We start from the raw sequence: 56,797 nt of genomic DNA, 5'->3' as shown, positions 1-56,797 counted from the left end.
TTACGCCCAGGATGCCGGTGTCCCCTGGCATCCGGCATCATTGACCAAGTTGATGACGGCCTATGTGACGTTTGAAGCAATTGCGGCGGGGCGGATCAGTCTTGATACCCCGGTCACTTTGTCACGCAAGGCAATCAATCAGGCGCCAAGCAAATCGGGCCTGCCGGTTGATACGGCGATGACGATGAAGGATGCGCTTTACATCATGCTGGTCAAGTCGGCGAATGATGTTGCCATGGCGATTGCCGAAACGGTGGGCGGTTCGGAAGCCGGATTTGCGGCAATGATGAACGAGACGGCGGCCCGCATGGGATTGAGCGCGACACATTATGTCAATCCCAACGGGCTCGACGATGAGACACAGGTGACTTCGGCGCGGGACCTGGCGATCCTGTCGCTCTATATCTGGCAGAGCTTTCCGCAATATGCGCCGATATTCGGCACCGATTATGTGCAACTGGGCAAGAAAAAACTGGAGTCCAACAATGCATTGCTGACCAGCTTTGCGGGTACAACCGGCATGAAAACCGGCTTTATCTGCGCGTCGGGGCTCAATATGGTCGCCACGGTAAGTCGCGGTAGCAGACGCTACCTGGCGGTGGTGCTGGGGGCATCATCAGCGCGCGAGCGTAATGAGCGGGCGGCAGAACTGATGCTCAAAGGGTTTTCGGGGGCGCTCAAGAGCCGTGGGCAATCGGTTCTGTCGCTGGCCAATCAGCGCGGCACGGCGCCGGTCAATATGCGACCGCTGATCTGTGGCAAAGAGGCCAAGAGCCTATGTCAAGGCACAGGAAAGCGCCTTTCCGTTCGGCATGAAGGGCCAGCCAAGCAATTTGACCGACACGGTCGCGCCGGTGATCTACCAGGCCAGTACCATGGGTCGTATTCGCTCGGGCGTGACGCTGCCGCGTCCACGACCGACGCATTTGCCGACATTGGGCGTGCAGGCCGATCTGGCACCGGACTTGCGGCCGACTCTGGCGCCCCGTGCGGCAAACCAGAATATCCCTCAGCCACGGCCGCGTCCGGCGTTTTTGAACTAGAATTGGCCTGGCGCCGACCGGCCTTGCCAGTTTGGCACAAGGCGGGTGCCGACTGTTCGGGGATTGTTTCAGGCCTTGACCACGACAAAATGAGTGGCGTCGCCCTGTTGCACGATGGAGAGGGCGTGACCGTGCTGGCGACAGAACAGGGGAATATCGATTTTTGCCATGGGGTCGGTGGCGATAATTGTCAGGGTCTGCCCGGGCGCCAATTCGGTCAGGCGTTTTTCCATCTTGAGAACGGGCAGCGGGCATTTGAGCCCGCGCGCGTCGATCAGGCCAAGCTCACTGATCAAGGATCAATACCCAATATACCCCATAGCCCGATGTGCCATTATAGGCGGTGGCTATGCCCGCCCGTGTGGCGTTGGCGGGGGTCAGGCCCATGGCATCGGCGGGGTTGTTGCGCCAGCCGGAAAAGGTTTCGGCAAAGGTTGAATAGCCCGCGCTCAGCTTCATGCCGATAAGTCCTGAAGGGGTTTTGGGCGGGGTGCCGGTTGACGCATATTGATTGACCAGAGCCTGGGCGGTGCCGTCGAGGCCAACATCGTTTGACAGGGGACCGACACCCTGGGTCGTGCGATAGGCATTGACGATGGCCACGGCCTGAGTGCGATCGAGCACTGCATTGGGCTGGTCCATCCGGGCGCTCAGGCCGGGATGCAACGGTGTCATTGCCCCGCCGCTGCTGCAGGCGGCGATGGCCAGCCCGGTGACGACGACAAGGGTGGCGACGGCAAAGCGACGGAGCGGGCGCGTGGTCTGGTGGTCAGCGGTCATGGTGTTCCTCAAGAATAATGGTCAGCCGCCCTCATTGCTGCCGTTCACGTCAATTCAAAGGCGATCTGGCGCGATAGTAACATCTTGGCCTCGTTGATCGATAGGCCAGCGCGCGAATGACCGACAAGGGGAGCCGAGGCGCATTCGGAAATGGTTGACGGGTTTGCGGGCCGACGGGGTATTGCGCCCAGTTGCCGGTGTCTCTTGTCGCGCCAAGAAGGAATGATCGGACGGTTACGGTTTTGCGCGGCACCAAGTCCTAAACCTCCCATTTTGACCGATACCGTCGCCCGCTCAGGCCTTTGGCAAGTTCGATCTTGACCTGCACTGTCTTGTCAATACGGGCCGTCAGAGTGTCGCTGAATGTGTGATCGTCACTAAAATCGCGATCGGTCGCATAAACCGCGTAAGGATTGATAACGCACTTAAAATCAAGCATTAGCGAAAGGGCCGTCGAACCATAGGCCATATAGCTGTGCGGCAACCCTCCTGCACAAAGAAACGTGACTATCTTGTCAAACCAGGCCACGCCTAATCCGTTCTTGTTGGTCGCACCCGTCAGTTCGATCAGGTTCTTGGCTGCACTTCCCACGCTCCAATTGTAGACGGGAGTAGCGAGAAATATGCCGTCAGACTCCAATATTGCCCTGTGCACCCGCGCATAATCGGGATGTGACAGGCTATCCGCATTGTCAAACGGCGGCAGGTTTACCGCTCGCAAGTCTATAAATGTTGCGGCGTGGCCGCGACTGGTGAGTAATCGCGCAACCTCGCGTGCGATGAGGTAGCTCCGACCAATCGGGGCAGGACTGCAGGAAATAATAACGAATTTCATGGGTGCACAATATGGCCGACAGCCGTCCTTGTCTCGATGCGCAGTCTGACCAAAGCGCATAGATTGTGCAAGAAATGGACGGTTTGACGATGGTGATCCCGGCGGGATTCGAACCCACGACCCCAGGATTAGGAATCCTGTGCTCTATCCTGCTGAGCCTACGGGACCAGCCGGGCGCAACTTAGACAAAGCGGGGCGATGAATAAAGTCTTTTCAGTTTGAACTGGCGGCTTTCCAGTCCGGGTAAAAGGCCATGGCATGAGTTCGGCGCCAGTGGCGGCTATCTTCGCCGAAAGGGGCGACTTCCCAGGTCCAGCGATGCGGTGCCGGGGGCATCGCACGGGTGCCTAACAAGTCAAAACTTTGCTGCAAATTGCCTCGTTTGTCGGTCAGTGTGCAATTGAGGTCGGTTGCCAGTGTCACCGGGCAGTCCAGCGCCAGCAATCCATCGAGATGATCATCTATGACGGCGCGCTGATTCTGTTCGGGCACCGATGCCGCCAGCTGCGAGGCGAGGTTGAGCGACACCACCCAGTCCAAGCCATTGATTGCGTGCAAAAAATCCAGAGTGTCGGGGTTTTGCGCTGGTGACAGATCGTGCCACACCGGGTGCACATTGGCAAAATCGCGCATTTGCCGCCGGGCGGGCGCGAGATGGGCGATATCGACCAGAAGCACAGTGGCGAATTTTTTGGCAATGGTTTTGAGGGGCACGTCAAACAGGGGGCCGGACCCAAGAATAACGGCGGTGTCATGGCCGGGCTGATCGGCGCATGTCTGCCCCAGCAACAGGTTGGTTCGCGCGATATGGCGGGTCCAGGCGACATGCTGTCGACGACCGCGTGCCCATAGGCCGATGGCGGGACCAAGGTGTTTGCGAAAGGGTTTTGGGGTCGCTACGACGCTGGTGGCGTAGGTGGCGATTTCGGCGAGCATATCGGCAGTTCCGTTAGCTAAGGCGTCGAGCAGGATAATGCGCTGATTCGCTGTCAATTTGTGCCAAAGCGCTGGTTTGATTGCACTGCTTGATGATTCGGGTCCACACCGGGCGCGATTGAGCCGACAATGTGGGGCATGGGAGCCACACTGGCGCGCGTATCTGTCGGCCTTGGCAACAAAATAATTCTGAGTTGTCCGCAGTAATCATTTTTTGCCTTATTAAGGTGCATGGTGAACCAATTCTTTTCAGAGGCCTGATTTGCTCAAGTCCGCAATTGCCAGTATCGCAGCGTTTGCCGCCTTTTCTGCAAGTGTTGTGGATGCGGGAGCATGCGACGATTTGCGGCCCGGCCCGGTGGGTAAAGTGGTGCAGGTCACCGATGGCGATACCATCGTGCTTGATAGTGGGATTGTCGTGCGCATGATTGGCACGCAGGCGCCAAAACTGCCGCTTGGCCGCGCGGGTTTTGAAACCTGGCCAAAAGCGCAAGACGCCAAGGAAGCGCTGGAAAAGCTGGCGCTGGATCACCAGGTGCGGCTCAAATATGGCGGAGAGCAGGTCGACCGCTATGATCGCGCCCTGGCCCAGGTATTTGTAGTCACCGAGGGCGGTGAAATCTGGGCGCAGGAGGCGATGGTCGAGCAGGGAATGGCACGTGTCTATTCATTTGCCGATAATCGCAAATGCCTTGATCAACTTTATGCCGCTGAAGGACGTGCGCGCACGGCAAGGCTTGGTATCTGGAGCGACCCATATTACAGCATTCGGCTGGCTGACCATCCAGACCGGATTCTGGATCGCGTCGGGCATTATGAACTGGTTGAAGGCCGGGTGTTGCTGGCCGACGAAGCGGGTGGGCGCGTCTACCTGAATTTTGGACGGCGGTGGAAGGAAGATTTTACCGCCGTTATCGAAGCGCCCGCACAAAAATTGTTTGCCGCCCTTGATCGCGATCCTTTGCAACTGGAGGGCGCGCTGGTGCGTATAAGGGGATGGGTGGACGAGCGGGATGGTCCACGAATCGAAATCACCCATCCCGAGCAGATTGAGGTCCTGGCCACGCCATGAATATTTTTGCCGGCTTGTCACGTGGATTGCGCAACAGCGTGGTGCTCACCGCTCTGGTAGCGTTGACCGCCTGTACCTCCTTGACCGGATCGGGGGTATCGGTCAGCTCAATTGGGGACAATCGGGCGCCAACCGTGGTGCCCGCCGGGACAGAGCCGGACGATGCCGTCATCGGGCGGCGCGAGCATCCACGCACAATTGCTGCCTATGGCGGGGTTTATTCGGACCGACCCGCCGAGATCATGATTGCGCGCATTGTGGGCCGCCTGTTGTCCGCTGCCGACCAGCCCAACACCCAGTTTACCGTGACCATTCTCGATAGTGCCGAGGTCAATGCCTTCGCCCTGCCGGGGGGCTATATCTATGTGACCCGCGGGATTTTGGCGCTGGCGTCGGACACCAGCGAACTGGCAGCCGTTTTGGCTCATGAAATTGCCCATGTGACGCTTCGCCATGCGCGGGCGCGCACTGAACGCAATCGCACAACCGGCCTGGTGGATCGGGTGTTGAGTTCGGTTTTTGGCCAGGACAGTCAGACCGAAGCGGCCAATCGCGCAAAATCGATGGCAGCCTTTAGCCAAAATCAGGAACTCGAAGCGGACCGGGAAGGCATCAAGATCGCCGGCAAGGCGGGCTATGATCCTCATGCGGCCGCGCGTTTTCTTGGCGTGATGGGGCGATTTGCCAAGTTTTCGGCGGGCGAGTCGTCCGGCGGGGACTTTTTGTCGTCGCACCCCTCAACGCCGGATCGCGTTGCCAAGGCGGTGCAAACGGCCAGCAGCCTGTTTGGCGCGGCCGGGGCCGGTGACATGGACCGGTCGGGCTATATGGCATCAATTGATGGCCTGACCTTTGGCGACAGTCCGGCGCAGGGCTCGATCATTGGCCAACGCTTTATCCAATCGTCGAGCAAATTCACCTTCAGCGTGCCCAAAGGCTATACGCTGCAAAATTCGCAAAGCGCCGTGGTCGGGGTCGCCGGCGATGGCGAGGCGGTACGATTTGACAGCGCCGAAGTGGCCCCCAATGTGCCGTTGGTGGACTATCTCAATTCGGGCTGGATTGCCGGGTTGAAACCAGACAGCGTCAAGGCACAGAGCTATAATGGCATTGACATGGCGTCGGGCGTGGCGCGCACCGATCAATGGTATTTCCGTGTGTCGGTGGCTCGCCTTGACGGCGATGTCTATCGGTTCATTTTTGCCGCCAAGGCCGATACGAGCCGGTTTGCCTCGGGCGCTGAAGCAACGCTCAAGAGCTTTCGGCGTACGACGGCGGCGGACCTCGGGGCGATCCACAAGGTTGGCATTAAGGTGATCACCGCCAAGTCCGGGGACAGTGCGGACAGTCTGGCGCGCCGCATGTCGGGGCTGAGCCGGGGGCCGGAGCCTGTTTTACATTATCAATAATCTGTTTCCCGGCGATCCGGTGGAAACAGGCAAACAATACAAGACCGTGACGCTGCAGTAGCGATCGGCGGGTTTGGCGGGGAGGCGCGGCATGTCGCGATCCGAGCGTCTGTTGCAATTATTGCAGGCCTTGCGGCGCTACCGTCATCCGGTAAGCGGGCGAGTGCTGGCGCAGGACGTCGGCGTTTCGATCCGCACGCTTTATCGCGATATTGCCAGCCTGCAGGCGCAAGGTGCGCAAATCGAGGGCGAGGCCGGGGTCGGCTATGTGTTGCGGCCAGGGTTCATGCTGCCGCCACTGATGTTTTCCCCCGAAGAGATTGAGGCCCTGGTGCTGGGGTCGCGCTGGGTGGCGCGACGGGCCGACGACCGGTTGGGGGCCGCCGCAAGTGATGCGCTGGCTAAGATTGCCGCTGTTATTCCGAGCGAGCCTTCGTGATGAGTTGGAAAGGTCGACCCTGCTGGTTGGTGCCGCCGCACCGCTGGAGGCGGTCAATATCGACATTGCGCAATTGCGCGAGGCCATTCGGGCGGAGCGCAAGGTGCACATAACATATGCGGACGTGAGCGGGGCGGGGACGGATCGCACGATCTGGCCGTTTGGCATGGGGTTTTTCGACCGGGTACAAATTGTGCTGGCCTGGTGCGAGCCTGCGGGAGGATTTTCGCCACTTCAGGCTGGACCGGATCAGCGCCCTGACAGTTATCGACAAGCGGTATCAGCCGCGACGTCAGGTGTTGTTGAAGCAGTGGCGTGCCAGCGAAAATGTGTCGATGTAGTGCGATCATGCTGCCAAGTTCTGGCAGTACGCGGTGCTAGTTTTGGCCTCCAAACAAAGGAGATCGCCATGTCGGCTTTAACGATTTTATATGTCAATGATCCTGCGGCCAGTGCCGAATTTTATGCGCCGCTGCTTGGTGTGCAGCCGACCGACCAATCGGCTGGCTTTGCCATGTTTGTTTTGCCAGACGGGGCAAAAATCGGGTTTTGGGCACGCGATGCGGTGCTACCGAAGGGCGCTGGCGTCGGGATTGGGGGTGGCAGCGAAATCTGCATTGCCAAACCGGATATGGACGCGGTTGGCGCCTGCTTTGAGCAGTGGTCAGGGCTGGGTGTCAAAATGATTCAGGAGCCAATCATGCTCGATTTTGGCCTGAACTTTGTGGCCGAGGACAGTGACGGCCATCGGCTTCGGGTCTATCATTCCGCCAACTGATAGCGGGCAAAAAAAGGCCGGGATTGCTCCCGGCCTTGTTCATTCAATTCGATGTCGCCAATCAGGCGGCAGCTTCCTCGGTATCGGAGTCAGAGGAATCCGACTTGGTGCGCTTGGGCGACTTGGCGAGATTTTTCTCGATAAGCTGCACGGATTCGGTCAGTGTCAGACGATTGACCACGCTGAGTTCGCGGCTCATGCGGTCCATGGCCTGCTCAAACAACTGGCGTTCCGAATAGGACTGTTCCGGCTGCTCCTCAGAACGATACAGGTCGCGTACAACCTCAGAGATGAAAATCAGGTCGCCCGAATTGATCTTGGCTTCATATTCCTGGGCGCGACGTGACCACATGGTGCGCTTGACGCGGGCACGACCGGTGACGGTGTGCAGTGCCTGGGCAACAAGGTTTTCCTCGGCAAGCTTGCGCATGCCGACCGATTTGATCTTGGCAACCGGAACACGCAAGGTCAGCTTGTCCTGTTCGAAGTTGATGACGAACAATTCGAGGGAATGTCCGGCAACTTCCTGTTCTTCGATCGACACAATCATGCCAACCCCGTGTGCGGGATAGACAACATACTCGCCCGTTTTGAAACCGAGCCGCTGCTGTGTCTTCTTGACTACCATTTGGAACTCCTTATTGACGCCCCGATGGATGGTTCTTTGCGGAAAGCCCATCCACTCCGTACTTATTAATCGCCCCGATCGGGCTGTACGCAGTCAAACTCGCAGGCGCCCGGATCCGCATCGGCCGGACAACTGCGCATCAATGTTGATGATCCTGTCAAAAAAAGTGCCCGCGGGCACGTGTCGAAAGACGGGCGTTCTCTGCATGTAGGAACAACATAGCACAAAAATTCAGCAAAATCAAAAGGTGCGAATCAACCAGCTTTCGGTTGCGAGGTGAACCGATAAAACCACCAAATGGGCAATAATCCTACTGGAAGTGCACGAATATCCCACATATCTGGGCTGTTCAGCATCGTTTTTCAATAAAACGCTTGTGGAGAGTTCAATCGCCCTCGCCGGGTTCGGCCGAGAAGTACTTCTCGAACTTTTCGGTTTGCCCGTCGAACTTCTCGGCGTCAGCCGGTGGGTCGCGCCGTTCGGACAGATTGGGCCATAGATTGGCGTATTTGGTGTTGATCTCGAGCCATTTGTCCAAGCCGCCTTCGGTGTCGGGAACGATGGCTTCGGCTGGGCATTCGGGTTCACACACACCACAATCAATGCATTCGTCGGGATGGATGACGAGCATGTTCTCGCCTTCATAGAAGCAATCGACGGGACACACCTCGACGCAATCGGTATATTTGCATTTGATGCAGTTGTCGGTGACGAGATAGGTCATCTGGCGGGCTGTTCCTGCGGGCAATTCTGGCGGTGGCCGGTCTGGCGTCGGAACGCAACCGGCCCACCGGTGCTAAACTCTTTTCAATGCTGCTGCAAGTGCGGCAGGGGGCAGGTTTTGGCGCCGTGGCGGCTCTCGCTAGCATCAAGTTGCGCTGGCGTCGAGAGCCATGGCGGCAGAGGCTTCAAAGCGCCAGTTTATCGCGTAATCAGGATGGGTTGGTAGCAATCAATCCTTGGCATCGGGGCGCAGCTGATCGGTCAGGCGGCGTTGTTTCTTGGTCGGGCGACCGGTACCCGGTTCGCGCTCGGCGATGGCCGCATCAAAGGCCGAGTGGTGCTGGCGTGGAACGGGCGCGGGCGAGATATCCTCGTAGAGCAGGGCGGCTTCGGAGGCCGGACCACGGCGTGTCCCGGTAGCGACGATGCGCCACACCATGATGCGCTCATGCAGGCTCATGGTCAGAACATCGCCGGGGCCAACCTTATGGTCGCTGGCGGTGGTGCGCTCGCCATTGACACGCACCACGCCGGTTTCGATGGTCTTTTGGGCCAGGGTGCGCGATTTGATCGCCCGCGCATAGAACAGGTACTTGTCGAGCCGCTCCTTGCCCGCTGTACTCATTCAGGCTTCTTGTTGCGCAGCGCCGCCAAGGCGGCGAAGGGGCTATCGGGATCAAAACCAGTCTTGCGCTCAGGGCGCGACGATTTGTCCTGCCGTGCGGCGTCATTGCGGGACTTGTCGGCACGCGGACGCGTTTCGGCCTTGCCCCGATTTTCAAACCGAGCCTTGCCATTGAGGTGCGCGGCCTTGCTCAAATCCTGAACTTCGCCCTCGGGACGCCGGTTGGCCGGACGTTGCTGGCGTGGCTTTTGCACTTCGCCTTCAGGTCGACGCGGGCCGCCATGGCGACGATTATTGTCACGTCGCCCGCTGGGGAACCATGTTTCGTCAAACTCGGGTTCGGCGGGCTCGGCGGGTTCGGCAGGTTTGTCCGCCGATTGGTCGGGGGCAGCCGCATCGGTCGGCGCTGGGGGCGCTGGCGCGGTCTCGACTGGGGTGGTTGAAGCATCAGGTGGCGATGCCGCGGCTGATGGTGCTGCCTCAACAGTATCGGTGGCGGGTGTCTCGGCGCCTGTGTCGATGGTCGGCATCGGGGCCGCATCACTTTCGGCGACCGGTGCCGGATCGAGGCTATTCGCACTATCGGGCTGCGTTTCTTCAGCTATTGGCGCTTCGGTGCTGGCCTCGGTTGCAGCTAGTTCAGCCGCTGGCGCGGTCTCAACCGGCGCTCCGACCGGTTTTTTGGGTGTACGGCGGACGCGATACCCCAAAGCCGTCAGGATCGAGGCGAAATCGTCGCCGGCACAACCGAGAAGCGAGGTCATTTCGACGGTGACACGGAAGCCATTGGCCTCGGCGGCGCCGACGGGTGGTTCGTTTTGATTGCGGGCGGGATCGAATGCGATCAGGGGGCGGATGATATCGGCTAGCCGCTCAAGAATATCGACGCGAACGGCGCGCTTGCCGACGACCTTGAAGCCCGCCACTTCATAAAGGCTCTGGGCAATATCCGGATCGGTGAGGAAGGAGGTGCGGCCCGACAAGACGATGTGGGGCAGGTCGGACACGCCGGGTTGGCGGACACCACCATGCTTGAGGGCATGCAGAATAATCGCCAATTCGCGCGGCGCCGGCTTGAGCATCAGCGGCAGGTAGATGTGATAGGCACCGAACTTGATGCCATGCTTGCGCATCGTGCCGCGTACATCCTGATCAAGATTTTTGACCTCATCGGCGACCGCGTGACGCGGCAACAGGCCCAGATGTTCGGACAGTTGAAAGGCAATGCCGCGGGCAGTGCCCTCAAGGTCGGCTGGTTGTGCCAGAGTCACGATGGGCTCAAGGACAGTATTGATGTGGTGACGCAACCAGAGGCTCAGCCGGTCCTGCACGCGTTCCAGATCAGGGCCGGTCAGGGTTTCGTCAGCCAGGATCAGGATGCGGGGACGCAGCAGGTCGTCGCCTTCGAGCAGTTCGGCAACAATGTCGCCGCGCCAGCGCAGACGGCCATCGGTGGCCAACACGAATTCTTCATTGGGTGCGCCCGCCAGACGGTCAGCGCGATTGTGGATTTCGGGCGCGACCACATGGTCGGCGGCGGCGCGCAGTCCTTTGACGTCAAGATCGCCCTCGGTGCGGGCCAGAGAGAAGCGGAAGCCTTCGAGCGTGCCAATGAGATGGCCTTCCAGCCACACTTCGCCACGATCATTAATTTCTGGAGATGCCATACGTTTGTCTTTCAGGTGACGGAGCAGCACGCTGGTGCGGCGATCGACGAAGCGCTGGGTAAGGCGCTCGTGAAGCGCATCGCTCAGGCGGTCTTCTATGTCACGGGTCTTTTCGCGCCAATGGGATGGGTCTTCAAGCCAGTTTTTTCGGTTGGCGATAAATGTCCAGGTCCGAATCTGCTTGATCCGGTTAGACAGGGTATCAATATCACCCGAACTATTGTCGCAGAAGCGGACTTGCTCGGCAATCCAGTCTGCGTTGACCGCGCCATGGCGGCGCAAGTCGGCATAGATGCGAGTGATGATCTCGCCATGAGCGGCCGGGGAGATGCCGCGATAGTCCGGGGTTTGGCAGCATTCCCACAAAAGTGCCACGTTTTGCGGGCCTGTCGCGAGTTTTCCGGCGTCACCTCGGGCGACAAATTCGAGTGCATGCTGGTCTGTCGCAACCGGCACACGGGTCAGATTTCGGTGCTCGGGCGTGGTGTCAAGACTGTCCCGCAGCGTGGCGAGCGAGGAAAAATCCAACTCATTGTTGCGCCATTGCAGCACTTTTACCGGCGAGAAGTCGTGCGTTTCCAGCGCAACGATCATTTCTTCCTCAAATGTATCGGTGCCACCGGTTACCCCAAAGGTGCCATTGCGGCTGTGGCGACCGGCCCTGCCGGCAATCTGGCCGAGTTCGGCGGGGGTCAGCGGACGGCTCTGACGGCCGTCGAATTTGGTGTCATCAGCAAAAGCGACATGGTGGATATCGAGGTTCAACCCCATGCCGATGGCATCGGTGGCAACGAGGAAATCGACGTCGCCGTTCTGGTAGAGTTCGACCTGGGCATTGCGGGTGCGGGGGCTGAGCGCACCCATGACCACGGCGGCACCACCGCGCTCGCGGCGGATCAGCTCGGCGATGGAATAGACCTGCTGGGCGGAAAAAGCGACGATTGCAGAGCGGTTAGGCTGGCGTGACAGTTTTTTGGAGCCGGCATAGGTGAGTTGAGAAAAGCGCGGCCGGTCAATGATTTCGGCGTTTGGCAGCAGCCTGGAAATGATTGGGGCCATAGTGGCTGCACCGAGCAGCAGGGTCTCATTGATGCCCCGTGCATGCAGGATGCGATTGGTAAAAACATGTCCCCGGTCGAAATCGGTGGCCGTCTGGATTTCGTCGATGGCCACGCACTGCACCGGGATGTCGGTGGGCATGGCTTCGACTGTACACACCCAATAGCGCGGTTTGGGCGGCACTATGCGTTCTTCGCCCGTTATAAGCGCCACCGCCTGCTCGCCAACCCGCTCAACGACACGATGATAGACCTCGCGCGCCAACAGCCGCAGCGGCAGGCCGATCATGCCGGTGGCATGGGCCAGCATGCGGTCAATGGCAAAGTGGGTCTTGCCAGTATTGGTGGGGCCGAGAATCGCCTTGAGCGAACTGGAAGAGTGATAGGTCATCAGCGCCTATGTAGGGCGTTTGGGGCAGGGTTGCGAGTGTCCCATGAAAGGACAGTTAGTACGACCTATTTCTGGATCAATTCACACCTGAAACGTATAGGGAACAAACTCGGACCGAATCGACGCCAAGGCGTGAGTCCGGGTTTGTTCCATACCGCATCTAGTGGGAAGAATGGTGATTCGGCACTAAGGCAGCGCGATGGGATGAAATAGGGGTCGAATCGCATTCATGAGCATTATCAATGGGTTAAATTTAGTCGGATTCTCATTGTTCGAGGTGGTTGTTACCAAAACCCTAATGGGGTCGAGGGCAAAATAGTTTGTCTGTTGAGGATGGGAGCGGCAGAGATTGGGCACCAGATACGCCGTAATTGAGGATTTTGTCGTTGACCGTGCCAAAGCGGGACAGGGACCTCGTTAGGGTTTGATTAACCATGTTTTTGTCGGCTGTTCGTTCGACCGAGAATTGGTTTTCCCGGATCGGGACAGATCGAGCGGCGATTGGTGCACCAAATTAATCCCCGCATCAAAACGGGAACGAACATGGATCGAATCGGGCCTTTTGGCACAATGCGGCTTTGTTCACGGCCCAGATATGGGGGTGGATAGATTTGGCGGCACAAGTCGGGCTGAATGCGGGGCGCAGGTGGCTGGCGCGCGGGCGAGGCGATTTATCTTTATTAATGAAAGACTTAAATCGGAAAATCAGAGGTATTTCCTAATCAAAGGTAAAGCCACATGCCGGGCATAAAAAACCGAGCCTTAGTGGATTGGGGCCGCAAAATTGGGGTGGCTGCGGGCAAAATTGAGGAAAAGAGCCTGTTGACCGTCCCGTCGCGGGACGCCCGACAGGTTAGCAATCTGTTAACCAACTGCTAGCGTTGAGAGCGATTTAGTAGGTCAGGGACGTCAACACCATCGACAGGTCACCGATGCTGGTGGTGAGCACGACGCGATAAGGAATGAAATAGCCGCTATCGCCAACTGGTGCGTACCAGATCAGGATGCGATCACTCTTGGCGAGGTAGCTGGTCATTTCCGAGGTGGTGAAATGGCCGGCGATGGGGGTGTAGTTTATCCGGCAGAGGATAACCGGGCCCTGATAACCGGTGCGCGGCGAGGTGGCCTCGTTCGCTGCCGCGTAGCTCATGGCGATATTGAAACGCTCGACGCCGGTAAATATCTGCATCTTGCGCTTGCACAGGCTCTGATCGAGGCTGGTGCCCTTTAGGACAAAGGCCGAGAGCATGTCGGTAACACCGTTGAGGTGTTTACGCTCGATGGGCACGCGATTGTAATTGTCGACGATGGGCGGATCGACGCGGAAGCCCGAGACATTGCCACCGGCGTAGGACACGTCGACATTAAAATTTTCGCCGTTGGCGCGGGTATTGAGATCGAACTGTTCGGGGACGAGGGTGCGCGATGATGAGCGGCCGCGTGTGGTTATCCTCGCGGTGCCGCTGGCGACAAAATTGACGAGGCCACTGACGCTGGCGCTGAGATCAAGGGAGAACTTTTGGCTATCATCGCTGAGGCCGACCGTAACATTGGCAACATTGAGCCCGCCAAGCGTGATGACATATTTGGCGGTTCCGTCAACTTCATTGGCTGCGGCTCCGGCAATCGCTGACAGGCAGAACAGGCTGGCTAGGGCCAGGGCGCGCAGGTGGCTGGCAAGGTTCACGGGGCACAATCTTTCAGCACATGTGATATGGTTGGCGAGTGGCGCGGGTGCACCGAATCACTCATAGCGAAAAGGTGCCGACAGAATCGGGTGCTTGCAAGGCGATAGCGGTGGTTTGAAATGCGCTTGTGCTTGACGTGAGGCTGCATTTTCTCTATCTACCGCGCAGATTTCAGGACAAAACTGGCCGCTGCGGGGCTCAATCCCCGCAACTGGGCCGTTTATGCAAACAGGATATGACCATGGCACGGCGTTGTGAACTGACCGGCAAAGGCGTTATGACCGGCAACAATGTGAGCCACGCGCTCAATCGTACCCGCCGCCGGTTCTTGCCGAACCTTGTGAAGGTTACTCTTATGTCGGATGCGCTTGCGCGTCCGGTCAAGCTGCGCATCTGCACCAATGCGCTGCGCACTGTCGAGCACCGCGGTGGTCTTGACGCCTTCCTGCTCAAGCAGGACGATGCCGATTTGTCGCCACTGGCGCGGGGCATCAAGAAAGAAATTCGCGCCAGTCTTGCTGCCTAAGCAACACGCTGACGATTGATATTTGCCGCGCTGCCCAGTTTGGCCGGCGCGGTTTTGTTTTGGGCGGGACTGGCGTGTGGCCAGCACCTGCGCCATAGTCAAGCTGCGCCGGTCTGTTGCCGGTTTGCAGTCCATAGAGGTGCATTATGTTGCTTTCTCGTCTTATGACGGCCCGCTTCGCGCTGGCTGTCGTTGCCATGATGATCGTGGTGACCGCTTCCAATATTCTGGTGCAGTTTCCGGTTGAGATGCGCCTTGGCTCGATCAACCTTGCCGACCTTCTGACCTGGGGGGCGTTTACCTATCCGCTGGCGTTCCTGGTATCGGATCTCACCAATCGGCGCGAAGGCCCGACAGTGGCGCGGCTGGTGGTGCTGGTGGGGTTTGTACTGGCACTGGCGATTTCGTTTTACCTGGCGACGCCACGCATTGCTATTGCCTCGGGCAGCGCTTTCCTGATCGGGCAATTGCTCGATATTTCGGTGTTTCAGCGCTTGCGGAACTGGATTTGGTATGTGCCCCCGTTCATTGCCTCAATCGTCGGATCGGCACTCGATACGCTGATTTTTTTCTCGCTGGCATTTGCGCCGATGTTTGCCGGTATCGACCTGCTGTTTGGCCATGCGGATGGCTCGTTGGGTTTTGGCGCACCATGGCTGGGAGTTGGCGGCGAGGTGCCATTGTGGACATCACTGGCCAGTGGTGATTTCAGCGTCAAACTGCTCAGCGCACTGGTGCTGTTGGTGCCTTATCGGCTGTTGATGGGATCGCTCGCGCAACGCCGCGCGGCGGCGGCCTGACCCCATTATTGCGGATCGGGGGGCAGCGCGAATTCGAGCAGGAGATTGCGCTCCCAATCGTTGAAATTATTGTCCGACCCCAAAATGATGCGCAGTTCGCCATCCGGAGCGGTGTGAACAGCGACGGCTTCCATATTGTCGATATCGCCGCCCCGCGCTTCGAGCAGGATATTGCCCGACATCAAATTGCCGGGGCGCACATCCGCAGCGGCAACCCGGCGCAGTGTCATGGAAAAGGTGAGGAATGACAGGCCGCGCTCGAGCACCAGCAGATCGCCATTGGGCAGGAAGGCGCAATCGGTGGGATTGACGTCAGGCGATGAGCGATAGGTCAGAGGTCCCTTGTCGCGTTGGCCGAGCAACCAGGCGACATGCTGGCCATCATTGTCTCTGACGCCTTCGGTCAACAACAGGGTCGATCCGGCAATCGGGGAGGCATCGGGGGCAATGCACACGGCTTCGAGCGATTCATTGGTGCGGGTATCGGTCAACCAATCGGGAATTGGCACTTCGCGAGCTGCCCCGCCCGGAACGGCATCGGTCAGGGTGAAATCGGCTACGCGGGTCAGATGTTCAAAGCCGACGCGGACGGCGGCGGGTTGGCCGTCGCGGTAGATGGTGTCGATAGCTTCGGCATCGCGACTATATTGACGCGGCAGCGGCGCGCCCTTCGAATTCTGGATCGGCTCGATCTTGACGCCGATAAAGCCGAGCAGGCGGGTCGCGTCTTCGTAAATCAACTGGCCGGAGACGAAGTTGCCGCGATCCGAGACAAAACTCAGATGCTGGTTCCGACTGGTAAAGGCCATGCCCGACAGGCCGCCAAAGGTATCGTTTTGACTGACCATGGAGATGCCGCCCCGCCAGATCAGATTGTCAACGCGTTCGCCGATGGCGGCGCCCTTGAAGCGGTCGATCTGAGCGGCGCTGATGGTCAGTTCGGTCGCCGCGACGGGTGTGGTGGCCAGCAGCAGCACAGCGCTGAGGCGGGCCGCATTAATCACCGCGCCCTCCGGCGTCCTTGCGCGGGCGCCTCTTCATCGAACAGCGCCGCCAACTCGTCGGTCAAGGCGCCAGCGAGTTCTTCGGCATCCAGAAGGGTGACGGCACGGCGATAATAGCGGGTCACGTCATGGCCGATACCGACGGCAACCAGCTGGATCGGGGAGCGGGTTTCAATATCCTCGATCACCTGACGCAGGTGGGCTTCGAGATAGTTGCCGGCATTGACACTCTGGGTTGAATCATCAACCGGGGCGCCATCGGAAATCACCATCAGGATACGCCGCGATTCGGGACGCCCCATCAGGCGCTTGCGTGCCCATTCGAGCGCCTCGCCATCAATGTTTTCCTTGAGCAGGCCCTCGCGCATCATCAGCCCGAGATTGCGCCGTGCATGCCGCCATGGCTCGTCGGCAGCCTTGTAGATGATATGGCGCACATCATTGACGCGGCCGGGATTGCCGGGGCGATTGGCTTCGAGCCATGCCTCGCGGCTTTTGCCGCCCTTCCAGGCGCGGGTGGTGAAGCCCAATATCTCGACCTTGACACCGCAGCGTTCGAGCGTGCGCGCGAGAATATCGCCGCAGATCGCGGCAATGGTAATGGGGCGACCGCGCATCGAACCGGAATTGTCGATCAGTAGCGTCACCACGGTATCGCGGAAATCGGTGTCGTTTTCGACCTTGAACGAGAGGGCCTGCATCGGATCGGTGACGACGCGGGTCAGTCGGGCGGTATCAAGCACGCCTTCTTCAAGGTCAAACTGCCAGGAGCGGTTCTGCTTGGCCATCAGGCGGCGTTGCAGCTTGTTGGCGAGGCGAGCGACGGCACCGGCAAGATTTTCCAGTTGCCGGTCCAGCAAGGTGCGCAACTGGTCCAACTCGTCGGGCGGGCACAGTTCAGCCGCCTTGACGATTTCGTCGAATTGCTGGGTGAAAATCTTGTAGTTGAACTGGTTCGAGCCAAGCTCATTGGTCTTGCCGGGCGGCGGCGACATTGGCGCGTCATCACCGGCGTCGCTTTCTGAATCGTCATCAGCGTCGGCCATGTCGCTTTCAAGGCCGTCGACATCGCCGGTTTCTTCACTGTCACCAGCGCGCTGGTCTTCCCGGGCCTCGGCCTGATCGCTGTCGCCCTCACCCTGTTCGGGGTTCTGGTCGCTGCCCTCTGCCTGATCCTGATCGTCCTGATCACTGTTTTCGTCAGCAGGATCGGGATTGTCCAGTTCGCTTTCGGGCACCAGATCGAGATCGCGCAGCAGCGCCTTGGAGGCTTTGGAAAAGGCTTCCTGATCTTCAAACAGTGTCTGCAGCTGGGCCAGCGATGCGCCGCCTCTTTGTTCAATATCCTCGCGCCACAGGTCAACCAGTGCGTGGCCGGAGGGCGGGACGGCTACGCCGGCGAGTTTTTCGCGCAGCATCAGGCCAAGCGCTTCGGCAATCGGGGCGTCGTCGCGATTGCTGACTTCGGCAAAATTGGCGCGAAACAGCCGGTCTTCGAGCATTTCGCCAATATTGCCGGTCATGCCGGGCATGCGCACGCAGCCAAGCGCTTCAACGCGCGCCTGTTCGAGCGCATCAAAGGCGGCGCGGGCCATGGGATCGATGGGCGCACGTTTGCGATGCGCCTCGGGATCATGGCTGGCCAGCCGCATGGCCATGGCATCGCCCTGACCGCGGGCAATGGCAATGTCGCGGCGGGTGGGCAGGCGCGGCAGATTGGCCAATCGAGCCTTATCCGAGGTCAGCAGCGGCCGGTCGGTGGTGAAGCTGACCTCAAGTTCGGGCTTGCCGCCAATGGCGCGCACAGTCGCCCCCATGGCGGACTTGAAAGCATGGGTATTGTCGGGCCGGTTGGCCTTGCTGCGCGGCGGTTGTGCCATTGTGTATTCTCTTCCAGACTCGGGTGCTCACCCAAGCGGTTATTTCTCCCCAACCCGCCCCGCAAGGGGCGGGGATCCGCAACGCGCCCTAAGCAGTCACAGCCAGATTGGCGGAGCCTTCGGGCAGGTCCTCGCCAAAGACGCGCTGGTAGAACTCGGCAACCACGGGGCGCTCGAGTTCGTCGCATTTATTGAGGAAGGTCAACCGGAAGGCAAAGCCAACATCGCCAAAAATATCGGCATTTTCGGCCCAGGTGATGACGGTGCGCGGGCTCATGACCGTGGATAGATCGCCATTGATGAAGGCGGAACGGGTGAGGTCTGCCAGCCGGACCATGTTGGAGATGGTCTTTTTGCCCTTGTCGTTGGCGGCATACGACTTGTTCTTGGCCAGAACGATGCCGACTTCCTTGTCATGGGGCAGATAATTGAGCGTCGTGACCAGGCTCCAACGGTCCATCTGGCCCTGATTGATCTGCTGGGTGCCGTGGTACAGCCCTGACGTATCGCCCAGGCCAATGGTGTTGGTGGTCGAAAACAGCCGGAAGGCCGGATGGGGGACAATGACGCGATTCTGGTCGAGCAGGGTCAGACGACCTGCCACCTCGAGCACGCGCTGGATGACGAACATCACATCGGGACGACCGGCATCATATTCGTCAAACACCAGGGCAACATTGTTCTGGACGGCCCAGGGCAGGATGCCGTCGCGGAATTCGGTGATCTGCTTGCCGTCCTTGAGCACGATGGCGTCCTTGCCCACCAGATCAATGCGGCTGACGTGGCTATCAAGATTGACGCGGACCATGGGCCAGTTGAGGCGGGCGGCGATCTGCTCGATATGGGTGGATTTGCCGGTGCCGTGATAGCCCTGGACCATGACGCGACGATTGAAGGCAAAACCGGCCAGGATCGCCAGCGTGGTGTTGCGGTCAAACAAATAGTCGGGGTCAACGGGGGGCACATGTTCGGTGCGTTCGCCATAGCCCCTTACGACCATGTCGGTATCCAGATTGAACAGATCGCGGGCCTGGTAATCGGTGTCAGGCAGATTGGCAAATTCACTCATTTAAGGCTCGCAGCGCAAAGTGTGGGGCAATGGTTCTGGCGCGCTCTATAGCAGTATTGTGCGCTGGCGGGTAGGCGGCAGGTTGGCGCGTCAATCAGCGCACCACAAACCCGGCTTTTTTCAAATGCGAATAGGCGGCAATGATGGCGCGCAGGCGGTCTTCAGACGATTTGTCGCCGCCATTGGCATCGGGGTGATGGATCTTGACCAATGCCTTGTAGGCCTTCTTGATCTCATCGGATTTGGCGTGCCCGATTATGCCCAGAGCCTCAAGAGCGCGGCGGTCCGGCTCGTGCAGGGGCTTGACGCGCTCGGCGGCTGGGGTCTGGTTCTGGCGGTGGCGATATTTTGCGAAAACGCCGAAGGGATCGCCATATTTGTCGCCGGGGCGCAGACCTGCGGTGCGGGCCGTGGCCGAGCGACCGGCACCGGGCTGGCCAGTGGCAAAGCTGCGCCGGTTTTCCGGTTTTGGCGGGGTATGGAGCGCCTCGTCCAGATCATTCTTGTCCATACCGGCAAAGAAATTGAAGGCCGTGTTGTAGTGGCGCACATGCTCAAGGCAGAAATTGTGATATTCGCCCGCCTTGCGGTGACCCTTGGGAGCCTTGTGGGTACCGGCCTTTTCGCAGCCTTCCCAATCGCATGGGGTTTCGATCGGCGCCGGTTTTTCTTCGCGGCGGGGGCGAATGCGGATGTTGTCGAAAATCTTGGATTCCAATTTCATTGCGCCTAACTAGTAAAATTCAGTCAACAAACCAGTGTGCCCCGATGTCCATGCATGACACCATCCTAGACAAACTAACCGCTACCTTTGACCCCGAATTCATTGAGGTCATCGATGAATCCAACCAGCATTTTGGCCATGCCGGATGGCAGGAAGGTGGCGAAACTCACTTTCGTGTCAGAATCGCGGCCAGTCATTTTGCCGGTAAGCCGCGCGTGGCGCAACACCGGGATATCATGATGGCCCTCGATAATGAGTTGAAAGGGCGTTTGCACGCCCTGACCATCGACATATTACCTGCGAAAACCCCAGATGTGGTTTCCAAGCCAGTTTAGCAAGAGGCACGCAGTTCTGCATAGCCCGACAGGCCATCAGCTTCCGATGATAAGACATTGACGCGGCAATTGGTGCCTGTCAGCAGGCCATTGCCACCGGCGACAATCACACTGCCATCGGTAAAACTGACGCGATCCGAGGACACGGTGAGCACAGACACGACCCCATTGGTGCCGCATACGGGATAGGAGTCGCCGCTGGCAACGAGGAATTTGGTATTTTGCGGGATGCAGTCGTCCTGCGCAGGGGCGGTGCTGGTTGCGGTCTGGGCGGGCGCAAGGGTGGCGGGCACGGTAGCGGACTGGTTGCGCCAACTGTCCTCGAGAATGGCCAGCCGGTTTTGCAGGTTCAGCAGGGCGTCGGGGTTGATCTCACCGGTGGCGCTGGTTTTCTGATGGGCATAAAGATCAAGGCTCAGGCGCAGTTGGGCGACCTCGGTGGCAAGGCGCAACACTTCGCGGCGGGTGTCGATGTAAACCCAGACGCAGGCGACGATGGCGGCCAGCCCTACCAAACCAACCAGTAGCAGCAGAATTGTCTGGTGCGCGGGCGGTGGGTTGCGCGGTGGTTCGGGCGACTCCTCGGGTGGGGACTTGGCGCCGGTATCAGACTTTGACACGCCCGGCAGCGCCCAATCCTGATCCATTTCGCTCGTATCCATTGCTGGTCCCTACAATTGGCGGCGATAGTGCCGCCTTGAACAGGTCAAAACCCTGCGTCAACCGCGCCTCTGCCGCCAAAGGCGCGGCGGGCACTATAGCGCAGATTTTTTCAATTAGCGCCCTGATCATTGGCCTTAACAGGTCAGGTCATGGTTGCGCTGACAATGATGGTCAACTGCCCTGCAACCGTGGCTGAATAAGGACGAGAGGCTTCTCGTCTATCAAGATTGGTGATAATTTTGCCGCCTGGCAGACGGCAGGCAGGGTGTGGACCCGGTGCCGTACGACAAGGAGCAGCAGGTGACGGACGAAGCCAAAAAGGATAATCCAGGGGTCATTCTCTTTCCCCCTTTAATTCTTGTCACCGCCATGGCGGTGTCGCTGGTGCTGGATTTTCTGGTGCCAATGTCGTTCCTGCCGGCCCCCGGGATATTTTCGTGGCTGAGTTGGATCGGGGTTGTATTGTTCATCTGTGGTGCCGGGCTTGCCATTGTGGGGTCTCGCGAATTCCATCGAAAGGGCACCAATGTTGATACACGCAAACCCTCGCTTCGCATTGTCGATACCGGCCCCTACAGATACACGCGCAATCCAATGTATGTGGGCATGGTGTTGGGGCTGGCCGGGTTCGTGCTGGCCTTGTCGCTCGAATGGGGTGTGTTAGTGTGGCTCATATTCATCGCGATATTGCGCTATGGGGTCATTGCGCGCGAGGAGCGGTATCTGAAGGCCAAATTTGGTGCCCCCTATGAGGCATTGCTCAAGCGGACGCGACGCTGGGTTTAGGCGCACCGAGCACCGTAGGCGACCGTCACCGAACTGTTGATGGTCTTAACGCTTCGGGGCTGGCGCTGGTGCGGGTGCTGCGGTCGACATATTCGCGACGGTCGCAGCGCTGGCGGATTGATTGCCGAACAGATTGCCGAAAAATCCTGAAATCGCCTGCCCGCGCTGTTTGGCGGCGGCCTGGGCGTCGGCTTCATGCTGAGCCTCGGCCGCCTGACGCTCCTGACGCTGCTGGAGGGTTTCCACCGCCTCGACATAGGCAATCTGATCAGCGGCCTGCTTGGCCATCAGGGCCGGGTTGGACTTGGTCGCGGGGCAAGCGCCGGCGGCATCAAGCGGCCCGCTGGCGGACGGATTGAAAATATAACGCTTTTCGCAAACATCCCAGACCGGCGGGGTCTTGGTGACCTCAAAATAGTCATAGCCCTGCTTGATGTCCTTCCAGAACGCCAGATGGGGGTTGGTTGACTGCTTGGCCAGATTGGCGGCGGTCATGCGGAAGGGAAACAGTTCAAGCTGGAAGCTGTGATTGCCGCCTTTGAAGGTTTCGCGGGCCAATGCATAAATTTCAGCAATGCCGCCGTCAGTCATGGCGTAGCAGCCGCGCGACGAGCAATCGCCATGCATCATCAGGTCCGTGCCGGTGCGGCCCCAGGCGCGGTCAAACTTGTTGGGAAAACCGGTATTGAAGGCCAGGTAATAGTTTGACTTCGGGTTCATCAGGCCGGGCGTGATGGTATAGAACCCTTCGGGACTTTGCCGGTCGCCCTCTTTGAATTTGGGGCCAAGATCGCCTGAAAAGGCACAGATATCGTAGGTCTTGAGCAGGCGGTATTGCCCACTATTGCTCTGCTTCCAGATTTCAACCTGCTTTTCCTGCTTGAACAGGCGAATGACCATTGGCGCGCCAGGCGATGAGCCGATATTGCGCAGGCTGGCCTGGATGACGCTGGATAGCGGCTGATTGTGGCGATTGTCGCCGGTGGCAAAGCCGCCGCAGGCCGCCAGGCTGAAAGCAATCCAGCCAAGAATGAAGATCGAGCAAAACTTGCGCAGCAGGGGGAAATTCAATTGGGATCGATCCAGACAATGCGGGCGCTAGACTGCCTATTCAGTATTGGTTAGCGCATGGTGGAGCGGCGCGGTGAACGAATTATTAACAGCGCCAGTCAATCCACGCAATTGCGGATCAAATCGACTTGATGTCGGCCAGGATCAAGGCAGGTTAGTGCCAATGGCGATGAATTTTTCACGCCGATGCTCGCGCACTTCAAGGCGGGACTTGTCGGCAAAATCATCAAGGAAACTGGCAATGGCACCGCGCGTGCTGTCCATGATTGCCTCTGGGTGGCGGTGGGCGCCACCTGTCGGCTCGGTAATGATTCCATCGATGACGTGGAAAGCCAGAAGATCGGCGGCGGTGATCTTCATATTGTTGGCAGCGTCCTGGGCCTTGGCAGCATCGCGCCACAGAATGGTGGCGCCGCCTTCGGGTGAAATCACCGAATAAACGGCGTGTTCGAGCATCAGTACCCGGCTGGCGGTGGCAATGGCGATGGCCCCGCCCGAACCGCCTTCGCCGATGATGATCGCCAGGTTGGGCACGCCAAGTTCGAGGCTTTTTTCGGTGGACCGGGCAATGGCCTCGGCCTGACCGCGCTCTTCAGCGCCGATGCCGGGATAGGCGCCAGACGTATCGACCAGCGAAATTACTGGAATATTGAAGCGATCCGCCATTTCCATGATGCGGACAGCCTTGCGGTAGCCTTCGGGACGGGCCATGCCGAAATTGTGCTTGAGGCGGGTTTCGGTGGAATTGCCTTTTTCCTGACCCAGAATGGCGACGGGTTGACCGTTAAAGCGCGCCAGCCCGGCCTGAATAGCTGAGTCCTCGGCAAATTTCCGGTCACCAGCCAGCGGCGACCACTCGGAGAACAGGCCTTTGATATAGTCGGAAAAATGCGGGCGCTGGGGATGGCGCGCCACCTGGGTTTTCTGCCACGGGGTCAGGCGCTTGTAGATATCGATGAGTGCTTCGTCGGCGCGACTGGACAGCCGATTTACTTCCTCGTCGATACTGACGGCCTGATCGGTTGCGGCCAGAGATTTAAGCTCGGCAATCTTGCCTTCGAGATCGGCTACCGGCTTTTCAAAATCTAAATAAGACTGCATCCCACCCGCCCGTTATGGGTCGTTGCGCGACCCGAATTTGAAGTCGCTCTGTTGCGCTCTAAAGTGGCCGGAAAGTGACGATGGTGCAAGCGCGTGTCAAGATGGTACGCCAGACAATGCTCAGCCATTGGCCAGCGGATGATGGGTTTGGACCAATGTGCGCAGTTTTTCATCCAGAACATGGGTGTAAATCTGGGTGGTGGAAATATCGGCGTGGCCAAGCAAGGTTTGTACCACCCGCAAATCGGCGCCACCGGCGAGCAAATGGCTGGCAAAGGCATGGCGGAGTACATGGGGCGCGACACGGGCGCTGGAAATGCCGACGCGCCCCGCCAGCGCCTTGAGATCGCGACCAAATACCTGCCGCGACAAATGGCCACCGCTGCCCGAGGCTGGAAATAGCATGGGGCCGGGCTCTAGTGTTGCCAGCCAGGCGCGCACCGCGTCGCGGGTGCGATCATTGACCGGCACGATCCGCTCCTTGTTGCCCTTGCCGATGATGGTGAGATAACTGGCGTCGCGCATCACTGCCGACCGCTTGAGCGTAACCAGTTCGGAAACCCGCATACCAGTGGCATAGACCAGTTCGAGCAACACATAGAGTCTCAGCGCGGCGGTTCTTTTCGTCGGCGACTGGTCGGTGTTGGCTTCGGTTTCGGCCAGACTTAACAGACGATCCACTTCGGCAATGCTGAGAACCTTGGGCAGGGCGCGCCGGGCGCGGGGGCTGGCGATAATGCGGGTCGGATCGTCGCCACGAATGGCGTCGGCGCACAGAAATTTATGGAACTGGCGAATGGCAGACAGGCGTCGGGCACTGGAGGCGGCGGACAGGCCCTCGGATTTGAGGGCGTCGAGATAATGGGTAATGGTGTTTCGGTCGCCGGTGGCGAAATCGAGTTTTTTGGCCCCCAGAAACGCGCGATAATCCACCAGATCGCGTCGATAGGCCTCCAGTGTATTGGGGGCAGCGCCGCGTTCGGCGCTCATCATCTCAAGAAATGCCTCGATCAGATTAAGATCAGCGCTCATGGCGAGGGCAAGGGCGTGGTCGGCCCGCTGTCAGGAGCGCTGGCACGCAACAGGTCGGTGGTGGAGATCCGCACCGTGACTTCCTTTGGTGTTGGCTGGACATAGGCGATCAGGCCGATCATGCCGCCATAGGCCAGACCGGCCAGAAACAGCAGGACAATTACAAGGCGAATAAGCGTGGGCATGAAATGAGCAGTCCGATTCAATGGTCAATGACAGTTATACGAGCCTATCATTAAAATGGTTTCTATCTGGTAGGCACGCCAGTGTGCCCCGGTTTTGCCTCTGTCATCAACCGTTGCGTTCTTGACATCGGCGGCTGCGACCGGTTCAAACGCACAGGAATGTGGAGCGGTTTGTGACGCGAATGGATGCAGCAAGGCGCAATGAGCGCGCCAATCACCTGATAGACCTGCTGGCGGGGCGGCCACTGGTGCTTGTGGGGATGATGGGCGCGGGCAAAACCACTGTGGGGCGGCGCCTCGCTACCCGCCTGGGCCGACATTTTCTCGATAGCGACGAGGAAATCGAAAAAGCCGCCCAGATGGATATTCCCGATATATTCAGTACACGTGGGGAAGCCGAGTTTCGCGCCGGTGAAACGCGGGTGATTGCGCGGGTGCTCAAGGAACCCGACGTGGTACTGGCGACCGGTGGCGGGGCGTTCGTTCATCCCGAGACTCGGGCGCTGGTCAAGGCTGATGCGGTTTCGGTATGGATCAAGGCGGACTTCGATTTGTTATTTGCACGTGTGTCCCGGCGCTCAAATCGCCCGCTGCTCAAGACCGACAATCCACGCGCCACGCTTAAGGCGCTGATCAAGGAACGCTATCCAATCTACGGGGAGGCCGATGTGACAGTTGTGTCGCGCGATGTGCCTCATGAGGCGGTGGCGGCGGATCTTATTGAAGCGGTCATTGCCCATTTCGAAGCGCCGGAGGTCCGTCATGGCTGATCACCGTGTGCATGTGGCGTTGGGCGAGCGGGCCTATGATATTCTGATTGGCGAGCGGCTGCTCGATGATGCCGGCGCGATTTTGGCGCAACGATTTGCCGGGCGGCGGTTTGGCATTATCACGGATGAGAATGTCGCGGCGTGCCAATTGCCAAGACTGGCGGCATCGCTCACGGCGGCGGGGCTGGATTATGCCACCATCGTGCTGCCAGCGGGCGAGAGCACCAAATCCTACGCGTATCTTGAATCAGCGGTCGAAGGCCTGCTGGCGGCGCGGCTGGAGCGGGGCGACCTCGTTATTGCGCTGGGGGGCGGGGTGATCGGCGATCTGGCAGGATTTGCGGCGGCGATAGCACGACGCGGCATGGACTTTGTGCAGATGCCGACATCGCTGCTGGCCCAGGTGGATAGCCCGGTGGGGGGCAAGACCGGGATCAATTCGCCGCATGGCAAAAATCTGGTGGGGGCGTTTCACCAGCCCAAGCTGGTGTTGGCGGATCTGTCGACGCTGAACACGTTGCCAGCACGGCAATTTGCGGCTGGGTATGCAGAAATTGTCAAATATGGCTTGATCGATGATGAGGCGTTTTTCTTCTGGCTCGAGGAAAATCGCGTTGAGATATTTGAGGGTGGGCCAGCGCGCGGCGAGGCGATTGCGCGGTGCTGCAAGGCCAAGGCGCGGGTGGTGATCGAGGACGAAAAAGAGTTGGGCGTGCGGGCGCTGCTCAATCTGGGACACACATTTGGCCACGCGCTCGAAAAGGACACCGGCTATTCAAACCGGCTATTGCACGGTGAGGGTGTCAGCATCGGCATGGTGCTGGCGCATAGCTTTTCAGCAAAGCTGGGGATGGCGCCGTCGCAGGATATCGGCCGGATCGAGGCGCATTTGCGTGATGCGGGGCTGCCGACGCGGTTGGGCGATATTGAAGGCAAGATCGGGGCGACCGAGAAGTTGATGGCGGCAATCGGCCAGGACAAGAAAGTGTCGCGCGGGGCGCTGACCTTTATCCTGACGCGCGGCATCGGGCAGGCCTTTATCGAAAAAAATGTTGATCCGACCGCGGTGACCGAATTTCTCGAGACGGTGCGCACCGCATAAAAAAGCCCGGCATTGCCGGGCCTTGTTCGTATTCGGCCGGTGCCTAGAAGGCGCCGTGGCAATGTTTGAATTTCTTGCCGGAGCCACAGGGGCAAGGGGCATTGCGCGAGACACCTTCGAGCAATTTTGGATCGATGGGTTTTAATGCCTGACCGCCCGCGGTGGTTGGCGTGCCCGAGAGTGCGCCCATGACGGTACCCTCCTCGGCGTCGTTTTCGCCGGTCAGCGGGTCGATATGGACTTCGCTTAGTCGAGACAGGTCGGGCTCGGGTGTTGGCTCGGGCTGGCGGACCTGCAATTCGATATGGCTGAGCCTGGGTGGTGACCAACTCGCGCAGATTGGTCAGGAGCGCCTGCAGCAGTTCATAGGCTTCCTGCTTGTATTCGGTGAGTGGATCACGCTGGGCAACACCGCGCCAGCCCACAACCTTGGACAAATGATCAAGCGTGACCAGATGCTCGCGCCACAGGCCATCGATGGACTGCAACAGCAGCGACTTCTCGACCTGGCGCATGATTTCGGGCGAATATTTGGCGGCTTTGGACGCTGCCTGCTTGTCGGCGGCATCGCGGATGCGCTGCTCGACGATTTCCTGGTCAATGCCCTCTTCCTCGACCCATTCGCGCACTGGAAGGCTCGACATTGAGATAGGTCTTGGCTGCAGCTTCAAGCTGCTCGGCCTGCCATTGTTCAGGATAGGAGCGGGGCGGAATGGCCTTGGCAACGATGGCCTCGACGACGTCGTGACGCATGTCATGGACTGTTTCGCTGACGTCCTCGGCATCCATCATCTCGATGCGCTGTTCGAAGATCACCTTGCGCTGATCATTCATCACATCATCATATTTGAGGATGTTCTTGCGGATATCAAAGTTGCGAGATTCTACCTTGCCCTGGGCGCGCTCGATGGCCTTGGTGACCCATGGATGGGTGATGCTTTCGCCGTCTTCCAGACCCAGCTTGCCGAGCATGGAGTCCATGCTGTCGACCGGGAAAATGCGCATCAGATCGTCCTGCAAGGACAGGAAAAACGCCGAATGGCCGGGGTCGCCCTGACGACCGGAACGACCGCGCAGCTGATTGTCGATGCGGCGGCTTTCATGGCGCTCGGTGCCAATGACCATCAGGCCGCCGGCGGCGATGGCCTTGGCTTTGTCGGTGGCAATGGTGGATTTGATATCGGCGATCTTGGCGTCGCGTTCAGCCCCTTCAAGACCTTCGGCTTCGCGTTCGATCCGCATTTCGAGGTTGCCGCCGAGCTGAATATCGGTGCCACGACCGGCCATGTTGGTGGCTATGGTAATAGCGCCGGGCAGGCCGGCATCGGCGACGATATGGGCTTCCTGCTCGTGGTGGCGAGCATTGAGCACATTCATGGTGCCAACTTTTTTCTGACGCAGCAATTCGGCCAGCATTTCAGATTTTTCAATCGAAGTGGTGCCGACCAGTACCGGCTGGTCGCGGTCCTGACATTGCTTGATCAGATCAGCAATGGCGTCGAATTTTTCGGCGGCGGTGCGGAAGATGGCGTCTTCATCATCAACGCGCTGTACCGGGACGTTGGTGGGCACAGTGACGACATCGAGATTATAGATGTCGCCGAATTCTTCGGCCTCGGTGGCGGCTGTACCGGTCATGCCGGCCAGCTTGTCATAAAGTCGGAAATAGTTCTGGAAAGTGATCGACGCCATGGTCTGGTTCTCAGGCTGGATCTTGGCGCCTTCCTTGGCTTCCAGAGCCTGATGCAGGCCTTCGGAATAGCGTCGGCCCGGCATCATGCGACCCGAGAATTCGTCAATGATGACGACTTCATCGTTGCGAACGATGTAATCCTTGTCCTTGTGGAACAGCTTGTGGGCGCGTAGCGCTGAATTGGCGTGGTGGACCAAAGCGACATTTTCAATGTCGTACAGGGACTCGCCCTTCATCAGCCCATCGGCCCTCAAACGCTCTTCCAGCCGCTCGATGCCCTGATCGGTAAAGGTCGCGGCGCGGTGCTTTTCATCAACCTCGTAGTCGCCCTCTTCGATGATCGGCATGATGGCGTCGAGATTGAGATAGAGGTCGGTTCGATCCTCGGAAGGCCCTGAAATGATCAGCGGCGTGCGGGCTTCATCGATCAGGATGGAGTCAACTTCGTCAACAATTGCATAGACATGACCGCGCTGAACCATCTGGGCGCGCGTATATTTCATGTTGTCGCGCAGATAGTCGAAACCAAATTCGTTGTTGGTGCCATAGGTAATGTCGGCTTCGTAGGCAGCCTTGCGCTCGCCATCGGTCAGGCCATGGACAATGATACCATAGCTCATGCCAAGGAAATTGTAGATCTGGCCCATCCAGGCGGCATCGCGACGGGCAAGGTAATCATTGACGGTAACGACGTGGACGCCTTTGCCGGTCAATGCGTTAAGATAGACTGCAAGGGTTGCGACCAGGGTCTTGCCTTCACCAGTGCGCATCTCTGCGATGGAGCGGTTATTGAGGACCATGCCGCCGATCAGCTGTACGTCAAAGTGACGCATGCCCAGCACGCGTTTACTGGCTTCACGCACCGTGGCGAACGCCGGCGCGATCAAATCATCGAGTGATTTGCCATTGGCCAGCTGGGATTTGAATTCGTCGGTACGAGCGCGCAGTTCCTCGTCGCTCAACTTTTCGAGTTCGGGCTCAAGCGCGTTGATCGCCGCCACATTGGGCTGGAAGCGTTTTACGTGCCGATCCGACGGAGAACCGAAGATCCGCCGGGCAAGCGTAGCTAGAGCCATAGTGTCAGATCCTTTTACTGGCCATCGTCCAAGGGGCATTATTCATGGTGAAATCACTGGGCGAATAGTGCCCCGAACGTGCCTCGTCAACGCGATGGTGGGCCGGTTTCGACCCCGAAAAACTGGTCACATAACCCATGGGCAAGCGAATGAGGCTTGGCTCCGCATAGTTATGGAAAGCGCTGGACATGTAAGAGCGGACCCCCGTCTTGTCAACGTCGACAAAATCGGCCACACCAACTGCGCCCTGATCAATAGGCAACTTGACGCGATTGGTGCAGACGCACGGAACAATTATTCTTGTGTGGCACAATCTGGCCCTGTTGCCATGCAAGGGCAGGCGTTGCGACGGGCCATCCGACCCGTAATGAAATCAACGGCGCATCTGGGTGTGCCACAGAAGCAGCGGTGCCCATTTTGGCACCGATCAAGGAGAAAGTCGTTCATGTTTGATCGTTCCAAACGCCTTGCGCAGGCAGTAAGCGTTGTGGCGCTTACCCTGGGTGGGCTTACTGCCATTCCCGCCGCAATGGCTCAAGATGCCCCCGCAGCAGATGCGCCAGCAGCCGATGCCGCAGCAACGCCGGCTCAGCCTGATCCGAACGCGGTCGTGGCAACAGTTGATGGCCAGACCATCACACAGGCTGATGTCGATTTTGCGGCACGCGATCTTAGCCAGGACATGGCGCAGATGCCGGTGGACCAGCGTCAGGCCTATGTGGTCAGCGTTCTTATCGACATGAAATTGTCGTCCGATGCGGCCCGTGCGGAGAAGTTGGATCAGACCGATGTTTTCAAGCAGCGGTTGGCCTATCTCGATGAGCAGGCGCTGCGTAGTGCCTATTATATCGAGAAACTGGCGACGATGGTGACCCCTGACACGGTCAAGGCGAAATATGATGAATTCGCGGCCCAATTCGTGCCCGAGGACCAGGTTCGCGCCAGCCATATTTTGGTCAAGACCGAGGACGAAGCCAAGGCCGTCGAAAAGGAATTGGCGGACGGGGCGGACTTTGCTGAAGTGGCAAAAGCCAAATCGATCGATCCGGGCGCGGCCAATGGCGGCGACCTCGGCTTTTTTGGCAAGGGCCAAATGGTGCCTGAGTTTGAAAAAGCCGCCTTTGCCCTTGGTGAGGTCGGCGCGGTTTCAGAACCGGTCAAATCCCAGTTCGGCTGGCATGTGATCAAGCTGACGGAAAAGCGCAAGAGCCCCGTGCCAACGATGGACCAGATGGGCCAGAAGTTGCAGCAACAGGTGGTCAATGACGCCTTCATCAAGATCAGCAACGATCTGCACGACAAGGCCAAGATCGAGATTGCCGACAAGGATCTTGCCGCCAAGATCGATGCGCAGATGAACCCTCAGGCGGCAGCTGCTCCAGCCAATTGATCGCCAACCCATTTACTCTTCGAGCGTGATCGGGTGCAGATTCTTGCACCCGATCTTGCCTGCGCACGTGGTCATCCGCACCGACCCGATCAGTCCAAATGGCTGTATATCTCTTATGTGGAACCTTCTCGAAGCGACTGGTGCAGGGTGGCGACAACTGGCTGAAAACCGAGGGCGCGTGCCAAGGAACCGTCCAGTTGGCCGAACCACGGATTGATCTGCGGTTCGGCAGATGGTTCCATTGTCGCGCCGACGAGGTGCGCAATTTCATAGACCGACATTGGCGCCTCATCTGTGAGATTGACAATACGCCCATCCATTGCCCCGTTTAGGGCCAGGAGAACGGCTGCCGCAATGTCGCGGTGATGGATCAGGCTGAGCTTGTTCGCGGGATGCCACTTAAACATGTTTGCGAGTCTTGGCACCGACTGCAGATGACCGTCGTCGTCGCCATAAACGAAGCCTAGCCGCAGGATGGACCAGTTCAGTCCGCTTTCATGAAGTTGTTTTTCAGCCGCGACCTTACTGGCGGGGTATGCCATCTTTGGATCGACCGCATCGCCTTCACGAGCTGGATAAGCGCTGTTGGCATTGTAGACCAGCCCGGTGCTTGCCATGATGAATCGAGCGTTGGGGGCATGTTGCCTGGCGGCATGAATGAGGTTTTTTGTGCCATCGACGTTGGCCTTCCAGATGTCGTCACTGTCTGGCGTGCGCAACACGGCGGCGAGATGAATGATGGCGGAGACGCCCTCGACGGCGGCTTCAAGCGAGGTTGGATCAAGAAGATCGCCCTTGATAGCGACAGCACCTGCCGGAATGTTCCTGTCGGAACGAATGATCACGCGACAATCCTCTCCGGCCGCTATCATCCGTTTGAGGAGGCGTGAACCAACGAGCCCGGTCCCACCGGTAATGAGTATGGTCATTTTTCAAATTCCTTCGACAATGTGGTTGTTCAAGCGCTCCGTCGCGGTCTTGAGCACGCTCGCGATCAACTCGAGCGTCGGCTCGTCGACGCCGTCGAATGCAATCTGGCGCATGAGCGCAATCGGATCAGGCAGGTTGTCCCACTGATTTTTGCCGACATTTGTCAAGGTTAGAACTCGCTGACGTCGGTCAGTTGGATCGGACGCCTGATCGATGAATCCTTTGCGAACCAAAGCCGCCACGACGTCGCTCAGAGTCGGCTTTTCGATTTTCAGTAGCCCAAGGAAGTCACGCTGCGCGGTCGGCCCGTAATTGGCCAATTGATATAGGACGTACCATTGGGTGGACCCGATATCATACGGGCGCAGTATCCGCTCCATCATCGCGCGGCTCGCCAAGTGAAATCGCTTGGCCCACGCGCCTGCCGAGTCATGATTTGAACTGGACAATCATTCAGCCTTTCGTTCGCTACCGAACGTTATATGTACGGTAGCGAACTATCTGTCAATTCGCGGCAGTAGCAAATGTGGGGTGCGCCGTGGGGCGATGAAGGCGGGGCTGAGGCCGCGTCTTGGATGATGTGGCTTGCGCCGGGCAAATTTGTAAGGCACACCCAAGCCAGTTGTCCTGCAAACAAGGCATGCATCATGGCGCTCCAGGTTTCTCCCCTTGCTCCCGAGTCCTATCCCGACCTGCCGGTGATTGCCGGGGTGCGCTTTGCAACGGCGGCGGCGGGGATAAAGTACAAGAACCGTACTGACGTTTTGCTGGCGGTGTTTGATGAGGGCACTAGCGTTGCGGGCGTTTTGACGCGCTCGAAATGCTCTTCGGCGGCAGTGGATTGGTGCAAGGCCAATCTTGGGGGTGGTGTGGCTCGTGCGCTGGTGGTCAATTCGGGCAATGCCAATGCCTTTACCGGTCGCAAGGGCCAACAAAGCGTTGAGCAGACTGCCGCAATTGCTGCCAAGGCGGTGGGTTGTTCGGTTGCTGAGATATTTCTGGCATCAACCGGGGTGATCGGGGAGCCTTTGGACGCCAACAAGTTTTCCGGCGTGCTTGACACCATGGCGGCAGCGTTGAGCGATCAGCCTTGGATGGAGCCGGCCAAGGCCATCATGACCACAGATACGTTTCCAAAGCTTGGCACTGCCAGCATCGACATCGATGGTGTTGAGGTCAGGATCAATGGGATTGCCAAGGGGTCTGGCATGATTGCGCCAGACATGGCGACCATGCTGAGTTTTGTGTTTACCGACATGCCGATCAAGGCCGAGGTGCTACAGGCGCTGCTTGGTCAGCACGTCAAATCCAGTTTTAACGCCATCACGGTGGATAGCGATACATCGACCTCCGATACACTACTGGCGTTTGCCACGGGCAAGGCCAAGGGGATCGAGCCGATTGAAACGCTTGATGATCCACGGGCCGAAATTTTTGGCGAAGCGTTGCGCGATGTGTTGTTTGACTTGGCGATCCAGGTGGTGCGCGACGGGGAGGGGGCGACCAAGCAGGTCGCCGTTCATGTCGAGGGAGCAACAAGCGATGAGAGCGCCTTTCGCATTGCCAAATCGATTGCCGACAGTCCCCTGGTCAAGACCGCGATTGCGGGAGAAGACGCCAATTGGGGCCGGGTGGTCATGGCGGTGGGGAAGGCTGGGGAGCCAGCGGATCGTGACCGGTTGTCGATCCGCTTCGGCGATCTCGTGGTGGCGCACAATGGGGAGCGCGCAGCCGGTTATGACGAGGCGGCGACCAGCGCTTATATGAAGGGCGACGAACTTGAATTGACCGCCAGCCTTGGTTTGGGCGAGGGGCGTGCAACGGTTTATACCTGTGATCTGACCCATGGCTATATCGCCATTAATGGCGACTATCGCAGTTAATGACCAGCCTTGAGGACGTGCAGACATTAGAGGCGGCTTTTGTCAAAGCGTGGCCAGCGGTTGAGGAACTGCGGGACGGCGCGCACCGGGCAGCCATTCAGGTGCAGGCTGACAATGATCCGGCGCTGGCGCTTTATCAGACCCTTGGGTTTGCCGAACCCTATGATTATCACTATCGGCGGGGCGTAATATGAGCCTATTACTGGTGGTGGCCTGCGCGCTGGTAGACGCCGATCGGCGGGTGCTGATTGCGCAGCGTCCCGAGGGCAAATCGATGGCAGGACTTTGGGAATTTCCTGGCGGCAAGGTGGAGCCGGGGGAAACGCCGGAGACTGCCATTATTCGCGAACTGGAGGAGGAACTGGGGGTTTCTACCAAGAGCGCCTGCCTGGCTCCGGTAAGTTTCGCAAGTCATAATTACGATAATTTTCATTTATTGATGCCACTTTACGCCTGCCGGAAATGGCAGGGTACGCCACAGCCGAAGGAACATATGGCCCTGAAATGGGCGCGTCCGCAGGCATTACGCGACTATCCGATGCCGCCGGCCGACGCACCGCTGATCGCTGCACTTTGCGATTTGCTTTGACAGGGTTCGACGACAAGAGGTTTGGAACAGACCATGTTGGCAGCGCAGTTAGAACGGTTCGGAAGCGATGAAGCGGGTGCAACCGCAATCGAATATGGGCTGATTTCTGCGCTGATCGCGGTTGCCTTGATCGCCTCATTCTCGCTGCTGGGCAATAATGTGACCAACCTGTTCGGCTATGGTGTGCAGGGACCGGGCAATGTGATGGCTGACGCCACGTCCAGTCTGCCCTAGAATCCAATCAGGTTTTCGGCTTTTCCAGCACTGATTTGAGGCTGGTGGTGGCGCTGCCTGGCGCCAGCGGCTTCTGTTGACTTTCATGGGGCGCCCAGCCACTGAACCACAGGATTTCCAGCGTGGCACGAACGCGGCCGTCAGGGTCGGCGTCACGTTCGATATAGGCCTCTGACGCCAGCGCCAGCAATTGTTTCGTCGCCGGTTTTCGCGGGCGATCATGCAGGGGATTGGCGGCGCCGAGCGCTTTGATTTCGGCCATCAGAGCGAGCGGATTGGCATAGCGCACAATATGGGTTTCGATGTCGGCGACCGGTAGCGCCAGTCCGGCACGTTGCAGCAGGCCGCCACCATCGCGGACCTGGATGAAGGGGGCCACACGCGGGTAGGCGCCGCCCGAAAGCTGGCTATCGGCGACAAGAAAGGCTTCGCGCAGCTCGGAAAGCGTGTTGCCACCCAGCGCCGCGGCCAGGAACAGACCGTCAGGATTGAGGCGTCGTGCCAATTGGCTGAGATAGCCGGGCACGTCATTGACCATTTGCAGATCAAGGATGGAAATGATCAGGTCGTAGGCGGGTTGGGCAAAATGAGGCAGTTCGGCGTCGGCGGCGATGGTGCCGACGCGTTCAAATTCGATCACGCCCTTGCCGGTCGTTGCGGTTTTCGGCAAAGCTTCGGCATCGGGGCCGAGAATGAGGGCGGCGGGGAACGGGCGCAGCAGGGTTACCAGGCGATCATCAAGATCACTCAATATCAGGGTCGTGACGAAATCGTCGACGGCGTTGGGGCGGCGCTCGAGATGGCGCGCGATCAGGGGGCGATCAAAAATCCTGGGTGGTAACTGCATGGCGGGGACGACAAGAGCCTTCAGGGCTGGCACACTTGGCTCTTATGGAGACTGGCACGCACAATGTCAAAAGCGCGACTAAACCGGGGCTTGTGGCGCAGACAATGCGGCGTTGGGGCGCCGGTTTTCTGGACATGGTCTATCCGCCGGTGTGCCTTATCTGCGACGAGCCAATTGTGAGCCACGATAGTTTGTGTGCTGCCTGTTTTGGACAGATACGGGCGATAACGGCACCGCTGTGTCCGGTGTTGGGGGTGCCGTTTGCTGCGGATATCGGGCCAGACGCGGTATCGGCCGAGGCGATTGCCGAGCCGCCACCGTTCGAGCGGGCGCGGGCGGCGGTGATCTATAGCGAACCTGTGGGGCACTTGATCGCGCGGCTCAAATATGGGGATCGGCCCGAACTGGCGGGATTTTGCGCCCGCCTGATGGTGGGGGCGGGCCATTTGCTGCTGGCGGGCGATCCGGTGCTGGTGCCGGTGCCATTGCATCGCCGACGCCAATTTCGGCGACGCTATAATCAATCGGGGGAACTGGCGCGCCAGATTGGCCGGTTGACCGGCTTGCGGGTCGACCCGCAGCTGGCGGTGCGGGTCAAGGCGACGCGGCAGCAAGTGGGCCTGTCGGCGCGCGGACGGGCGCGCAATGTGGTGGGCGCATTCGAGCCGCATCCCGATGCGCTGGCGCGCAGCGGCGGCAAGCGGGTGGTTTTGATCGATGATGTCTATACAACAGGTGCCACGGTCAACGCCGTGACGCGAGCGCTGAAGCGGGGTGGCATTGATCACATTGACGTTTTGAGTTTCGCGCGCGTTGTCAGCGGCGAACAAACTCCCATATAGGGCGGAAAGTACCCGTGGAGAAAAAATTGGCAAAGATCGAAATCTATACAACCCCGACCTGCCCGTACTGCCATGCCGCCAAGTCGCTATTGGTGCAAAAGGGGGCCGATTATGAAGAAATTACCGTGCTTGACCCCAGTCTTCGCGCCCAGATGACGCAGCGCGCCAATGGTCGGCGAACGGTGCCGCAGATTTTTATCGGGCAAACCCATGTTGGTGGTTATGATGATATGGCGGCATTGGAGCGGGAGGGGCGGCTAGACAAGCTGCTGGCCTCCTAAAAAACAGGCGAGGGGCGATGAGAATTGCCGCGATACAGATGCGATCGGGCATGCAGGCCGAGCCTAATCTCGAGATTTTGGCAGGGCTTGTAACCCGTGCGGCCAATGAGGGGGCGTGTTATGTGCTGACGCCTGAGGTCAGCCTGGTTTTTGCCGAGGATCGCGTGGGTCTTGCGCGCGAGGCTGGCCAGTTTGAGGGCAATCCGGGGATCACAGCGCTTGGAGCGCTGGCGGCAAGGCTGGGCATTCATCTGCACCTGGGGTCGCTGGCGGTAGCATTGGAGACTGGCAAATTTGCCAATCGGAGTGTGCTTTTTGGCCCAGATGGCGCTATCGTAGCGCAGTATGACAAGATCCATTTGTTCGATGCGACCTTGAGCGGGATCAAGGCCTACCGCGAAAGCGACAGTTATAGTGCCGGGCAGGAGGCTGTGGTCGCGCCGCTTGAGCCGTTCACGCTGGGCATGAGCATTTGCTATGATGTCCGATTTGGCGCGCTCTACAGCCTGTTGGCGAACGCCGGGGCCAATGTGATGGCGGTTCCCGCAGCATTTACGGTGCCGACGGGCGAAGCGCACTGGGAGGTGCTGCTGCGGGCGCGAGCGATTGAAACCGGCTCATATGTGATTGCAGCGGCGCAAGGTGGGCACCATGAAAACGGTCGCGCCACCTATGGGCATTCAATGATTGTTGACCCGTGGGGGCGGATCATTGCCGAACGAGCCGACGACACACAGGGCGTTGTAGTGGCCGATATTGACCTTGCCGAGGTCAGCGCCGCGCGCGAGCGTATTCCAGCACTGGCCAACACCCGCAGGTTCGGGTTAAAGCGGCAAGCAGACCTAGCGGCCCGGCAATTGCGAAAGGGTATGGCGTGATCCAATACGCGCTGATTTGTGAGCAGCATCATGAGTTCGAGGCGTGGTTCAAAAACGCCGAGGCGTTTGACGAGCAGTCGGCGCGCCAGATTGTCATCTGTCCCCAGTGCAATTCATCGGCCGTCACCAAGGCGATGATGGCGCCAGCGGTGGCGCGAAAAGTAGTGGGCAAACTCAATATCGCTCATACGCCCGTCGAAGCCGAAAAGCTGCGGACGGCCCTCAAGGCCTGGCGCGACAAGGTGGTGAATGAAGCGGATAATGTGGGCGATAAATTTGCCGAAGAAGCCCGCAAGATCCACTATAATGATGCTCCGGCGCGTGGCATTTACGGTCAGGCGAGCCGAGACGAAGTGGTTGATCTGGTCGATGAGGGCATTGAATTGATGCCGCTACCGGAATTTCCCGACGATAAAAACTGATGGCTTTTGAGCCAATCCGAATTTGACGCGTTGGCTTTGAGAGGCCGGTGCGGATGGCCCTATATTGGCCGCCGCGGACCGACTATTCCAAAAGGAGATGAAACGGTGACAGAAACAAATGCAGCGCAAGCGGGCACATTTTCCATTGGCGGCGATCTTGAGGTCAATCGGTTGGGCTTTGGGGCCATGCGGGTCACCGGCAATGGCATATGGGGCGAACCAGAAGATGCCGATGCGGCCAGAAAAACGCTGGCGCGACTGCCGGAACTGGGGGTCAATTTAGTCGATACGGCCGAAAGCTATGGTCCCTATGTCAGCGAACGGCTGATTGGTGAGGTGCTGGCCCCTTATGACAAGGGAACGATTATTGCGACCAAGGGTGGGTTGACGCGTACGGGGCCCGGAAAATGGCATCATGTGGGGCGACCTGAATTTTTGCGGCAGGGCGCCATGCTGAGCCGGGTGCGGCTCAAGGTTGACGTGATCGATCTTTGGCAATTGCACCGGATCGATCAGCAGACGCCGCGCGAGGCCCAATTCGAAGCTGTGGCACAGCTTAAGCATGATGGGGTGATCCGCCACGCCGGTCTGAGCAATGTGAGCGTCAACGATATCAAGGACGCACAGAAATATTTCGCCGTGACGACAGTGCAGAACCACTATAATTTCGCCAATCGCGAAAGTGAGGATGTGCTGGATTATTGCGAGGCCAATGGCATCGGTTTTATTCCTTGGTTTCCACTGGCGGGGGGTGAACTGGTGAGCGGTAATGAAGCGGCACGCGCGATTGCCGAAAAGCACAATGCTTCACCCAGTCAGATCGCCCTGGCGTGGTTGTTGAAGCGTTCGCCGGTCATGCTGCCCATCCCGGGCACCGGCAAGGTAAAGCATCTCGAAGACAATGTTGCGGCAGCCGCAATAAGTCTCAACGACGCAGATTTTGCGACACTGGATAAAGTCGGCAAGAAGGGCTGAAGAGTTTTAGGTCGGCGCGATGGGGAGGGTGGAATCCCCGCCATCGAGCCTGACCAACCGGCAGTCTTGGCAGACCGCCTTCGGCTGAACGCGGCTCTAGCATGAGCGAGATGGGAAAGCCAGATTATTGTCATCGGGCAGTTTGGTAGGCGCGGCAGGCAGTTGCCGCGCCTGATTTTTCTTAGCCTAGATCACCCAGATCGCGGACAGCGCCGCGGGCGGCGCTGGTGGCGAATGCAGCGTAGGCCTTAAGGGCCGTCGTGACATTGCGCTTGCGCGGATGGGCGGGTTTCCAACCCAAGGCTTCCTGATCGTGACGACGCTGGACCAATTCATCGTCGGATACCAGCAAACTGATCGAGCGGTTTGGGATGTCGATTTCAATGGTGTCGCCTTCGCGCACCAGCCCGATGGTGCCCCCTTCAGCCGCCTCTGGTGAACAATGGCCAATCGAGAGTCCCGAGGTGCCGCCGGAAAAACGGCCATCGGTGATCAGAGCGCAGTCCTTGCCCAATCCCTTGGATTTCAAATAGCTGGTTGGATAGAGCATTTCCTGCATGCCGGGGCCACCACGCGGGCCTTCGTAACGGATGACGATCACGTCGCCTGCCTTGATTTCATTGTGCAGCAACGCTTTGACGGTGGCGTCCTGACTTTCGAAAACGCGGGCGGGGCCGGTGAATTTGAGGATCGATTCATCAACGCCAGCGGTTTTGACGATGCAGCCATCAATGGCGATATTGCCTTTGAGCACGGCCAGACCACCATCTTTGGAGAAGGGATGATCGGGCGAGCGAATAACGCCCTTTGCGCGATCCAGATCCAGTTCGGCCCAGCGATTGGATTGGGAAAAAGCCTGGGTGGTGCGCACGCCGCCGGGCGCGGCCATGAAGAAATTGCGCACGGCTTCGGAATTGGTGCGGGTAATGTCCCATTTGTCGATGGCGTCGCCCATGGTAGCGGCGTGAATTGTGGGTTCATCGCGGTTGATCAGATTGGCGCGATCCAATTGGCCAAGAATGGCCATGATACCACCGGCGCGGTGAACGTCCTCAACGTGGACATCCTGCTTGGCGGGCGCCACCTTGCACAAGACCGGCACTTTTAGCGACAGCGCATCGATGTCGTCCATGGTGAAATCAACATCGCCTTCATGGGCGGCGGCCAGAATGTGCAGGACAGTGTTGGTGGAACCGCCCATGGCAATATCGAGCGCCATGGCGTTGTTGAAGGCCGACTTGGTGGCGATGGAACGGGGCAGCACCGAAGCATCGTCCTGCTCATACCAGCGTTTGGCCAGATCAACAATCAGGTGCCCGGCTTCCTGGAACAGGCGCTTGCGGTCGGAATGGGTTGCCAGGGTCGAGCCATTGCCAGGCAGGGAAAGGCCGAGGGCTTCGGTCAGGCAGTTCATCGAATTGGCGGTGAACATGCCCGAGCAGGAACCGCAAGTGGGGCAGGCGGCTTCCTCAATGGTGGCGATTTCGATGTCGGTGTAGCTGTCGTCGGCGGCTGCAACCATGGCGTCGACCAGATCGAGTGCCTGCAACTGACCCTTGATCATGGCCTTGCCCGCTTCCATGGGGCCGCCAGAGACAAAGACCACCGGAATATTGATGCGCATGGCAGCCATCAGCATGCCCGGGGTGATCTTGTCGCAATTGGAAATGCAGACCATGGCGTCGGCGCAGTGGGCGTTGACCATATATTCAACGCTGTCGGCGATCAGGTCGCGGCTGGGCAGTGAATAGAGCATGCCGTCGTGGCCCATGGCGATGCCATCATCGACCGCAATGGTGTTGAATTCCTTGGCGACACCGCCTGCCGCTTCAATTTCGCGGGCAACCAACTGGCCAAGATCCTTGAGATGCACATGGCCGGGCACGAACTGGGTGAAGGAATTGACCACTGCAATGATGGGCTTGCCGAAATCGCCATCCTTCATGCCGGTGGCGCGCCAAAGGCCGCGGGCGCCGGCCATGTTGCGGCCGTGAGTGGTGGTGCGTGAACGATATGCGGGCATGAGAATTCCTCGGCGGTTCAGTGCTGTCGGCACAACAGTTGTTGGGGTTCTTTTAGACCCAATTAGAACCAGCGGCAACCAAAAACCGTACCGTACCGTACGGTACTGCTTGCATGGTGAGACACGATGGATCGGATTTTGTGGCGACCTCTCCTGTGAGGCGCTAAAGGCTCTTTTTCGCAGCGTGAAGATAGCTTCGACCCGACGCCGATATGTCGGTCCAAGGCGGTTCACGCGACCAAGGAGTGCAGACGTGGACGACAAGGCCCAGAAAAAGCAATTGCGCGATACCGAGGCAAAAATGCTTAAGGAGTTGCGGGCGTTGCGTCGCCAGCAGCGGCAGAACAAATCGGCCGCGCGTCCAGCGGATGTGTCGCGCGGGCAAAATATCGCCGATCAGGTCGCGGCGACCATGGGATCGTGGCGGTTCATTATCATTCAAACCAGCATTCTGGTGGTCTGGGTGGCGCTGAACGTCACCGGGCTGGTGATGCGCTGGGATCCGTACCCATTCATTCTGCTCAATCTGGCGCTGTCATTCCAGGCAGCCTATGCGGCGCCATTCATCATGATGAGCCAGAACCGACAGCAGGATATTGATCGGCGTCAGGCTGAAAATGACTATCGCATCAATATCAAGGCCGAACTCGAAATCGAGCCTGATGCAGGAGCAAATCGTGTTGCTGCATACCAAGATCGATCAAATGCGTGAAAAAGAGGTTTTGGGCCTCACCAATACGGTCGAAGAACTGCAGCAGCAAAACCGCGCGCACACCAGACTTAGGCTTGAATTGTTTGTCGATGATCTGGCAGCTTCGCAGCGGTTTTACACCGAAGTATTGGGCTTTTCGGCTTTGCCCGGACAGGCGGGGCCATATATTTCCTTGCAGCGCGACGGCGCAATAGTCGCGCTCAATGATCGAAATAGTCTTCCAACTGGCCACCCGGTTCAACTCAACGCGGGTGGGCAGTTGGGCAAGGGGATCGAGATCGTGCTCGAACTTGTGGATATCGAGGCTGCCTATCGGGCTGTCATGGAAAGCGGGTGGCCAATCTCAAGTCCACTTCAGGCTCAGTCGTGGGGGCTGAACGACTTTCGCGTTGCTGATCCCGATGGCTATTATTTGCGCCTGAGCAGCGCAAAATCCTGAGTGGTCAGCCCTGGGCCGGTTTTTGCGCCATGATCATATAGTTGATCGCCATGTCTCTGGATTTGCGCCATTCGTCGGCCAGCGGGTGATAAACGACGCCGGTTTCGGCGGTGATATCAAGGCCGTTGCGGGTCAAAAGAACGCGAATTTCATCCGGGGTTAAAAATTTGTGCCAGTCGTGGGTGCCCTTGGGCAGCCAGCCCAGAACATATTCGGCCCCGACGATGGCGAGCGCGAAGGCGCGGGCGGTGCGGTTGAGGGTGGCGGTCAGCATCAGGCCGCCCGGCGCGACCAGATCGGCGCAACTTTTCATATAGAGCGGCACATTGTCGACGTGCTCGACCACCTCCATATTGAGCACGATGTCAAACTGGGTGCCGGTGGCAACAAGCGCCTCGCTGGTGGTTGTCTGATAATTGACCTCGACGCCTGAAAGTTCGGCGTGCCGCGTGGCGATCTTGATATTGCGCTCGGACGCATCAATACCGGTGACGCTGGCACCAAGTCTTGATAGCGGTTCGCACAGAAGCCCGCCGCCGCAGCCGACGTCGAGTACGCGCAAACCTTCTAATGGGCGCATTGTCGCGCCATCGCGGTCAAAATGGCGCAGGGCATGCTCGCGAATATAGCCCAGGCGCACCGGGCTGAATTTGTGCAGCGGCTTGAACTTGCCTGTGGGGTCCCACCACTCCTCGGCCATGGCCGTGAATTTGGCGACTTCGGCCTCGTTGATCGTGGTTTCGGTCATTTCTGGCTCCGCTGGTTTGGTTCATATGAGCCGATAGGGGTTCTAGCGGCAAGTGCGGCATCGCGGCGCAAGCGCGACAGCAAGCAGTGTTGATTGCGCGCGGGCTTTGTGGCATGGCAGCGCCCAACCAATAAAGTCTGCCGTCCCGATCAAGGGGCGGTCGTTCGGGGACACAAATGGCCCGCATAGTCGTCAAGTTCGGTGGCACCTCGGTTGCCAATGTGGAACGTATTCGCCAGGCCGCTCGGCACGTCAAACGTGAAGTGGAGGCGGGCAATGAGGTTGCCGTCGTAGTCTCGGCCATGTCTGGCAAGACCAATGAGCTGGTTGGCTGGGTCAATGAAGCCAGCAAATTTCACGATGCGCGCGAATATGACGCTGTCGTGGGGTCGGGCGAGCAGGTGACGGCGGGCCTGATGGCCATCGTTTTGAGCGAAATGGGCATTCAGTCGCGCTCTTTTGCCGGTTGGCAGGTGCCTATCCATACAGACGACGCCCATGGGGCGGCCCGGATTACCGGCATCGATCCGACAATGCTCGACGAGCGACTGCGTCAGGGATGGGTGCCGGTCATTACCGGTTTCCAGGGGATTTCGCCGCATCAGCGCATTACGACACTGGGCCGAGGCGGCTCGGACACCAGTGCAGTGGCGGTGGCGGCCGCTGTCGGCGCGGATCGCTGCGAAATTTATACTGATGTGGACGGGGTCTATACAACCGATCCGCGGATCGTGCCCAAGGCGCAGCGATTATCAAAAATTTCCTTTGAGGAAATGCTGGAAATGGCTTCGCTGGGCGCCAAGGTCCTGATGATCCGCTCGGTCGAACTGGCCATGGCGCATAAGGTTCGGCTGGTGGTGCGCTCGAGTTTTGATGATCCCGAGGCACCGCAGTTGGCGCCTGATGGAACGCCCGGAATTCCCGGTACACTGGTTTGCGACGAGGATGAGATCATGGAAAAGCAGATTGTTTCGGGCGTGACGCTGGCCAAGTCGGAAGCCAAAATCACCTTGCGCGACGTCAAGGACAAGCCCGGTGTCGCCGCCGATATATTTGGCGCCTTGGCAGACCGTTCGATCGTAGTCGACATGATCGTGCAAAATGTTTCCGATGACGGAAGTGTGACCGATATCACCTTTACCGTGCCTGACGGTGAATATGAAAAAGCTGTCGATGCGCTCGAAAACAACAAGAATATCGAATACGCTAAAATTGTCGGCTCCAAAGGTGGCGCTAAAATATCGGTTGTCGGGGTCGGGATGCGCTCTCACGCCGGGGTCGCGTCCTCGATGTTCCGAGCGCTGGCGGACAAGGGAATCAACATTCAGTTGATCACCACTTCGGAAATCAAGACGTCGGTTTTGATAGACGATCAGTATGCCGAGCTTGCGGTTCGGGCTCTGCATACTTATTACGGACTGGATAAGAAGAATGCCTGAGACCCGGCTGAGACCTGTCAGCCGCGTCCGGGTCATTGGGGGGCGGCCAAGGTCGCCATAGTCACTATGGGCACAAATATTGGCGGCCCGCGCGTGCTGTTGCGGCAACTGCGCGAAACCATGGCGGAGCCGCTGGCCTCGCAGGAGCGCCTCGACAAGATTGTGTCGTTGATCGCGCTGAATATGCGTGCCGATGTGTGCTCGTTTTACGTGCTGCGCGACGATGGCGCGCTCGAGCCTGTTTGCGACCAAGGGGTTGGCGGCAGAATCGGTGCATATGACGACGCTGCGGCTGGGCGAGGGCCTGGTTGGCCAAATTGCCGCGGACGCCGAGCCGCTCAGCCTTGATGATGCGCCCAGCCATCCCGCCTTTGCCTATCGCCCTGAAACCGGGGAAGATCCTTACTACGCCTTTCTGGGTGTGCCGGTGTTGCGGGCCGGACAGACGCTGGGCGTGCTGGTTGTGCAAAACGCCGAACGGCGTCGCTATGGCGAAGACGAAATCGAAGCCATGCTCACGACGGCCACAATTCTGGCTGAGATGGTGGCGACCTCGGATTTCGACAATCTGATCAAGCCGGGGTCCGATATCGACCTCAGGCGGCCCCGCATGTTCAACGGCGTCAGTTTTACCGATGGCATTGCGCTGGGCACGGTGGTGCTGCACGACCCGCGCGTCGTGGTGACCAATTTTATTGCCGAAGACACCGATCAGGAAACCGAAAGGCTGACCTCGGCGCTCGAGCGCATGCGGGTTTCGATTGACGCGATGCTGGATCGCGGCGACATGCAGCCCTCATCGGACCATCGCGAAATCCTTGAAACCTACCGGATGTTCGCCAATGACCGGGGCTGGGTCAACCGATTGACCGAAGCCATCGAGAACGGTCTGTCGGCGGAAGCGGCGGTCGAGCGGGTGCAAAATGACACGCGCGCCCGCATGTTGCGGCAGACCGATCCCTATATACGCGACCGGTTGCATGATCTGGATGATCTGGCCAATCGGCTGTTGCGCATATTGACCGGCGACCATCAGGGGTTGGGTCGTAACCTGCCCGACAATGCCATTCTGGTGGCCCGCAATATGGGACCGGCGGAACTGCTCGAATATGACCGCACAAAGTTGCGCGGCATCGTGCTTGAGGAAGGCGGGGCGACGGCCCATGTGGCTATTGTGGCGCGCTCGCTGGGGATTGTGGCGGTGGGACAGGCCCAATCCATCGTTTCCATGTCTGAAACCGGCGACGACATCATTCTGGATGGCACGGCGGGGATCGCCCATCTGCGTCCAACGGCCGATATCGAACAGACCTATATCGACAAGGTGCGTCTGTCGGCCAAGCGGCGTGCCCACTATGCAGCACTCAAGGATCTGCCCTCGGTCACCAAGGATGGGGTGGCGGTCACGCTGTTGCACAATTCGGGGCTGGTGGCGGACCTGCCCATGCTCGACGATACCGGGGCGTCCGGGGTCGGGCTGTTTCGCACCGAACTGCAATTCATGATTGCCTCAAAACTGCCGCGTCTGCAGGAGCAGGTCGATCTTTATGCCGAGGCGATGCGGATTGCGGGCAGTCGACCAATTGTTTTCCGTCTGCTCGATATAGGGGGCGACAAGGTCGTCCCCTATTTGCGCTCGGCAGTCGAGGAAAATCCGGCGATGGGCTATCGCTCGATCCGTCTGGGCCTGGATCGACCCGGCCTGCTACGGACCCAGGTGCGTGCCCTGTTGATTGCCGCCCAGGGCAAGCCGATCAAGATATTGGTGCCCATGGTCACCGAGACATTTGAATTCCGGCGCACCCGCCTGATTGTTACCAAGGAGCCTGGAACGGCTGCGGCGCGCCGAGCAATTGGTGCCATCCAAGGTCGAGCCTTGGGGTGATGGTGGAGGTGCCATCACTGTTGTTCGAGTTGGACCAATTGTTGCCTGAGGCTGACTTTGTTTCGATCGGGTCCAACGATCTGGTGCAGTTCCTGACGGCGTCGGATCGGGCCAATCCTCGGGTGTCGAGTACCTATGATGCCATCGGCCTGCCGCGATTGCGGGCCTTCCGCCATATCGTGGACGCGGCACGGCGCTACAATGTGCCCATTACCATGTGTGGCGAATTGGCGGGACGGCCAGTGGAAGCGCTGGCGCTCTTGGCCATTGGCATGACGCGCCTGTCGATGGGACCAGCCTCGATTGGGCCGATCAAGGAAATGGTGCTCAATCTGGAGTTGGGGCCTATCCGGCAGGCGATATCAGCGGCGCTTCTGGATGGTGCGGACGGGGTCTCGGTGCGCTCGCTGCTCGAAGAATGGATCGACAAGCAGAACCTGCCGGTTTGACGCGGCGCGAAGAGCCTTTTACACCGCACAGGTCCGGCTGACCCCTGCCGCGATGACATCGAGTTTTTGCATAATGCGGTGCTTTGGCCCGTACAGGAATAATTGATCATGGCTACGCTTCCCCAGGACAAGCTCGACGCGCTCGAAATGCGGTTCAACTATGTTGAGGCCGCACTGTCGGGCGGGGCCGAGCCGGACGAGTTTGTCAAATTTTCTAAGGAACATGCCGAACTGGCGCCGATTGTCGGCCCGATCATTGCCTACAAGAAAGCGCAGAGTGATCTGGTCGATGCCGAAGCGCTGATGAAATCGGGTGACCCCGAAATGCGCGAAATGGCCGAGGCCGAGGTCTATGAATTGCGCGAGAATATCGAGAAACTGGTGGCCGAAATCCGTATTCTGCTCTTGCCACGCGATGAGGCCGACGACAAATCGGTAATCCTTGAAATTCGCGGTGGCACTGGTGGGGACGAGGCGGCGCTGTTTGCGGGCGATCTGTTCCGCATGTATGAGCGCTATGCTGCCGGGCAAGGCTGGAAGGTCTCGATCATGGAAGAAAGCGCCGGCGAAATGGGGGGATTCAAGGAAATCATCGCCAATGTTACCGGCAAGGGCGTCTATGCGCGGATGAAGTTTGAAAGCGGCGTGCATCGCGTGCAGCGCGTGCCGACGACCGAGGGGTCGGGGCGTATCCACACATCGGCGGCAACGGTTGCGGTATTGCCCGAGGTTCAGGATATCGACATCGAGATCAAGCCCGAGGATATCCGTATCGATACGATGCGGGCGTCCGGGGCGGGCGGGCAACACGTCAACACCACCGATAGTGCGGTGCGCATTACCCATTTGCCAACCGGGATCATGGTGACGTCGGCACAAAAGAGCCAGCATCAGAACCGGGCGTTGGCCATGCAGGTGTTGCGGGCGCGGCTTTACGAGCAGCAACGCGAGGAGCGCGACAGCGCGCGGGCCGAAGCGCGCAAGGGGCAGGTGGGGTCCGGCGACCGGTCCGAGCGCATCCGCACCTATAATTTCCCGCAGGGGCGCGTGACCGACCACCGGATCAATCTCACACTCTACAAGGCTCGATAAGGTGATTTCCGGGGAAGCGCTGGACGAATTGATCGAAGCGCTGATTACCGAGCATCAGGCCGAACAGTTGGCAGCGTTGGAGCAGGTGAACTGAACCCGACCGACAGCGTGGGCGCTCTCTGGCGCCATTGGCGCGACCGGTTGGCGCAGCATGGTGTGCCTTGCGCCGATGTGGATGCCAAAATCCTGACCGGGGCGGTTTTGGGTCTGGATGGGCTGGGCCTGGCGGTGGGGGAGGCGGGGCCAGTTTCACCGGCGCAGCGTGAGCAGATCAAGGCGGTGATGGAACGGCGCCTGGCAGGCGAGCCCGTTGCACGGATTATGGGTCACAGGGAATTTTACGGGCTGGATTTTGTACTCGGGGCGGCAACGCTGATACCGCGACCCGAGACGGAACTGTTGGTTGATCTGGCATTGGCAGTGATTGGTGGGCGCGATGCCGATTTTCTCGATCTGGGCACCGGGACGGGCTGCATCGCCATTGCCATTCTGGCCAATGCGCCGCGCGCGCGGGCCGTGGCGGTGGATTTGAGTGCGGAGGCGCTGGTGGTGGCCACGGAAAATGCCGCGATCCACGCCGTAACCGACCGGCTCGAGTTGCTGGCCGGATCGTGGTTTGAACCAATTGGGCCGAACCGCCGCGTTGATCTGATCCTGTCCAACCCGCCCTATATCGCCAGCCCGGTCATTGCCGATCTGGCGCGTGACGTGCGCGAGCATGATCCGATGCTGGCGCTCGATGGCGGGCCGGATGGGCTGGCACCGTATCGCATCATTGTTGCTGGTGCGCGCGATCATTTGCGGCCCGGCGGGCAATTGGCGGTGGAAATCGGTTATGATCAGGGCGGCGCCGTGAGTGACCTTTTTGCGCGGGCAGGATTGAGCGACATCAGGATAATCAGTGATTTGGCGGGGCTTGATCGCGTAGTTGTGGGACACAATATTGGGTGAGCAAGTCCACTTGGACAGGGCGCGACATATTTTCCGCTTGGAAATTGTGAGCGAACAAGATAGTTTGCTGGTGCTGTCAACGGCGCATCATGAGCGCCACGGGGATGGCCACCCGATCATTGGTATAGCTGCGATGCGCGGCAAGGGCTTGGAAATTTCCAGTTCATAGCCTGATTGTATCGGATAGGGTGGCGTTGCTGTCGGCATTTCAGGTCTTCATGAAGCCAGTGTATTCCCCGATGCAGGATCCGAGTGAGGACCATCGGGACTTGGCCGAGCCCAGGCATTTTGCCGGTCCGCCAGAAGCGTGACGCTTGTTACTCACGAATTAAAAAAAAGCGACCAGATGAGACCCAATCAGCAGAACAACAAGAACAACAACCGCTCGCGTGGGCGCAATGGCGGGCGCAAGCATGTTAACCCGCTATCGCGCAATTTCGAGAGCAACGGCCCCGACGTGAAAGTGCGCGGCAACGCCGCCCACATCGCCGAGAAATACATGCAGTTGGCGCGCGACGCCCAATCGTCGGGCGATTCGGTGATGGCTGAAAATTACCTTCAGCACGCCGAACATTATTTCCGTATCGTTTCGGCGGCACAGCCCCAAAACAATGCCAATGGCCGAGATAGCGACGATCTCGACGATGATATGCCCGAACCCCAGAACCGGTTTTCATCGCCCCAACCCCAACCGCCCCAGCAGCAGAACCAGGGCGACGCGGATGGTGAAGGCAATGGCGGGCAGACCGGCGGTGGCAATGGCCAACGTGACAATCGCGAGAATCGTGAGCCCCGGCAGCCGAGAACCCGGCCACCCGCAGAAACGGTTTCGGCTGAGGCTCCCAAGGCCGACGAGACCGTGGCCTCGAGCGAGGTACCAACTGCGGATGGTGAGGCGGCCCCAGTTGCTGCCAGCGCCGACGAACCGCGCAAGGTACGTGAACGCCGTCCACGTCGACGTCGTCCGACAGCTGCCGAAACCGCAGATGATCCCGGTGCGGCGCCCCAACCCGAAGTTGGCGACTTGCCAGCGTTCATTACCGCCGGTGGCAACTCGAACGCTGCGGAATAGGCGACCAGAAATATGCAAGGGCCGGGTTATCACCCGGCCCTTTTTGCTTGGGTGTTGTAACGACATTTTAAGCTGGACCGGGCTTAGTCTATCGGCTCCATTTTCGCGCGAGCCGGACGAGACAATATTGCTGCCAGCCAATCGCCAGTTCAAGATTGTCCTGTTGGGCCTCAGCATTGTCCATCTGTTGGGTTTTGCCGCGAGCCGTGTGGGCGAAACATCGGCAATCAAGGGATATCTTTATGCCGATGGTGGTCCGGTCGGTGCCGACTTTATCAATCTTTGGTCGACTGCGAGGCTAATCCTTGCGGGGCGCTGGAGTGACATCTATGTCCCCGACGCGTTCATGGCCTATCAGATAGGCTTTATCGGCAGCCCGATCGGTCACCGGGTCTGGGCCTATCCACCCACCACATTACTGTTTAGCTGGCCATTTGGTCTGCTCGACTATTATCCGGCGCTGCTGGTCTGGTCGCTTTTGGGGTTACTGGTGCTGTGGTATGGGGCGCGGCGGTTTGGTTTTGATCGTTTGGAAACCGCCATCATCCTGACCTCGCCGGCGACAGTTCTGTGCCTTTATGGCGGGCAATCGGGGAGCCTGTTCGCCGGTTTGATGCTGTTGGCGCTGGCGCATGGGCGGGTCAATGGCCTTGGGGCGGGACTGGCGGCAACCTTATTGACGATGAAGCCGCAAAGCGGGTTCCTGCTACCCGTCATCTGGTTGTTCCAGAAGCGTTGGTAAGCCATAGCGGTGGCAACGGTCGGGAGCCTTGGTCTTGCGGCGGCCAGCCTGGCTATATTTGGTAGCGCGGCATTGTTCGACTATGCCGAAAGGACGCTTCCGGCGTTGAGCGAGCTTGAAAAATGGGGGCACGGGCTTTTTACCCTGATGGTGCCTTCAGCCTTCATGGCGGTTCGCAACCTGACCGGGAATGGCGATCTGGCGGTGATGGTGCATGGCGTGTTCGCGGTAATGGTGGGTGTGGTCCTGATCCTGAGATTGCGGACAAGCAACGATCCGATACGGCGGGCAGCAATGGTGCTTGTCGCCACGGTATTGATGACGCCCTATATGCACAATTATGATCTGGTCCTGTTGCTGTGCGCCGGTCTGCTGATCTCGCGCCAGCTGGCGCCGTCGTTGATCGGTCCGATGGGCGTCAAGGCTCTGGTCGTAGCCGCCTGGGCGTTGCCGCAGTTGGTCATCGGGCTGAATGCGATTGGCTTGCCGATTTCGCCCCTGTTGATCCTGCCGCTATTGTTTCTGGCCTGAGTGCAGGCGCATTTGGCGCGGCTGCCTCTTTTCTGGGCGGTGCTCTATTCCTATATCCAGCATGTTACCGGTCAGCGCCGCAAGCGGGCGGCCGGACGACAACACTTCCGACGACCAGTTCGTGCCATTGGGCGAGCTGGCGGGCGAAATTTAGGAGAGTTGAATTGAACATTGAAAAATATACCGAACGGGCACGCGGTTTCATCCAGAACGCCCAAACCTTGGCCCTGGGGAAGGGACACCAGCAGGTGGGTGCATTGCATCTGCTCAAGGTCTTGCTTGACGATAGCGATGAAGGCATGGCGGCGGGGCTTATCGGGCGCGCCGGTGGTAATGCCAAGTTGGCGCTGGCGCAGACCGAAGCGGGCCTGACCAAAATTCCGGTGGTTTCGGGCGATGGTGCACAAGTCTATCTGTCGCGCGAACTGGCACGGGTTTTCGAAACAGCTGAAAGCGCGGCGCAGAAGGCGGGCGATTCCTTTGTGACGGTTGAACGCCTGTTGTTGGCGCTGACAGTCGAAAAGGAAACCGATGCGGGCAAAATCCTGCTGGCCGCCGGTGTGTCACCCCAAGCGCTCAATGATGCCATCAATGATTTGCGCAAAGGGCGCACCGCTGACTCGGCTTCGGCTGAGAATGGCTATGATGCGCTTAAAAAATATGCGCGTGACCTGACCGAGGCGGCGCGAGAGGGCAAGTTGGACCCTGTGATTGGTCGCGACGAGGAAATCCGCCGCACGGTGCAGGTATTATCGCGCCGCACCAAGAATAATCCGGTGCTGATTGGCGAACCCGGCGTTGGCAAGACCGCCATTGTCGAGGGGCTGGCGATCCGTATCGTCAATGGCGACGTGCCCGAAAGTCTCAAGAACCGCTCGCTGATGTCGCTGGACATGGGCGCCTTGATTGCAGGTGCAAAATATCGTGGCGAGTTCGAGGAACGGCTGAAGGCCGTACTCAATGAGATCGACAGTGCCGAGGGCCAGATCATCCTGTTCATCGACGAGATGCATACGCTGATTGGTGCGGGCAAGTCCGATGGGGCCATGGATGCTTCCAATCTGCTGAAGCCCGCTCTGGCTCGCGGGTCGCTGCATTGCGTTGGCGCGACGACGCTGGATGAATATCGCAAGCATGTGGAAAAGGATGCGGCATTGGCGCGGCGGTTCCAGCCGGTGTTTGTCGACGAGCCGACGATCGAGGACACGATTTCGATCCTGCGCGGGCTCAAGGAAAAGTATGAGCCTGCATCACGGTATCCGGATTTCGGACTCGGCGATCGTGTCGGCGGCAACGCTTTCGAATCGTTATATTGCTGACCGCTTCCTGCCCGACAAGGCCATCGATCTGGTCGATGAATCGGCGGCGCGATTGCGCATGGCGGTTGAAAGCAAGCCTGAGGCGCTGGACGAGTTGGACCGGCGCATCATGCAGCTCAAGATCGAGCGCGAGGCGTTGCGCAAGGAAACTGACGACGCTTCAAAGACACGGCTGGACAAGCTTGAAGCGGAATTGGCCGACATCGAAGAGCAGGCAACCGGACTGACCCAACGCTGGGAAAATGAAAAACAGCGCTTGCAGGGCGGGCAGAAAATCAAGGAAGAACTGGACAAGGCCCGCACCGAGCCTTGAAGCGGCGCAACGGGCCGGCAATCTCGGTCGCGCCGGCGAATTGTCCTATGGTATTATCCCTGATCTCGAGCGCAAGATCGCCGATGCCGAAAAAGGCGAAATCGGGCCCGGCAGCGTTTTGGTCGAAGAAGTTGTGCTGCCAACCCATATCGCCCAGGTGGTGTCGCGCTGGACCGGTATTCCGGTTGACCGGATGCTGGAAGGCGAACGCGAAAAACTGGTGCAGATGGAAACCCATCTGGGTGAGCGCGTAATCGGCCAGCAAGATGCCGTCGCAGCTGTAGCTCGCGCAGTGCGCCGGGCGCGTGCCGGGCTGCAGGATCCGAACCGGCCAATCGGCTCGTTCATGTTTTTGGGACCCACCGGCGTTGGCAAGACCGAGTTGACCAAGGCGCTGGCCGAATTCCTGTTCGATGACGAGCACGCCATGGTGCGGATAGATATGTCCGAATTCATGGAAAAGCACTCGGTTGCCCGCTTGATCGGCGCGCCCCCGGGCTATGTCGGCTATGATGAGGGCGGGGTTCTGACCGAAGCGGTGCGGCGGCGGCCCTATCAGGTTGTGCTGTTTGACGAGATCGAGAAAGCGCATCCGGATGTGTTCAACATCCTGTTGCAGGTTCTTGACGATGGTCGGCTGACCGACGGGCAGGGCCGGACGGTTGATTTCCGCAATACCATCATCATCATGACCTCCAATCTGGGTTCGGAACATCTGGTCCAACTCAAGGAAGGGGAGACGGTGGAACTGGTGCGCGGCAAGGTACTCGACGCCGTCAAGGCCGCGTTCCGGCCGGAGTTTCTCAACCGGATCGACGATATCATCCTGTTCCATCGGCTTGAGCGCCAGCATATGGGCGCGATTGTCGATATCCAGCTGACGCGGCTGCGCGAACTGCTCAAGGAGCGCGATATCGAACTGGAACTGACCCCGTTGGCCCGCGACTGGTTGGGCAATGAAGGCTATGATCCGCTTTATGGCGCCCGACCGCTAAAGCGGGTGATCCAGCGGGAGGTTCAGGATAATCTGGCCGACGAAATTCTCGGCGGCCGGATTTCGGATGGCTCCCATGTCCTTGTTGATATTGGCGAAGAGGGCCTGATCCTTCGACCCGAGGAAGCCAAAAGCGCCAACGCTCCTGTCTGAGCAATGCATAGAGGCCGGTTGCAGGACCGGCCTTTATGCTGTCTAGCTAGCGTAAGAGGCGATTGCGATATAGAGGAGCGGGCATGGCGGAGCATATTGATTATATCGAATTTCCCTCCAAGGATCGGGCCGCGACAGGCGGCTTTTTTGCCAAGGCATTTGGCTGGTCGCTGACCTCCTACGGCCCCGACTATGACGCCATCAATGGTGCGGGAATTGATGGGGGTATCGATCAGGCGCCCGAACGGGTCGAGGCCAGCATGGCGATAATTCGAACCGACGATCTCGATGATGCCGAAAAGCGGGTACGCGCCGCCGGTGGGTTGATCACACGCCCACAGTTTGACTTTCCAGGTGGACGCCGATTTCACTTTCGAGAACCCGGCGGCAATGAGTTGGCGGTTTGGGTCGTGCGTAGCGAATAATTTGACATGAAGTTCGCGGGAGCGGCGCCATGAGCGTTGGTGAGGTCAATGCTGGTGCGGGTTCGGGGGCTAGCTTTTGCCCAGTGGAGCGGCGTCGCTATGTGCTGACTGCGGCCATTCTGGCCTCGAGCATGGGGTTCATCGATGGTTCGGTGATCTCGATTGCCATTCCAGCCATTCGCGCCGATTTGGGTGCAACGCTGGCTGATGCCCAATGGATTTCAAACGGCTATATGCTGTTTTTGGGATCGCTGATCCTTTTGGGTGGCGCGACCGGTGACCGGTTCGGCCTGCGACTTGTGTTCGGGCTGGGGATCGGCGCGTTTGTTGTGGCCTCGATTGGCTCGGCTGTAGCGCCGACGCCAATCCTGTTGGTCGTGGCGCGGGCCGTGCAGGGGATCGGCGCGGCTTTCATGGTGCCGGGGAGCCTGGCGATTATCGCCAAGGCCTATCCACGCGCCGAGCGCGGACGGGCCATTGGCACCTGGGCGGCGGCGGCAGCGCTGACAACAATTATGGGACCGATCATTGGCGGCGGCGTGTTGACCTGGCTCGGCGATTGGGGATGGCGACTGGTATTTGCCATCAATTTGCCGCTGGGTGGCGTGGCGCTCTGGCTGTTGTGGGCCAAAGTGCCGGACGACGAGCCGGGGCCGACACGGCACCTTGATGTCGTCGGCGCCGTTTTGGCCAGTATCGGTTTATTGGCGTTGGTCTTCGGGCTGACCGGGGATGGCAGCGACAGTGTACCGGCGCTGTCCCACACCGTGTTGTATGGCGGCATTGGCGGCGTGATCCTTGCCGCGTTTCTTGTGTGGGAAGCACGGGTCAAGGTGCCGATGTTGCCATTGCGACTATTTGCCAGCAAGGGGTTTTCTGGCGCACAGGCGCTGACATTCGTCTTGTATTTTTCGCTGTCGGGCGTGCTGTTTTTCCTGCCGATGACAGTGATTGCCGGATGGGGCGCGACGCCTGCCGAGGTGGCGCTGGTGATGTTGCCATTTGGCGCCATGTTGACGGTTCTCGCAAGATTCAGTGGCAGTCTGGCGGACAGGTTTGGCGCCGGGTGGCCGATCACCATCGGTGCGCTGCTGGTCAGCCTGGCATGTGTGGGACTGGGCTATACCGCGCACTGGCAGGCACTGTGGCTTGGCACGATGCCCGCCATCATTGTGCTGGGGATCGGCATGGGGCTGGTGGTGTCACCCCTGTCGACCGCGGTCATGACCTCGATAGACGACAACGACACCGGCCTTGCATCGGGGATCAATAATGCGGTGTCGCGGATCGCCGGTCTCGTGGCCGTGGCGATGCTGGGGCCGATAGTGACCTCGGTTTTCGAGCAGTCGCTGGGAAGCGCCGCAGAACTGGCGATATTTTTCGGGTTGCCACCGGCCGAAGCATTGAGCCCGACCAACGAAGTGTTGCGGCTTACCGCCACCAACACCGCCTTTGCCACCATAGCCTATATCATGGCAGCGCTCAGTCTGGTTTCGGCATTGATTGGCTGGTGGACGCTCGACCGCAGGCCCGTTGCGGCACCACCTTAGTTCGATGCGACTGAAACCGGCGCGGGGGCACGTGTCATCAGGTCATCGATCTGGGCGACAACTTTGTTGAAGGCGCCTTGATCCTGGGCTCTGAGGGTATTTTCACGCGGTAGCTTGACACTGAGCGGGTCAACCAGATTGCCATTGATCTTGACTTCGAAATGCAGATGGGGCCCGGTTGAATAGCCGGTTGAGCCGACATAGCCAATGATCTGGCCCTGGCGCACCTTAACGCCGACCTTAATACCGTCGGCAAATCGGTTCATATGGGCATAGGCAGTTTCGTAGCCATTGACGTGCTTGACCTCGATCTTGTTGCCATATCCAGATTGTCGGCCGGCAAATTCGATGGTGCCATCGCCTGCGGCATAAATCGGGGTGCCGCGGGGGGCCGCCAGATCAACGCCGGTGTGCAGCTTTCGGGTGTGAAAAATGGGGTGGATGCGGTAACCGAACCGCGACCGCAACGTGCCGCCACCCTTGAGCGGCCGTCGATTGAGGAAGCGCTTGCCGGTTTGTCCGTCAGGATCGAGATAGCTGACGCTGCCGTTCGGGGAAACGAAGCGATAGAGCCTGGCGCAGGGTCGAGCCCAGTTTCAACCCGACATAAAGCAGATCCTGTTGACCGTTGCTGTCGGGCTCGGTTTCCAGAATTTCGATGGAATCGCCAGCGTTGATGCGCTTGTTCATGTCCAGATCATAGGCGTACATGCCGATGATCCGCTTGATCGTGGCATCGTCCAGATCGTGCTTGCGACCGGTTTCCCAGATCGAGCGATAGATCGAGGGCAAGTTGGCGA

The 56,797-nt window shown here is 58.9% G+C and carries 51 protein-coding genes, 1 tRNA gene and 7 pseudogenes (2 of these 59 cut by a window edge); 32 read left to right on the top strand and 27 right to left on the bottom strand.

Annotation, left to right across the window (positions count from 1 at the left end; all coding sequences use genetic code 11):
• A pseudogene (locus tag PSQ19_RS11440) lies at positions 1-604 on the top strand (D-alanyl-D-alanine carboxypeptidase family protein); its annotated part reaches 35 nt to the left of the window's first position; the annotation flags it as partial.
• 507 nt (positions 605-1,111) lie between these two features.
• Here the strand turns inward: PSQ19_RS11440 and PSQ19_RS11435 are convergent.
• The 5 genes from PSQ19_RS11435 to PSQ19_RS11415 form a co-directional block, all read right to left on the bottom strand.
• Positions 1,112-1,276 (bottom strand): sulfurtransferase TusA family protein, encoded by a 165-nt coding sequence (locus PSQ19_RS11435; RefSeq protein ID WP_282220685.1) that lies wholly within the window; start codon positions 1,274-1,276, stop codon positions 1,112-1,114.
• Between the two features lie 52 nt (positions 1,277-1,328).
• Positions 1,329-1,823: a CAP domain-containing protein gene (locus tag PSQ19_RS11430; protein WP_282217836.1), complete on the bottom strand. Its 495-nt coding sequence runs from the start codon at positions 1,821-1,823 to the stop codon at positions 1,329-1,331.
• Positions 1,824-2,082: 259 nt separating this feature from the next.
• Complete coding sequence (locus PSQ19_RS11425) at positions 2,083-2,658, bottom strand: NADPH-dependent FMN reductase (protein ID WP_282217835.1); 576 nt, start codon at positions 2,656-2,658, stop codon at positions 2,083-2,085.
• 90 nt (positions 2,659-2,748) lie between these two features.
• A tRNA-Arg gene (locus tag PSQ19_RS11420) sits at positions 2,749-2,826 on the bottom strand.
• A gap of 45 nt (positions 2,827-2,871) precedes the next feature.
• On the bottom strand, positions 2,872-3,594 hold the full coding sequence (locus PSQ19_RS11415; RefSeq protein WP_282217834.1) for a hypothetical protein: 723 nt from the start codon (positions 3,592-3,594) through the stop codon (positions 2,872-2,874).
• Positions 3,595-3,856: 262 nt separating this feature from the next.
• On the opposite strand from PSQ19_RS11415, the gene PSQ19_RS11410 reads away from it, so the two are divergent.
• The 4 genes and pseudogenes from PSQ19_RS11410 to PSQ19_RS11395 all read left to right on the top strand — a co-directional run bounded on the left by PSQ19_RS11410 (position 3,857) and on the right by PSQ19_RS11395 (position 7,292).
• On the top strand, positions 3,857-4,666 hold the full coding sequence (locus PSQ19_RS11410; protein WP_282217833.1) for a thermonuclease family protein: 810 nt from the start codon (positions 3,857-3,859) through the stop codon (positions 4,664-4,666).
• A complete protein-coding gene (locus PSQ19_RS11405; protein ID WP_282217832.1) occupies positions 4,663-6,075 on the top strand; it encodes a M48 family metalloprotease in 1,413 nt (470 codons plus the stop codon). The genes PSQ19_RS11410 and PSQ19_RS11405 overlap by 4 nt, the downstream gene beginning before the upstream one ends.
• A 91-nt stretch (positions 6,076-6,166) precedes the next feature.
• Positions 6,167-6,855: pseudogene (locus PSQ19_RS11400) on the top strand (helix-turn-helix transcriptional regulator).
• Between the two features lie 68 nt (positions 6,856-6,923).
• The gene (locus PSQ19_RS11395) at positions 6,924-7,292 is read left to right on the top strand and encodes a VOC family protein (RefSeq protein ID WP_282217831.1); all 369 of its coding nucleotides are present in this window, start codon (positions 6,924-6,926) and stop codon (positions 7,290-7,292) included.
• Between the two features lie 61 nt (positions 7,293-7,353).
• Here PSQ19_RS11395 and PSQ19_RS11390 read toward each other — a convergent pair whose 3' ends face one another.
• The 5 genes from PSQ19_RS11390 to PSQ19_RS11370 all read right to left on the bottom strand — a co-directional run bounded on the left by PSQ19_RS11390 (position 7,354) and on the right by PSQ19_RS11370 (position 14,071).
• Positions 7,354-7,920: a CarD family transcriptional regulator gene (locus PSQ19_RS11390; RefSeq protein ID WP_282217830.1), complete on the bottom strand. Its 567-nt coding sequence runs from the start codon at positions 7,918-7,920 to the stop codon at positions 7,354-7,356.
• A 385-nt stretch (positions 7,921-8,305) separates the two neighbouring features.
• Positions 8,306-8,644 (bottom strand): ferredoxin FdxA, encoded by a 339-nt coding sequence (fdxA, locus tag PSQ19_RS11385; RefSeq protein WP_282217829.1) that lies wholly within the window; start codon positions 8,642-8,644, stop codon positions 8,306-8,308.
• A 228-nt stretch (positions 8,645-8,872) separates the two neighbouring features.
• Positions 8,873-9,268, bottom strand: coding sequence for an RNA-binding S4 domain-containing protein (locus PSQ19_RS11380; protein ID WP_282217828.1), 396 nt, complete (start codon positions 9,266-9,268; stop codon positions 8,873-8,875).
• A complete protein-coding gene (locus PSQ19_RS11375; protein ID WP_282217827.1) occupies positions 9,265-12,384 on the bottom strand; it encodes a helicase-related protein in 3,120 nt (1,039 codons plus the stop codon). The genes PSQ19_RS11380 and PSQ19_RS11375 overlap by 4 nt, the downstream gene beginning before the upstream one ends.
• Positions 12,385-13,276: 892 nt before the next feature.
• Positions 13,277-14,071, bottom strand: coding sequence for a DUF3108 domain-containing protein (locus PSQ19_RS11370; RefSeq protein ID WP_282217826.1), 795 nt, complete (start codon positions 14,069-14,071; stop codon positions 13,277-13,279).
• A gap of 242 nt (positions 14,072-14,313) precedes the next feature.
• On the opposite strand from PSQ19_RS11370, the gene rpmB reads away from it, so the two are divergent.
• Together rpmB and PSQ19_RS11360 are read left to right on the top strand one after the other, a co-directional pair.
• Positions 14,314-14,598: a 50S ribosomal protein L28 gene (gene rpmB / locus PSQ19_RS11365; RefSeq protein WP_282217825.1), complete on the top strand. Its 285-nt coding sequence runs from the start codon at positions 14,314-14,316 to the stop codon at positions 14,596-14,598.
• Positions 14,599-14,744: 146 nt separating this feature from the next.
• The gene (locus PSQ19_RS11360) at positions 14,745-15,398 is read left to right on the top strand and encodes a VUT family protein (protein ID WP_282217824.1); all 654 of its coding nucleotides are present in this window, start codon (positions 14,745-14,747) and stop codon (positions 15,396-15,398) included.
• A 5-nt stretch (positions 15,399-15,403) separates the two neighbouring features.
• Here PSQ19_RS11360 and PSQ19_RS11355 read toward each other — a convergent pair whose 3' ends face one another.
• The 4 genes from PSQ19_RS11355 to PSQ19_RS11340 form a co-directional block, all read right to left on the bottom strand.
• Positions 15,404-16,402 carry an esterase-like activity of phytase family protein gene (locus PSQ19_RS11355; RefSeq protein ID WP_282217823.1) on the bottom strand — a complete coding sequence of 333 codons (999 nt, stop codon included), beginning with the start codon at positions 16,400-16,402 and terminating at the stop codon, positions 15,404-15,406.
• The gene (gene cobT / locus PSQ19_RS11350) at positions 16,399-18,282 is read right to left on the bottom strand and encodes a cobaltochelatase subunit CobT (RefSeq protein WP_282217822.1); all 1,884 of its coding nucleotides are present in this window, start codon (positions 18,280-18,282) and stop codon (positions 16,399-16,401) included. The genes PSQ19_RS11355 and cobT overlap by 4 nt, the downstream gene beginning before the upstream one ends.
• Before the next feature lie 88 nt (positions 18,283-18,370).
• Positions 18,371-19,351: a cobaltochelatase subunit CobS gene (cobS, locus tag PSQ19_RS11345; protein ID WP_282217821.1), complete on the bottom strand. Its 981-nt coding sequence runs from the start codon at positions 19,349-19,351 to the stop codon at positions 18,371-18,373.
• Positions 19,352-19,445: 94 nt separating this feature from the next.
• Positions 19,446-20,069, bottom strand: a complete 624-nt coding sequence (locus PSQ19_RS11340; RefSeq protein WP_282217820.1) for a J domain-containing protein — start codon at positions 20,067-20,069, stop codon at positions 19,446-19,448.
• A 56-nt stretch (positions 20,070-20,125) separates the two neighbouring features.
• Here PSQ19_RS11340 and PSQ19_RS11335 point away from each other — a divergent pair, with 56 nt between their 5' ends.
• Positions 20,126-20,410 carry a BolA family protein gene (locus PSQ19_RS11335; protein WP_328517646.1) on the top strand — a complete coding sequence of 95 codons (285 nt, stop codon included), beginning with the start codon at positions 20,126-20,128 and terminating at the stop codon, positions 20,408-20,410.
• On the opposite strand, the gene PSQ19_RS11330 is transcribed toward PSQ19_RS11335, so the two are convergent.
• Positions 20,407-21,072: a hypothetical protein gene (locus PSQ19_RS11330; protein WP_282217818.1), complete on the bottom strand. Its 666-nt coding sequence runs from the start codon at positions 21,070-21,072 to the stop codon at positions 20,407-20,409. The two genes, PSQ19_RS11335 and PSQ19_RS11330, sit on opposite strands and share 4 nt — an antisense overlap.
• A gap of 301 nt (positions 21,073-21,373) precedes the next feature.
• Here PSQ19_RS11330 and PSQ19_RS11325 point away from each other — a divergent pair, with 301 nt between their 5' ends.
• Positions 21,374-21,859: a methyltransferase family protein gene (locus PSQ19_RS11325; RefSeq protein WP_282217817.1), complete on the top strand. Its 486-nt coding sequence runs from the start codon at positions 21,374-21,376 to the stop codon at positions 21,857-21,859.
• A 45-nt stretch (positions 21,860-21,904) separates the two neighbouring features.
• On the opposite strand, the gene PSQ19_RS11320 is transcribed toward PSQ19_RS11325, so the two are convergent.
• The 4 genes from PSQ19_RS11320 to PSQ19_RS11305 all read right to left on the bottom strand — a co-directional run bounded on the left by PSQ19_RS11320 (position 21,905) and on the right by PSQ19_RS11305 (position 25,248).
• Entirely contained in the window at positions 21,905-22,930 is a 1,026-nt protein-coding gene (locus PSQ19_RS11320; protein ID WP_282217816.1) for a L,D-transpeptidase family protein, read from the bottom strand.
• Positions 22,931-23,074: 144 nt separating this feature from the next.
• Positions 23,075-24,031, bottom strand: coding sequence for an acetyl-CoA carboxylase carboxyltransferase subunit alpha (locus tag PSQ19_RS11315; protein ID WP_282217815.1), 957 nt, complete (start codon positions 24,029-24,031; stop codon positions 23,075-23,077).
• Between the two features lie 120 nt (positions 24,032-24,151).
• On the bottom strand, positions 24,152-25,063 hold the full coding sequence (locus PSQ19_RS11310) for a site-specific tyrosine recombinase XerD (protein WP_282217814.1): 912 nt from the start codon (positions 25,061-25,063) through the stop codon (positions 24,152-24,154).
• Positions 25,060-25,248 (bottom strand): histidine kinase, encoded by a 189-nt coding sequence (locus PSQ19_RS11305; protein WP_282217813.1) that lies wholly within the window; start codon positions 25,246-25,248, stop codon positions 25,060-25,062. The genes PSQ19_RS11310 and PSQ19_RS11305 overlap by 4 nt, the downstream gene beginning before the upstream one ends.
• 182 nt (positions 25,249-25,430) lie before the next feature.
• Between PSQ19_RS11305 and PSQ19_RS11300 the strand changes: the two genes are divergently transcribed.
• Positions 25,431-26,018: a shikimate kinase gene (locus PSQ19_RS11300; protein WP_282220684.1), complete on the top strand. Its 588-nt coding sequence runs from the start codon at positions 25,431-25,433 to the stop codon at positions 26,016-26,018.
• Positions 26,011-27,120 (top strand): 3-dehydroquinate synthase, encoded by a 1,110-nt coding sequence (gene aroB / locus PSQ19_RS11295; protein WP_282217812.1) that lies wholly within the window; start codon positions 26,011-26,013, stop codon positions 27,118-27,120. Before PSQ19_RS11300 ends, aroB begins: the two co-directional genes overlap by 8 nt.
• A gap of 43 nt (positions 27,121-27,163) precedes the next feature.
• Here the strand turns inward: aroB and secA are convergent.
• A pseudogene (gene secA / locus PSQ19_RS11290) lies at positions 27,164-29,889 on the bottom strand (preprotein translocase subunit SecA).
• A gap of 445 nt (positions 29,890-30,334) precedes the next feature.
• On the opposite strand from secA, the gene PSQ19_RS11285 reads away from it, so the two are divergent.
• The gene (locus PSQ19_RS11285) at positions 30,335-31,279 is read left to right on the top strand and encodes a peptidylprolyl isomerase (protein WP_282217811.1); all 945 of its coding nucleotides are present in this window, start codon (positions 30,335-30,337) and stop codon (positions 31,277-31,279) included.
• Positions 31,280-31,392: 113 nt separating this feature from the next.
• Here the strand turns inward: PSQ19_RS11285 and PSQ19_RS11280 are convergent, their stop codons facing one another.
• Complete coding sequence (locus PSQ19_RS11280; RefSeq protein WP_282217810.1) at positions 31,393-32,208, bottom strand: NAD-dependent epimerase/dehydratase family protein; 816 nt, start codon at positions 32,206-32,208, stop codon at positions 31,393-31,395.
• A 3-nt stretch (positions 32,209-32,211) separates the two neighbouring features.
• Complete coding sequence (locus PSQ19_RS11275) at positions 32,212-32,592, bottom strand: MarR family winged helix-turn-helix transcriptional regulator (RefSeq protein WP_282217809.1); 381 nt, start codon at positions 32,590-32,592, stop codon at positions 32,212-32,214.
• 264 nt (positions 32,593-32,856) lie between these two features.
• On the opposite strand from PSQ19_RS11275, the gene argJ reads away from it, so the two are divergent.
• From argJ to PSQ19_RS11255, 4 genes are read left to right on the top strand one after another with little or no spacing between them, the layout of a single operon-like run.
• A complete protein-coding gene (gene argJ, locus PSQ19_RS11270; RefSeq protein WP_282217808.1) occupies positions 32,857-34,092 on the top strand; it encodes a bifunctional glutamate N-acetyltransferase/amino-acid acetyltransferase ArgJ in 1,236 nt (411 codons plus the stop codon).
• Complete coding sequence (locus tag PSQ19_RS19400) at positions 34,092-34,286, top strand: GNAT family N-acetyltransferase (RefSeq protein ID WP_328517645.1); 195 nt, start codon at positions 34,092-34,094, stop codon at positions 34,284-34,286. Before argJ ends, PSQ19_RS19400 begins: the two co-directional genes overlap by 1 nt.
• On the top strand, positions 34,283-34,681 hold the full coding sequence (locus PSQ19_RS11260; protein WP_282217807.1) for a (deoxy)nucleoside triphosphate pyrophosphohydrolase: 399 nt from the start codon (positions 34,283-34,285) through the stop codon (positions 34,679-34,681). The genes PSQ19_RS19400 and PSQ19_RS11260 overlap by 4 nt, the downstream gene beginning before the upstream one ends.
• Before the next feature lie 33 nt (positions 34,682-34,714).
• A complete protein-coding gene (locus PSQ19_RS11255) occupies positions 34,715-34,915 on the top strand; it encodes a Flp family type IVb pilin (RefSeq protein ID WP_282217806.1) in 201 nt (66 codons plus the stop codon).
• 7 nt (positions 34,916-34,922) lie between these two features.
• Here PSQ19_RS11255 and PSQ19_RS11250 read toward each other — a convergent pair whose 3' ends face one another.
• Positions 34,923-35,795 (bottom strand): methyltransferase domain-containing protein, encoded by an 873-nt coding sequence (locus tag PSQ19_RS11250; RefSeq protein WP_282217805.1) that lies wholly within the window; start codon positions 35,793-35,795, stop codon positions 34,923-34,925.
• 71 nt (positions 35,796-35,866) lie between these two features.
• On the opposite strand from PSQ19_RS11250, the gene PSQ19_RS11245 reads away from it, so the two are divergent.
• The 5 genes from PSQ19_RS11245 (at position 35,867) to PSQ19_RS11225 (ending at position 39,160) form a co-directional block, all read left to right on the top strand.
• On the top strand, positions 35,867-36,604 hold the full coding sequence (locus PSQ19_RS11245; protein ID WP_282217804.1) for a ComF family protein: 738 nt from the start codon (positions 35,867-35,869) through the stop codon (positions 36,602-36,604).
• Between the two features lie 26 nt (positions 36,605-36,630).
• Positions 36,631-36,885 (top strand): glutaredoxin 3, encoded by a 255-nt coding sequence (gene grxC, locus PSQ19_RS11240; protein WP_282217803.1) that lies wholly within the window; start codon positions 36,631-36,633, stop codon positions 36,883-36,885.
• A 17-nt stretch (positions 36,886-36,902) separates the two neighbouring features.
• Complete coding sequence (locus PSQ19_RS11235; RefSeq protein WP_282217802.1) at positions 36,903-37,763, top strand: carbon-nitrogen hydrolase family protein; 861 nt, start codon at positions 36,903-36,905, stop codon at positions 37,761-37,763.
• A complete protein-coding gene (locus tag PSQ19_RS11230) occupies positions 37,760-38,185 on the top strand; it encodes a DUF1178 family protein (RefSeq protein ID WP_282217801.1) in 426 nt (141 codons plus the stop codon). Before PSQ19_RS11235 ends, PSQ19_RS11230 begins: the two co-directional genes overlap by 4 nt.
• A 105-nt stretch (positions 38,186-38,290) precedes the next feature.
• Positions 38,291-39,160, top strand: a complete 870-nt coding sequence (locus PSQ19_RS11225) for an aldo/keto reductase (RefSeq protein ID WP_282217800.1) — start codon at positions 38,291-38,293, stop codon at positions 39,158-39,160.
• 181 nt (positions 39,161-39,341) lie between these two features.
• On the opposite strand, the gene ilvD is transcribed toward PSQ19_RS11225, so the two are convergent.
• Positions 39,342-41,183: a dihydroxy-acid dehydratase gene (gene ilvD / locus PSQ19_RS11220; protein WP_282217799.1), complete on the bottom strand. Its 1,842-nt coding sequence runs from the start codon at positions 41,181-41,183 to the stop codon at positions 39,342-39,344.
• A gap of 253 nt (positions 41,184-41,436) precedes the next feature.
• Here ilvD and PSQ19_RS11215 point away from each other — a divergent pair, with 253 nt between their 5' ends.
• The gene (locus tag PSQ19_RS11215) at positions 41,437-41,895 is read left to right on the top strand and encodes a DUF1003 domain-containing protein (protein ID WP_282217798.1); all 459 of its coding nucleotides are present in this window, start codon (positions 41,437-41,439) and stop codon (positions 41,893-41,895) included.
• On the top strand, positions 41,861-42,334 hold the full coding sequence (locus PSQ19_RS11210; RefSeq protein WP_282217797.1) for a VOC family protein: 474 nt from the start codon (positions 41,861-41,863) through the stop codon (positions 42,332-42,334). Before PSQ19_RS11215 ends, PSQ19_RS11210 begins: the two co-directional genes overlap by 35 nt.
• Before the next feature lie 4 nt (positions 42,335-42,338).
• Here PSQ19_RS11210 and ubiG read toward each other — a convergent pair whose 3' ends face one another.
• Positions 42,339-43,082 carry a bifunctional 2-polyprenyl-6-hydroxyphenol methylase/3-demethylubiquinol 3-O-methyltransferase UbiG gene (gene ubiG, locus PSQ19_RS11205; protein WP_282217796.1) on the bottom strand — a complete coding sequence of 248 codons (744 nt, stop codon included), beginning with the start codon at positions 43,080-43,082 and terminating at the stop codon, positions 42,339-42,341.
• Between the two features lie 176 nt (positions 43,083-43,258).
• On the opposite strand from ubiG, the gene PSQ19_RS11200 reads away from it, so the two are divergent.
• The 9 genes and pseudogenes from PSQ19_RS11200 (at position 43,259) to PSQ19_RS11155 (ending at position 55,997) form a co-directional block, all read left to right on the top strand.
• The gene (locus tag PSQ19_RS11200; RefSeq protein ID WP_282217795.1) at positions 43,259-44,521 is read left to right on the top strand and encodes an aspartate kinase; all 1,263 of its coding nucleotides are present in this window, start codon (positions 43,259-43,261) and stop codon (positions 44,519-44,521) included.
• A 66-nt stretch (positions 44,522-44,587) separates the two neighbouring features.
• A pseudogene (gene ptsP / locus PSQ19_RS11195) lies at positions 44,588-46,855 on the top strand (phosphoenolpyruvate--protein phosphotransferase).
• A 108-nt stretch (positions 46,856-46,963) separates the two neighbouring features.
• Positions 46,964-48,041, top strand: a pseudogene (gene prfA / locus PSQ19_RS11185) (peptide chain release factor 1).
• 14 nt (positions 48,042-48,055) lie between these two features.
• Complete coding sequence (gene prmC / locus PSQ19_RS11180; protein ID WP_282217792.1) at positions 48,056-48,898, top strand: peptide chain release factor N(5)-glutamine methyltransferase; 843 nt, start codon at positions 48,056-48,058, stop codon at positions 48,896-48,898.
• Positions 48,899-49,244: 346 nt separating this feature from the next.
• Positions 49,245-49,970, top strand: a complete 726-nt coding sequence (locus PSQ19_RS11175) for a DUF4167 domain-containing protein (protein ID WP_282217791.1) — start codon at positions 49,245-49,247, stop codon at positions 49,968-49,970.
• Positions 49,885-51,243 (top strand): annotated as a pseudogene (locus tag PSQ19_RS11170) (glycosyltransferase family 87 protein). The gene PSQ19_RS11175 and the pseudogene PSQ19_RS11170 overlap by 86 nt, the downstream one beginning before the upstream one ends.
• Positions 51,244-51,407: 164 nt before the next feature.
• Positions 51,408-54,022 (top strand): annotated as a pseudogene (gene clpB, locus PSQ19_RS11165) (ATP-dependent chaperone ClpB).
• An 83-nt stretch (positions 54,023-54,105) separates the two neighbouring features.
• Complete coding sequence (locus PSQ19_RS11160) at positions 54,106-54,447, top strand: VOC family protein (RefSeq protein WP_282217790.1); 342 nt, start codon at positions 54,106-54,108, stop codon at positions 54,445-54,447.
• 29 nt (positions 54,448-54,476) lie between these two features.
• Complete coding sequence (locus PSQ19_RS11155; RefSeq protein WP_282217789.1) at positions 54,477-55,997, top strand: MFS transporter; 1,521 nt, start codon at positions 54,477-54,479, stop codon at positions 55,995-55,997.
• Here the strand turns inward: PSQ19_RS11155 and PSQ19_RS11150 are convergent.
• Positions 55,994-56,464 carry a M23 family metallopeptidase gene (locus PSQ19_RS11150; RefSeq protein WP_282217788.1) on the bottom strand — a complete coding sequence of 157 codons (471 nt, stop codon included), beginning with the start codon at positions 56,462-56,464 and terminating at the stop codon, positions 55,994-55,996. The genes PSQ19_RS11155 and PSQ19_RS11150 overlap by 4 nt on opposite strands.
• 55 nt (positions 56,465-56,519) lie before the next feature.
• Positions 56,520-56,797, bottom strand: the end of a protein-coding gene (locus tag PSQ19_RS11145; protein WP_282217787.1) for a hypothetical protein. The gene runs 523 nt beyond the window's last position; the window shows 278 of its 801 coding nt (coding positions 524-801); the start codon falls outside the window, past its right edge; the stop codon is at positions 56,520-56,522.

It is taken from the genome of Devosia algicola (genome assembly GCF_028816455.1).
Lineage (GTDB): Bacteria > Pseudomonadota > Alphaproteobacteria > Rhizobiales > Devosiaceae > Devosia > Devosia algicola.
This window is presented reverse-complemented; position numbering and strand designations above follow the sequence as displayed.

Coding starts and splice junctions, on each gene's coding strand:
- PSQ19_RS11395 (WP_282217831.1), top strand. CDS start 6,924: ATGTCGGCTTTAACGATTTTATATGTCAATGATCCTGCGGCCAGTGCC.
- PSQ19_RS11315 (WP_282217815.1), bottom strand. CDS start 24,031: ATGCAGTCTTATTTAGATTTTGAAAAGCCGGTAGCCGATCTCGAAGGC.
- PSQ19_RS11335 (WP_328517646.1), top strand. CDS start 20,126: ATGCATGACACCATCCTAGACAAACTAACCGCTACCTTTGACCCCGAA.
- aroB (WP_282217812.1), top strand. CDS start 26,011: ATGGCTGATCACCGTGTGCATGTGGCGTTGGGCGAGCGGGCCTATGAT.
- PSQ19_RS11160 (WP_282217790.1), top strand. CDS start 54,106: ATGGCGGAGCATATTGATTATATCGAATTTCCCTCCAAGGATCGGGCC.
- cobS (WP_282217821.1), bottom strand. CDS start 19,351: ATGAGTGAATTTGCCAATCTGCCTGACACCGATTACCAGGCCCGCGAT.
- PSQ19_RS11430 (WP_282217836.1), bottom strand. CDS start 1,823: ATGACCGCTGACCACCAGACCACGCGCCCGCTCCGTCGCTTTGCCGTC.
- PSQ19_RS11285 (WP_282217811.1), top strand. CDS start 30,335: ATGTTTGATCGTTCCAAACGCCTTGCGCAGGCAGTAAGCGTTGTGGCG.
- PSQ19_RS19400 (WP_328517645.1), top strand. CDS start 34,092: ATGACCAGCCTTGAGGACGTGCAGACATTAGAGGCGGCTTTTGTCAAA.
- PSQ19_RS11405 (WP_282217832.1), top strand. CDS start 4,663: ATGAATATTTTTGCCGGCTTGTCACGTGGATTGCGCAACAGCGTGGTG.
- rpmB (WP_282217825.1), top strand. CDS start 14,314: ATGGCACGGCGTTGTGAACTGACCGGCAAAGGCGTTATGACCGGCAAC.
- PSQ19_RS11305 (WP_282217813.1), bottom strand. CDS start 25,248: ATGCCCACGCTTATTCGCCTTGTAATTGTCCTGCTGTTTCTGGCCGGT.
- PSQ19_RS11375 (WP_282217827.1), bottom strand. CDS start 12,384: ATGACCTATCACTCTTCCAGTTCGCTCAAGGCGATTCTCGGCCCCACC.
- PSQ19_RS11235 (WP_282217802.1), top strand. CDS start 36,903: ATGAGAATTGCCGCGATACAGATGCGATCGGGCATGCAGGCCGAGCCT.
- PSQ19_RS11390 (WP_282217830.1), bottom strand. CDS start 7,920: ATGGTAGTCAAGAAGACACAGCAGCGGCTCGGTTTCAAAACGGGCGAG.
- ilvD (WP_282217799.1), bottom strand. CDS start 41,183: ATGCCCGCATATCGTTCACGCACCACCACTCACGGCCGCAACATGGCC.
- PSQ19_RS11380 (WP_282217828.1), bottom strand. CDS start 9,268: ATGAGTACAGCGGGCAAGGAGCGGCTCGACAAGTACCTGTTCTATGCG.
- PSQ19_RS11330 (WP_282217818.1), bottom strand. CDS start 21,072: ATGGATACGAGCGAAATGGATCAGGATTGGGCGCTGCCGGGCGTGTCA.
- PSQ19_RS11245 (WP_282217804.1), top strand. CDS start 35,867: ATGCGGCGTTGGGGCGCCGGTTTTCTGGACATGGTCTATCCGCCGGTG.
- cobT (WP_282217822.1), bottom strand. CDS start 18,282: ATGGCACAACCGCCGCGCAGCAAGGCCAACCGGCCCGACAATACCCAT.
- PSQ19_RS11360 (WP_282217824.1), top strand. CDS start 14,745: ATGTTGCTTTCTCGTCTTATGACGGCCCGCTTCGCGCTGGCTGTCGTT.
- PSQ19_RS11175 (WP_282217791.1), top strand. CDS start 49,245: ATGAGACCCAATCAGCAGAACAACAAGAACAACAACCGCTCGCGTGGG.
- PSQ19_RS11275 (WP_282217809.1), bottom strand. CDS start 32,592: ATGATGGAGCGGATACTGCGCCCGTATGATATCGGGTCCACCCAATGG.
- fdxA (WP_282217829.1), bottom strand. CDS start 8,644: ATGACCTATCTCGTCACCGACAACTGCATCAAATGCAAATATACCGAT.
- PSQ19_RS11300 (WP_282220684.1), top strand. CDS start 25,431: ATGGATGCAGCAAGGCGCAATGAGCGCGCCAATCACCTGATAGACCTG.
- PSQ19_RS11435 (WP_282220685.1), bottom strand. CDS start 1,276: ATGGAAAAACGCCTGACCGAATTGGCGCCCGGGCAGACCCTGACAATT.
- PSQ19_RS11260 (WP_282217807.1), top strand. CDS start 34,283: ATGAGCCTATTACTGGTGGTGGCCTGCGCGCTGGTAGACGCCGATCGG.
- argJ (WP_282217808.1), top strand. CDS start 32,857: ATGGCGCTCCAGGTTTCTCCCCTTGCTCCCGAGTCCTATCCCGACCTG.
- PSQ19_RS11155 (WP_282217789.1), top strand. CDS start 54,477: ATGAGCGTTGGTGAGGTCAATGCTGGTGCGGGTTCGGGGGCTAGCTTT.
- ubiG (WP_282217796.1), bottom strand. CDS start 43,082: ATGACCGAAACCACGATCAACGAGGCCGAAGTCGCCAAATTCACGGCC.
- PSQ19_RS11425 (WP_282217835.1), bottom strand. CDS start 2,658: ATGAAATTCGTTATTATTTCCTGCAGTCCTGCCCCGATTGGTCGGAGC.
- PSQ19_RS11255 (WP_282217806.1), top strand. CDS start 34,715: ATGTTGGCAGCGCAGTTAGAACGGTTCGGAAGCGATGAAGCGGGTGCA.
- PSQ19_RS11280 (WP_282217810.1), bottom strand. CDS start 32,208: ATGACCATACTCATTACCGGTGGGACCGGGCTCGTTGGTTCACGCCTC.
- PSQ19_RS11310 (WP_282217814.1), bottom strand. CDS start 25,063: ATGAGCGCTGATCTTAATCTGATCGAGGCATTTCTTGAGATGATGAGC.
- PSQ19_RS11200 (WP_282217795.1), top strand. CDS start 43,259: ATGGCCCGCATAGTCGTCAAGTTCGGTGGCACCTCGGTTGCCAATGTG.
- PSQ19_RS11415 (WP_282217834.1), bottom strand. CDS start 3,594: ATGCTCGCCGAAATCGCCACCTACGCCACCAGCGTCGTAGCGACCCCA.